Source organism: Pontibacter flavimaris (assembly GCF_001907195.1).
GTDB classification, from domain to species: Bacteria; Bacteroidota; Bacteroidia; order Cytophagales; family Hymenobacteraceae; genus Pontibacter; species Pontibacter flavimaris.
The window spans coordinates 57672-115342 of record NZ_LVWA01000004.1 but is presented as its reverse complement, the minus strand read 5'-3'; the positions used below and the strand labels follow the sequence as shown (position 1 = coordinate 115342).

Here is a 57671-nt window from a genome sequence, read left to right as displayed (position 1 = left end):
CTTTTTCTGTCATCCTGAAAGTGGCACATCCCGGACTTGTGCCGGGAGAACTTGTGGGGAGGGAAGTGAGGCCGAGGCTAAGGGCTACGAAATCCAACCACCCCTACCCCTCCTTAGCCAAGGAGGGGAATCTGTTACTGCTAGTTCTAAAGTATAGGTTCCATAGCTTCAGTTCTCGCGCGGACAGGTCGCGACCTGTCCCTACAAAGTATAAACACCCCTAGCCCCTCCCGAGAGAGGATTTTTCAGCAGACGATTACATCCCCCTACCCCCCCGAAACAAGTTTGGGATCTGCGACTTCAAAGGGGGACTTTGGTTCAAGCTGCATAGCAGGCGGCTATCGAACTGATCCCAGCCTTTGGGTTGAGCGCCTTGTGAGATCCGGTGCTCAACTTGTTGAGCAGCCGTAGCGCAGCGGAGGCAGGAGGGAACACAGCGCGATGCCCGAAGGCGAGGCCTCCCGGCCTGAGGGCACCAAAGCAGGAAATGCAACTATAGGTTTGTGGAAACTAGAGGATCAGCGGGAGCTAGTAAGTATAGCTAGGTTCAAGTGGAAGGAAGCGGCGGCTAAGAATGTATAACTGAAGTATAAAAGTATAGCCACAGGAAGTATGGCTTTTCAAGCCAGTCAAGTCAGAGACTTGACACCACCTGTAGGACACAAGTCTGGAGACTTGCGCCAGAAGGAGGAAGTATAAAATATAGCCCAAGTATAAGTATGACTTACGCGGATCCGGACGTCCACAGCAGAGGGATTCCTGACAAGGATGTTCGGAACAGCGAAAGGATTGTGAGGAAGTATAAATCAAGTATAAACCGCAAGTATATAAGTATAGCCAGGCAAAGCCCAAGCATAAGATGAGCAGCAGCTACGGCACCAGAAGGCAATTCCCACCACCAACCAACAGCAAATCACCAGAAGAAACGACAGATTCTATGGTTGTGCCTGTTAAATTTTATACTTTGGCTAAATATTTGCTCGTTGTAAACATATACAATTCATCCTTAGAATTATGCGTAAACTACTCTTTAGCTTGCTCTTAGTGGGGGCCTTCGCCACGGCGGCACATGCCCAGAAAGAGTTTGCCGATATAGAACTACCCATGAACCGCGCAGAGGACCTCGTATCCGTGGCAGACGACGAGGGCAACGTGGTGGTATACTTTTACCAGGGCGGCAACCTGAACTTCGCGATGATCTCCCCCACGGGGGAGAAACTTGCCCAGCACGAGATTCCGTACCGGCACTCCAAAGACCCGCAGGTGATGGGCACCCGCGTAACAGCGGATGAATTCATTTTCTACAGCCGCTACACCAATGGCCGCCGCGAGTATGTGCGTCCGTTTGCCATCAACCGCCATACCGGCGCTTTCCGCAGCATACAGGATGTGCAGCTGAAGCTGGAGCGCAACGTCACGTTTGTGGGCGGTTTCGGCGACGAGGACCATTTCTACATGCTCTACACCGACAAAGACAGCAACCTGCACCTCTACCGCGACTCAGACGATAACGTGGCGACGATGGATTACAAGCTGTTTAAGGCAGAGCAGATGCCCCGCACCCGCGACCGCTACGCCCGCGAGTCGGGCATGATCTACGTGCACCCGGACCTGGAGCGAAACGTGTTCACGGGCCACCACCGCAGCAAAATCTACTCGCGCGGCGATAAGTTGCACATGATCTTCGACGGATACTCGCTGCGTGGCAAACCATCCAAAGAAACCACCACCGAGATACTGACCCTGGACTGGAACACCGGAAAGTCGGAGTACCGCACACTGCCGGTAATAGAGCAGCGCAACGCGCCTAGCTTTAACTCTTTCCTGCACCAGGATAAGCTTTTCAGGGTGAACCTAGAGAAGGACAAACTGAAGCTGACCGCTTACGACTTTAACACGCTGCAGCCCCTGAAGGAGTATGCTTTCACGGATAAGGAGCAACTGGCGCTGGCCTCCACGCCGGTGTACCAGCGCGGGGCAGGCGGTTTGTTCTCGTCCGGCTACGAAGTGATAGAGAAGGAGGACAAGGTGATGAAGAACCTGGCCAACGGCGTGCCCGCCATCACGGTGGATACCTACAGCGACAGCACCCTGCAGCTCACCATTGGCTCCTACAAGGCGCCGTCCGAGCGCAGCAACCGCAACGACCGCAGCCGCATGGTGCGCACCCCGGACCGTTACGTGCGCACCTCGCGCGGGCTGATGCTGATACCCGGCCGCTGGACGCCAGCCTACAACATCCCGACCTATTACCTGAACTCACCCTACTACAGCCGCTATTTTTACGACCCGTGGGGGCAGGGCGGCAACATTCCAACCGGGCCGGGAATTAGCACCTACTTCCACTCGGTGCTGGATGCCAACAGCCTGGCCAAGGTGGAGCAGGAGGGAGATGTAGAAGTGCTGCAGGAGCGTGTGGAGGCGTATGAGCGCAACCTGAAGCCGGAGCCGGAGTTCCAGACGATCTACCGCTACGGCGACAAGCTACACTACGGCTACTACGACCGCAAGGCGCGCACCTTCCGCATTGTGGAGTTTGCCCATGGCCAGGAGCCAGCCCCGCAGCCCGCGCAGGAATAACCGAACCATAGTTTTGTGTATACAGAAATGGCCGCCAGTTTTTGCTGGCGGCCATTTTTTATGCTCTCTTAACAAATGCTGGCTAGTTTTGCTTCTCCTGCATCAGCAGGTCGATGCGCTGCTGCACTGCCTGGTCCTGGCGGTAGGCAAGCATAATCTGCTCAAACTTCTCCAGCGTCATGCCGTCCTGCTGTATGGCTGTTTCCAGGTCTTTCTGCAGGGTAGGCTGCATCTCCATCAGGCGCTGCGCCGCGTTGTTGAAGGCCGCCATCTCTTCGGGGGTGGCCTCCACCTCGCTTAGCTTCTGCTGCTGGTGCGCCTGCGCCATCTGGTTAAACTTATCCACGCTCAGCTTCTCTTCCTCCAGAATGCCCATCATGGCTTTTTCCCCTTCCTGCTGTATGGTTATCAGGCGGGCGCTGGCATCGGCAAACTGCTGCAGGTCTGCGTCGGAGAAGTTCTGTGGCTGGGCCGGCTGCGCTTGCGGCGCTGTTTGTCGTGCCATGGCGGCGGGTGCTGCCAGTACAGCACCACATATAAGCGCGGCCAGGGCGGCGCCTTTAAGGTTTTGCATAAAATTCATAAGGTGGGGGATTTGCTTTTAGGTGTGAAAAGAAGGTTAAAGCCAGTTATAACACTAGCCTAAGGGAATTATACATGCGGAGTGTGAAAATTGTTGTGCGGCCGTAGAGGCAGCAGGCATCAATCGGTATAGCTACCTATACTTTTCAAACATGGTCTTATCGTAATTATTCAAGAGAACCTATATATTGGGGAAAATACATACCATGAAACGAATTTATACTTTCCTGCTGGCCTGCCTCTGCGTTATAGGGGCTGCCCTATCTGCCCGGGCGCAGTCTGACTTTAAACCGGGCTTTGTGGTGCTGGCCTCCGGAGATACCCTGACAGGATTGGTGGATTACCGGGCCAACGTGCTCAGCTCTAAAGTATGCAGGTTTAAAAGCAAGGAGAGCGCCTCAGTGGTTTTGTACTCTCCCAACGACATCAGCAGCTATGGATTCCCGGAAGACAGGTACTATGCCAGTAAGTATGTGAAGGCAGATTCGTCCAGGGTGTTTATGGAGGAGTTGGTGCGTAGTAAAATTAACCTGTATAATCTGAAGGGCAGGTTCTATGTGGAGAAGGAAGGGCTGGGGCTGGAGGAGCTGGAGACTGAGTTCAGGGAGTACTACAACGACGCAGGAGTGCTGCACCGGACCAGCGCCAACAAGCATACGGCTACCCTTAACAAGTATATGGACGATTGTATACTGGTGATGGTCGAGAAGACCGAGCGCGTAGCCCTGGCACAGAGTTCACTGATCAGGCTAATAAAAGATTACAACGAGTGCTCGCCGGGAGTGCCGGTGGTGGTGTTTAAGGAAGATCAGCCCTGGTTTGCGGCTGAGTTTGGCGTTGGGGTGGGGGTAACCCATACTTCGCTGAGCTTTTCGGCCAAGGATGAGCGCTATCTGCACCTGGAGCACTCCGATTTTACCACAAGCACTTACCCAACGGTTGGCCTGCTGCTGAACCTGCGCTCCCCGCGGGTAAGCAAGTTTACTTCTGTGCAGCTGGAGGGGCATTATTTTAGAGCCAGCCACGAAGACCGGAATGCCTACGAATGGGCCTATATGGAGTTTGAAAATGAGATGGAACTGAGAATGTCGGCCGTAAAGCTGAGTACGGCTGTGCGGCACGAGTTCGGTTCGAAAAAGCTGCAGCCTTACGTCAATGCAGGCATGTTCTTTAACTTTTTCCAGGATAGGGATTTAAAGCACAACCAGTATGTAAGGCGAACGGTATGGAGGGAGCCGGAGGTGCGGGTAAAGGACGATCCAGAGTTTATCACCAAAAACCAAAAAGGTTTTATGATTGGCGCCGGCCTGTTGTACGGCCTTGCCGGGGGCAAGGTAGCCGCAGAAGCAAGGTATGAGCATGGCCTGGATGTGCACCATGACAGGCAGGTAGACCAGCTTAATGCCCGCCTCAGCTCCAACACCAGCAACATCTCGCTACTGGTGGGGTACTACTTCTGATAAACACAGCGCTGGCTTATACGTTCTGTTATTAAAAGTATAAACCAGCGCCTTTTGTGCCTTTGGCTATATTTGGCCAGCATTATACTTCTTCAGCTTCTCTTTCTGGATGAGCTGCTTCTCCAGCAGCTTCTGTACCTCGGGTTTGTCGTAATCCTCTATACTTCGGATGTGCCTCATTACCTTCTTCATGATTCTGTCCTGCTGCTGACCGGCCGCCAGGGCGTAGGAGTAGGGCAGGTCGGTGAAAGTCACCATGGAGTATAGCGGGATCCACCTGTCGGGGTACTGGGCGGAGATTTTGCCCTCTATCTTTTTACGCAGCAGGAAGCGCGGGTCGGCCACCTTGTCGCGCATCTCGATAAAATTCATCACGGCCAGGTCGGCGATGGCGTCGGCGTTGGGTTTGCGGCTGCGCTCAAAAGCCTTGAAAAGCGCGTCCCAGTCATCCCCCTCAAAGCCCTCCAGCATCTGGTCCAGCACCGTGATATCCTCGAAGCCGGCGTTCATCCCTTGCCCGTAGAACGGCACCACCGCGTGGCTGGCATCCCCGATCAGCAGCGCCTTGCCCTCGTAGCTCCACGGAAAGCACTTAACCGTAACCAGCGAGCCGATAGGGTTCGTGAAATAATCCTGCGCCAGGGTCGGCATCAGCGGCAGCGCATCCGGGAACACCTCCCTGAAAAAAGCCAGCAGGTCGTTCTCATTGTTGATGGCGGCAAAAGATGGCTCCCCCTCATAGGGGAAGAACAAGGTGCAGGTAAAGCTGCCGTCCAGGTTGGGCAGGGCGATCATCATGTACTTGCCGCGTGGCCAGATGTGCAGCGCGTGCTTTTCGATGGCCCAGCCGCCCTCGGGCGTGGCAGGTATGGAAAGCTCTTTGTAGCCGTACTCTAAGTATGATTGCTCATAGTTATAGCGCTCTGTTTTCTGCATGGCGCCGCGCACCACCGAAAAGGCCCCATCTGCCCCAAAAAGCAGGTCCGGCTGTATGGTTTCTGTCTGATCTGTTTCCAGGCTGCGCAGCTGTACTTCGTTGGTGCGCAGGTTCACGTCCATGGCCTGGCGGCTGAAGTGGTAGGTGATGTCGGGATTTGGCTCCGAGAGGTTCATCAGCGCCGCGTTCAGCCCGCTCCTGGACACCGAGTAGATCGACTGCCCCTCCTTGCCGTAGGGCTGGAAGGTAAGAGTGCCCTGCTCGTCGTGCATCATGCGGCCATGCATGGGGATGGCTACCTGGCGCACGTCCTCCTCTATGCCAATGCCTCGTAAAGCGCGCCAGCCGCGATCGCTCAAGGCAAGGTTGATGGAACGGCCACCATCCACTATGTTCCTGCGCAGGTCGGGGCGGCGCTCGTACAGGTCTACCTTGTGGCCGCGCTTAGCCAGGTACAGAGACAGCAGCGAGCCTACCAAACCAGCTCCCATAATGGCGATGTTCTTTCTCTTGGTCATAGTATGTCAGGGGCAGAGCCTGGTGTATCGTGTAAAGTAAACGTTTCCGGTTCGCTTGCGCAAGTTCCTCAGCTATTTACAAACCGGAACGTGAGGTTGATGCGCGGCTGTACAGATTTGCTGGTTTTGGGTACCTGATGGAGCCAGTGGTGTTGCGTTGGGCCCTGCATGAGCAGCAAACTGCCGTGGGAAAGTATGAGCGGCACGGGCCTGAGGTCCTGGCGGGTGCGGTGTTTAAAAGCGAAGCGGCGCTCGCCGCCAAAGCTCAGGCTGGCTATACTTGGCTGCCGGCCCAGCTCCGGCTCGTTGTCTGCGTGCCAGCCCATGCTGTCCTGCCCGGTGCGGTAGAAATTGAGCAGCACGCTGTTATACTTTTGTCCGCTGGCCTGCTCCACCTTTTCGCGTAGTTCCTGCAGCACCGGCAGCCAGGGCTGCGGCTTGTTCTGCAGCCCTGAGTAAGTATAAGCCTTATCCCCGTACCAGGCCGTAAGGCGGGGCATGGGGACCTCACGCCCGAATAATTTTATACTTTCCTGCTGCCAGTTTGCCTCCCGCAGCAGCCGCTCAAAGTATACATCGCTTTGCGGGGAACGTATAAAGGCTGGGGCAAAATATACCTCGGCATCGGGCATGGCCAGTTGTTGCAGTGTGTTTTCGTCGGGGCGCATACGTTTCTATCTCTTGTTTGCTTTGCTCCTGCTTGCGGGCCGTCCCCTGCCATCACCACTTTCCGCAGGCAGCTCTGCAAGGCCATAGCACTGGAAAAGATAAGGGAAAAATACATAAGGTAGTGGGTTTACCGGCGGCAGGAAAATTATCTCAGATGAAACCGAAGCGGGAGGATTGCAGCTTGTGCTGCGGAGTCTTAGCGCCATACTTCCTCCTTAGGGTTAGGATTTCTTTGCATCATCCATACGATAAGTTGCCGTTGCCATACTTGTTTTTACCATATTCTTTGTATTTTGGATGCTTAAGCCGCTATAGATTTGAAAGCATTAGAAGAATTTTTAGTAGCGTTTAGCGATGCTGCATGGGGAATGCCGCTGCTTATCCTGCTGATGGGGGGCGGGTTTTATTTTATGTTGTACTCCGGTTTCCTGCCGTTCCGCTACCTGGGCCACGCCGTTAACGTGATCCGGGGCAAGTATGACGACCCGAACGATCCTGGTGACATCAGCCATTTTGAGGCCCTTTCAAGTGCGCTGGCGGCCACGGTGGGTATGGGTAACATCAGCGGCGTGGCGGTGGCGATTGCCATTGGCGGGCCCGGCGTCATGTTCTGGATGTGGGTGAGTGCCTTTGTGGGCATGGCTACCAAGTTCTTTACCTGCTCCTTGGCTATCATGTACCGGGGCCGCGACAGCAATGGCCACATAGAGGGTGGCCCGATGTATGTGGTGCTGCATGGGTTGGGGCGCAAGTGGAAGCCGCTGGCGGTGTTTTTCTCCGTGGCCGGCCTGTTCGGTACGCTCCCTGTCTTCACCAGCAACCAGCTGACGCAGGTTATCCGCGAGGTAGTGTTAGTGCCGAACGGCATTGCCACTACCAATACCTTTGCCTGGAACCTGGGCATAGGCGTAACGCTGGTAATTATCACCTCGCTGGTGATCTTCGGGGGTATAAAGCGCATTGGGCACGTAGCCGGCAAAATGGTGCCTAGTATGGTCGTGCTGTACATGCTGGCGGTTCTTTACATCATGGCCGTGAACTATACCAGCATACCTGGTGCGTTTGGGTTGATATTCGAAGATGCGTTTACGGCCAACTCCATGCTGGGCGGTGCGGTAGGGGCCATTATTATTGCTGGCGCGCGCCGTGCCTCCTTCTCCAACGAGGCGGGCATCGGCACAGCCGACATGATGCACGGCGCTGCCAAAACCGATGAGCCAATCCGGGAGGGGCTGGTTGCCATGCTGGGGCCGCTTATCGATACGATTATCGTGTGTACCCTCACTGGCGTTGCCATCATCGTGACGGGCACCTGGCAGGATCCTGATAAGAACGGCGTAGGTATAACGGTGCACGCATTTGACTCGGCCATGCCTACCGTGGGCTCCTATGTGCTGGTGGTGTGTGTGCTGATATTCGCGTTTACCTCGCTGTTCTCCTACTCCTACTATGGCACCAAGTGCTTCAGCTTCCTGTTTGGGGCAAAGTATAAGCATTATTACAACTACTTCTACGTGCTCACCATCATCTTCGGGGCTACGGCCTCCATCACGGCTGTACTGGCCCTGATCGACGGCATGTACGCCATGATGGCCATCCCGACGATGACCTCGGGCCTGTTGCTGTCGCCCAAAGTGATGGCTGCCGCCAAGGATTACTTCAGAAGGATGCGCGAGTTCAGGGAAGAGGCGAAACTTAAGGAAGTTAGCGAGGTAAAAAGTTAGCGAACCTGGCTTCCTCCAGGCCAGGCATGTTTCCTGCACAGGCTTGAGCGTCCCCGAAGTATAAGTCTCCTGCCGCGCCTACTTCCCCCTTTTCTCCGGCGCCTCCAGGCGCTGGGCCTCCATTTCGTCTTGCTGGCTTTCCATGGCGCTGTAAAAGCGGGTGGTAGGGTAGGCAAACCGGATGTCGGGGGTGTTCAGGAACTGTGTCAGCACTTCCTCCCAGATGCTGTTCTCGCTCTCGCGGCGCCCATTCAGGCCGCACAGGTAGCGGACGGTGAGCTGGATGCCGTTCTCGCGCACTTTGGTGAACACCCTTGGGGCAAAGCTTTTATAAAAGATAAGGTGCTGCTGCGCCTCGGCCCGCACCAGGTTCTCTGCTGCCTCGCTTAGCTTTTCGCAGTTCCTGCCGGCTATCTCCTCCAGTATGGCTTTGGCTTTCTGCCAGTTGCTTTCAAAGGTGATGCGTACCTGCACCTCATGCCACAGAAAAGGGAAGCCGTAGTTGTAGTTGATCTGCGGCTGCGTGAAAGCCTGCCCATTGGGCACATGCACCACGCGGCCGGTGGCCTGCTCTGAGTCTACCCAATCGCCCAGTTCGTTCAGCGTGAACTGGAAGAAGGCAATATCGATCACATCGCCGGTGTATTGACCGATCTTGATCCGGTCGCCTACTTTGAAGGGGCGCTTCCAGATGAGGAATACCCAGCCCATAATGTTCAGGATCGGGTCGCGGAGCACCACCACCAAGCCCACCGAGAAGATGCCCAGGAAGGTGGTGATGGAGCTGAACCCGTCGAACCAGATGTTGGCCAGAAAGATGATGCCCAGCCCTGTTATCACGTAGTTGGTCGTCTTCCTCCACTGGTACAGCTTATGGGAGTCGGTCTGCCGCCGCGACGCCAGCCGCAGCAATAGCCGGCTTATAACCCAAAGCCCCAGCAAGGCCAGCAGCGACATGAAGATGTTCTCCTGTATCGCAGCAGACAGGTTCAGGTTTTTCTCAATCCAACGCTCGACGTTTCGCATGCAGCTTCGACTTTAAAGCAATATCGTGAATATTGCAGCTCTAGGCAAACGGCCTTTCAGCAGCAGGGTTATACTACGGCGGCCTTTTGCGTGGTGCCCTCCAACTGTTTTATACGCCACGGGCTGCCAACAATCCACAGGATGTCGCCCTCCTCCAGCACCAGTTCCGAGTCCGGGTTCAGCAGGCGCTCCCCTTTCTTTTCGATACCTACAATCAGGCCTTTCGTTTTCTCCCGCACCCCAGACTGGCGCACCGTTTTGTGAAGGAGCGCAGAATCCGCCGACACGACCAGCATTTGAAGCCCGATGTCTTCTTTTCCGGTCTCGCCATCTGTGGCAGGCGACGCCATCTCCGTCTCAATAAACTGCCTGAAAGCCTCGATCTGCTCATCGGTGCCAAAGATATAGAGTTTATCGCCGGGGAAAATCCTCTCGTGCCGGGTAGGGGCCATGATCGTGCGGTCGCCGCGCTCTATCACAGCCACATTGACGCCGTAAAGCTCCCTTATTTGCAGCTCCAGCATGCTCTTGCCCACTACCACAGACTCAGGCGACACTTCAAAGCTGGTGAGGTGCGCGTCCCAGGGCACCAGGGTATGGCTCATCTTGCTGGCGGCGCTGATCTCCCGGGCGTTCAGGTTAGACATGAAGCGGTTCTCTATCCTGATGTAGAAGTCCTGAATCCTTTTGGAGAAAATGACCAGTAGGCCAATGATGAACAGACCCACGATAATGGCCACCTGCACCGACAGTACCCGGTTCAGAAGGAAGCCGATGAAAAGTATGGCGATGCCTATGCGGGTAAACTCCATCACGATGATGAGGCTACGGTAGTTTTTATTGGCCCAGATGCGCCCCTGCGCCTCTTTCTGCGGATGGTGCACGACCAGCGCCCAAAGGAACGGCGCCATGAAAAGCAGGGTAATGGCTGTTGTTACAATGCCGCCCCAGGCGCCTTTGATCACCGTTTCGTGGATGAATGGGTACAGAAACTCACCGGCCAGCAGCACAAGGGCAATCAAAATCACGGAATAAACCACCAGGTTAACGCCGTATGAACGGAGCACCAGTTTCCAGTCGCTGGTCGTGCTGATGGTTTGGGCACCGGAACTGTACTCGTTCAGCGAGGTAATCCATCGGGCGGGTAGCATGCGCTCCACCGACCTGTAGAGCGGCTCCGACAGCCTGATCATGTAAGGCGTGGTGAAGGTGGTGATAGCCGAGACAGCCACCGCTACCGGGTAGAGGAAGTCGCTTGTCACGTTCAGGGTAAGGCCCAGCGTGGCGATGATGAAGGAGAACTCCCCGATCTGCGACACGCTCATGCCCGACTGGATGGATGTCTTGAGTCCCTGCCCCGCTATCAGGCCGCCCGCCGTGATACTTACCAATTTGCCCGCAAGCGTTACCACCGTGATAAGCGCGATGGGCCCCGCATACGCCACAATCATGGCCGGGTTAATCAGGATGCCCACCGACACGAAGAAGATGGCGCCGAAGAGGCTTTTTACAGAGGTTGTAATATGTTCAATCTTCTCGGCCTTGGTCGTCTCAGCCAGGATAGAGCCCATGATGAACGCGCCCAGTGCCGGCGAGAAGCCTACCTGAGCCGCCAGGATCACCATCAGGAAGCAGAGGGCGATGGAGACAATCAGCAGCGTTTCGTCGTTCATGAGCTTGCTCGCCTTCTTGAGCAAAGTAGGTATCAGGAAGATGCCCGCCAGGAACCACACCACCAGGAAGAAGGCAAGCTTGAGCACAGCCGAGAGCATTTCGGCGCCGGCAAACTGCTGGCTCACAGCCAGGGTGGAGAGCAGCACCATCAGAAGTATGGCCACCAGGTCCTCCACGATGAGCACCCCGAACACCAGCCCGGCAAAGCGGTGCGATTTCATGCCCAGTTCCTCAAACGCGCGGATAATGATGGTAGTAGAGGAGATGGACAGGATGCCGCCGAGAAATACACTGTCCATCGTGGACCAACCCAGCAGTTTGCCCGTGAGGTAGCCCAGCAGCAGCATCACCACCACCTCGGCGCCCGCCATGATGGAGGACGCGCCCCCTACTTTTACGAGCTTCTTAAAGCTGAACTCCAGCCCCAGGCTGAAGAGCAGAAAGATAACGCCTATCTCCGCCCATACGTTGATGTTCTCGATCTCAATGATCGTCGGGAACAGGTTGATGTGCGGGCCTACCAGCAGGCCGGCAATAATGTAGCCCAGTACCAGGGGTTGCTTCAGCTTCTTGAAAAGGAGCGTCATGATGCCTGCTGCACCAAGTATCAGCCCGAGGTCCATGACCAGATTGGGGAGGTGTGTCATATAGTAATTTAATGTCTCAATTAAGAAATAGATGAAAGTATACTTGCCGTGATGTGGGCAATAGACTCAATACTTGCTCTAAAAGCTCAGGAGCAACTGTTTTTACGCTCAGCATGGTTTTCCAGGTTAATGCCCCAGCCCTCCGCAAGGCAGATAGCAGGGGGCGAGGCTTAGCCGGGAACATTGGTCAGGTCTGTTTTCGAGCCGCTCTGCAAAAATGCCCCACTTGGTAAAAGCAGGCTTCAATATAAACCCTGAGATAAAAAGGCAGAAGATTTTTCTGCAAAATCGTAGCCATGCTTTTATTCCCGCTAAATGGGAGAGGGGCCGCAAACAAGTTGGCAGAGGTGGAAGTATGAGCATCTGCCCTAAAACCGGCTCTGGTGGAAATCACCAGGAGAAGGACGCTCCGGAAGTGGGAGAAAGCGCGGTAAGCGTACAAGGCTGCCGGAACATGCGGCGCTAAGGAGCGTTGGGCAGTATGGTAGCAGGGAGGATTTTCGCCAGCAACCCGGCTCCGGAGGAGTGTTGCTGGTTTTCCGGTAGCGGCCTGTCGGCGGGCCGAGCTAAAGTATAAAGTTGCGGGAAGCATCGCGTTGCCTGTTGCCGGGGCAGCACAGTGGGAGATGCCATCTTCGCATACGGAAGCACCTGCACCGCCTCTTGCCCCAGGGCAGTATCGCGCTGCTCGCCTGGCCTCTGAAGCAAGCAATAGCCTAACTCTGAGATGGCCCCTTTTGAAATGAGGCGGTACACGGCCTGCTCGTGTCCGGGTAAGGTAATTGCCCAAAGCAGCATCACCCACATAAGCGGGTATTTAAGAAGGTGCTTCATTGGATTACTTTTGGCATTTGGCTACAAAACTAATGCTTTTGGCTTAAAAAGTAGTAGTTACGGGGTGCATTACGGCTGTTCAGGCCTGTGTTACTCTACTTCATACCCCAGCAGTTCGTTTACCTTCACTAGTTCATCGTCGCGGTCGGTCATCACAAACAGGACGTCGTTCGTCTGCAGGGCGGTGGCGCCGTTGGGCGTTAAAAACTTTCCTCCCCTGTTGATCAGAACGATCAGAGCCCCCTTGGGAAAGCGCAACTCAACCAGGGTCTTGCCCACGGCCGGGCTTTTGTCGGGTACCCGTATCTCTGTGAGTTCGTTTTTAATGTCGTACTCCATCTCCAGGTCGAACTGGTACTTCTTCTGCCTTCTGTCCCGCTGGCTCAGCCGCAGCCACCTGGCCACAACAGAAAGGGTGGTTCCCTGCAGCAGCACGGAGGTGAGCACGATAAAGAACACGATGTTAAAGATCATGCCCGACTTCTCGACGCCGGCCAGTAAAGGGTAGGTGGCGAACACAATTGGCACGGCGCCGCGCAGCCCCACCCACGACACATAGAGCTTGTCGCGGAGGGGATTTCTGAAAAAGGACATGCTCAGGAACACGCTCACCGGCCGCGCCACAAAAATAAGGAACATGGCTATCAGCAGGCCAGTGCCTATGAGCGGAACCATGTGCGAGGGGAACACCAATAGCCCCAGCGTTAGGAACATCAGAATCTGCATAAGCCAGGCGATGCCATCGTAGAACTTGGTAAGGCTGCGCTTGTGTATGAAGTTCTGGTTCCCAAGTATAACGCCCGCTATGTACACGGCTAGAAAGCCGTTGCCACTGATCACGTTGGTAAAGGCATAGGTAAAGATAATCGCTGCCATGGTGAGGGCAGGATATAACCCTTCCTGCTCCAGCTTGATCCGGTTGATGATCCAGGCCATGGCCCTGCCCATTGCCACGCCTGTCATGGCGCCGATGCTCATCTGCATGAAAAACATGGGGATAAGTCGCCAGATACTGGCCTCCTCGTTCATGATCAGAAACGTGAAGCTAACGGTCAGGAAGTAGGCCATGGGGTCGTTGCTGCCCGACTCCAGCTCCAGGGTGGGCCGGAGATTGTGCTTGAGGCCGATGTTCTTGGAGCGGAGGATGGAGAACACCGCCGCTGCATCTGTAGACGACACGATGGAACCCAGCAACAGGCTCTCCAGCACCGTGAAATCAGTGACGTAGTAAGTGAATCCCCCCAGCAGGATGGCCGTCGAGAAGACCCCCACGGTAGCCAGCACGACGCCGCGCCAAAGTATGGGCTTGGTGCTCTCCCAGCGGGTGTCCAGGCCACCGGAGAAAAGTATAAACGTAAGCGCCACGGTTCCCAGCGACTGCGCCGTCTGCGGGTCGTTGAACTGTATCTTGCCGAGCCCCTCAGAACCGGCCAGCATCCCTACGCCTAGGAATAGCAATAAAGCAGGAACGCCAAACCGCCCTAAGCTCTTGGTAATTAAGATGCTCAGGAATAGAAGTATGGATGAAACAAGAAGTATGTCCTCAAAAGTGACGTTCATTAATTGCCTTAAAGCACCACATTAAAATTTCCCAACAGTTACCTTAACTGCTACCCATACTCAGAAAGCCCCTGGCAGCCTTGCCTGCACGCGCCTACGCGTTGGCTGCAGCTGCCAGGCCGGATTTGTTAACCCGTAGAAATTAATACGTACGCACGTCGGAATAAGTACTTAGCGTCGGGGTTAGGGTTGCAAAAGAGGTTTACTATAGCGGTGCGAAAAGCAGATTTGCCTAGGACTGGCCTTCCAGGCAGGCATGTAAGATTTCAGAGAAGCGGTATACTTCCTCAAAACTGTTGTAGAGCGGGGTAGGGGCCACCCGGATCACGTTGGGCTCGCGGTAATCCACAATAATGCCGGCCTCCATCAGCTTGTCGAACAGCAGGCGTGAGTTTTTCTTCACGAGCAGCGAGATTTGGCAGCCGCGGGCCTGCGGGTCGCGCGGTGTGATCATCTCCAGCACGTCTTTGCCCACGTGCACATCGTTGATGAGGTACTCCAGGTAACCGGTCAGTTTTTCGCTCTTGGCGCGGAGGGCCTCCATGCCACCGGCCTCCTCCACCAGTGCCAGCGCGGCGCGGTGCAGGGCCATCGGCAGGATCTGCGCGTTGCTCAGCTGCCAGCCCGCTGCGCCGGGCATCGGCTTAAAACCCTTCTGCATCTTAAAGCGCTCCCGGGCATCGTGGCCCCACCAACCGGCGAAGCGCGGTATACTGGCGTCGTTGCCGTGGCGTTCGTGCACAAACACGCCGGAGGTGCCGCCCGGGCCGGAGTTCAGGTATTTATAGGTACACCACACGGCAAAGTCCACGTTCCAGTCGTGCAGGTGCAGCGGCACGTTGCCGGCAGCGTGCGCCAGGTCGAAGCCTACCAAAGCACCCGCCTCGTGGCCTGCTTTGGTAATGGACGCCATGTCGAACACCTGGCCGGTGTAGTAGTTTATGCCGCCCATCATCACCAGCGCCAGCTCCTCGCCGTGCTGTTTTATACTTTGCAGGATGTCCTCGGTGCGCAGCGTGTGCTCCCCCGCTCTTGGGAACAGCTCCACGATGGCCTCACCCGGAGTATAGCCATGGAATTTTACCTGCGTCTCCAGCGCGTACTGGTCCGAGGGGAAAGCCCCGCCTTCGGTGATGATCTTAAAGCGCTTGCCCTCCGGCCGGTAGAACGACACCAGCATCAGGTGCAGGTTCACGGTCAGTTGGTTCATCACCACCACCTCGCTCTCCTGGGCACCCACCACGCGGGCCGTTGCCGGCGCCAGCAGCTCGTGGTAGTTAAACCAGGGTTCCTCGCCCTTAAAGTGCCCTTCCACAGCCAGGTTGGCCCATTTATACATTTCGTTGTCGATGTACATCTGCGCCGACTTTGGCTGCAGCCCCAGCGAGTTGCCGCAGAAATAGATGGCGTCCTGCTTGTTTACCTGCGGGAAGTAGAAACGGTCCCGGAAATGGTATAGAGGGTCCTGACGGTCCTGTTCCTGCGCAAAGGCAAGCGTGTTCTGATAGTTCATGGTGTGCAGAGTTATACGTAGCGCTGCCGGTGCAACTGCTGTTTCTTTGTTGCTAAGTTAAGCATTTTGGAAAGATAATGCTGTGGCACTACGCCTTATCGGCAAACGCTGCTATTTGCTAAACGAGGTGATGTGAATTGTCCGGGTCTTTCTGTTCAGGTAACCATAGTGCATCTGCCCCTGGTAATTATAAGCAAAAGATGCTGAAACAGGTACTTTCTGGGTCGCCAGCCTGTTGTTGTGGGCTCTGAGCTGCTCCAGGTAGGATTGCCTCGCTACCGGGGCAGCTTGTTCAAAGTCGTCCTTCTGCAAGTATACGTGGAAGGAATTTTCTGATTCGGCGGAGTTTGCCGCACTTACTTTTACGGCGGTGAGCGCTATCATGGCAGGGAGAGCAGCCGGACCTAAGTAAGGCAGGAGTGTGGAGCCAGTCGGTAACATGGATGCATTGCCGGAGGTAAGGGCGTAGCTGCCAAGCGTCAGGCGGATGGTGTTCGGGCCGGCTTCTTCTGCCAGTACCGTAGTGGTGCCGATGCTCAGCTTCTTCAATACGGTCTCCGTTGTTTCCACCACCGCCGTGTCAGCTTTATGCTGCTTTTGCTTGTTAGCGGCCACCGGCGAGGCCTTGATTGTTAGAGGCTCATCACTGCCGAATGCATAGCTTTTCCTGGGGACCAAGGTTTCTACATCATAGGCTGCCAGTTGCAAGTCGTAGCCCGGCGTTACCAGGAAGCGGTAAAGTATACGTTGGTGTATAAACGAGTTGATCCCAATTGGCCTTATCTTCACCATAGGCAACGCTCTGAAATTGGCTTCTTCGGTAGCCAGGTTCAGGTGCAGCACTTCGGTGGTCAGGTTGCGGATGTTCATGCGCTGCGCTCCAAAGCCGTCGAATACCAGGTAAATGTTGTCGCCCTGCTGGTAAATCTTTTTCTGATGTGAACCGGAGGCCAGGGTGTGCTCCTGCGTCGGGTCAATAAACACAGGGTTCACCGGCCGTTCCCCTTTCAGAAGGCGGTCGTGCAGTTTTAAAACCGGCACATGAAAGCTTTTAACAGAAAACTCAGTTTCACTCCCGATCACGAAGACCTGCATTCTGCTGGTCTTTTTGCTGAAGTATAACGTGTACAGGCGGTTTTCGAAAGTATAAACCTGCACCAGTTCGGCCTTATCGTCTAAGGCAGGGGTGAGGGGTTCAAAGCCCGTGATGCTCCCGGTGGTTTTATCAATGCGGTAAGGACGGATAGCTTCCCCTTTTCCAACGGCTTTCTCAAAGTATATAAACCGGTCAGGCTGCGCGACCATGCCAAGCGCGCCGCCACTTTCGTTATAACTAAGCGCCGGTGTAAACGCTGCCGGTTGGCCTTGCGCATTCAGAACAGAGCTGTACAGAATGCCGCCCTCGAAGGCCAGCAAGCCTACCTCGCCGGAGTCGTTCACGGCTGTAAGGATGTGGGAGGGGCTTGTAAGAGGTGTTTGGAAAGTTGCGAACTCTGTTTGCGCGGAGGCGGTAAAAGCCAGCAGCAGGGCCAGCAAAAGCGGGTAAAGTTTGTTCATAGCGTACTTCATACGTAGGTTGGAGATCCAAATATAGCAATATCATACCTGGGATGTTACAGCCCCACAAAAAAGCCCGGCCAAAGTATGGCCGGGCTCTCCTGTAAAGTATAAACTCGCTTAAAACTCTGCGTTCTGCGGCGTGCGCGGGAAAGGGATTACGTCGCGGATGTTGCCCATGCCGGTTACGAACTGCACCATGCGCTCGAAGCCCAAGCCGAAACCTGCGTGCGGACAGCCCCCGAAACGGCGGGTATCCAGGTACCACCACAGGTCCTCCTCGTGTATGCCTACTGCCTTCATGCGCTCTACCAGCAGGTCCAGGCGCTCCTCGCGCTGCGATCCGCCCACAATCTCGCCGATGCCCGGGGCCAGGATGTCCATGGCCGCCACGGTTTTGCCGTCGTCGTTGAGGCGCATGTAAAAGGCCTTGATATCCTTTGGGTAGTCGGTCACGATCACCGGCTTTTTGAAGTGCTTCTCCACCAGGTAGCGCTCGTGCTCGCTTTGCAGGTCCACGCCCCAGGACACATCGTACTGGAATTTCTTTTTCTTGTAGTGGTTCGAGTTCACCAGGATGTCGATAGCCTCGGTGTAAGTTACGCGCTCAAAATCATTGCTTACCACAAACTCCAGCTTCTCGAGCAAGGTCATTTCCTGGCGCTCTTGCTGCGGTTTGCTCTTGTCTTCCTCTGCCAGGCGCTGACCCAGGAATTCGATGTCTTCGCGGTTGTGCTCCAGGGCGTAGCGGATGATGTACTTGATAAACTCCTCGGCCAGGTCGGCGTTCATTTTCAGGTCGTAGAAGGCCATTTCCGGCTCGATCATCCAGAACTCGGCCAGGTGGCGCGTGGTGTTGGAGTTCTCGGCTCTAAAGGTCGGCCCGAACGTATAAATATCGCTGAACGCCATAGCGGCCAACTCGCCCTCCAACTGCCCCGATACCGTCAGGTTCGTAGCCTTACCGAAGAAGTCCTCTGCATAATCTACCTGTCCGTTCTCCGTCAGCGGCGGGTTGGTGGGGTCCAGCGTGGTTACCCTGAACATCTCACCGGCGCCCTCTGCATCGGATGCGGTGATGATGGGCGTGTGCATGTAGACGAAGCCCTTCTCGTTGAAGAACCTGTGCACGGCAAAGGCCAGCGTGTTGCGCACGCGGAACACCGCCCCGAACGTGTTGGTGCGGAAGCGCAGGTGGGCGATCTCGCGCAAAAACTCCAGCGAGTGCGCCTTCTTCTGCAGCGGGTAGGTTTCCGGGTCGGCTTTGCCCACCACCTCTATACTGGTGGCCTGTACTTCGTATGCCTGGCCTTTGCCCTGCGAGGCGACCAGCTGGCCCACCACCGAGATGGCGGCGCCTGTGGTTATATCCTTCAGGGACTCTTCGCTGAACTTTTCATCAGCTACTACCTGCAGGTTATTTATCGTGGAGCCGTCGTTTACGGCGATAAAGTTTACATACTTGTTTCCGCGCTTTGTGCGCACCCAGCCTTTCAGCAGTACCTCTTTGCCTTCCTCGGCGCCCTGTAGCAGATCTTTAACTTTTGTGCGTTGCATGTGTATGGTTGTTGTTACCCGAAGGTACAGTAAATCCTCTAAAAATATAAATTTTAAATGATGCGGCAGCAGGCTACCCCAAGAATTCGGCTCCGGGTGGCCGGTTATACTTTAAAACGGCCCTGCGGCGTTCTAAGGAAGTATGGCGGCGGCCAGTACCTTTTTTATACTTTAAAAGCAGCAAGCTCGCGGCCTCTTGCCTGTGTTTTCCCGAAAATCCCTCAAAGTAACGATATTTTAACCTTTTTTGTAAATGCGAGTAAAATTATCCTAAATTTGGACGTGCACACACAGGCGCGGATTTTTCTTCAAAAACTATGCAGCGACTCGATTTAAGACAACTTTTATCCCAGAAGCTATCGCCGCAGCAGATACAATTTATCAAGCTGCTGCAGATACCTACTGCCGAGTTGGAGATGCGCATAAAGGAGGAGCTGGAGATAAACCCTGCCCTGGAGGAAGGCCGCGAGGAGAGCGCCGAGGAATACAGCGACTCCTCGGACGAGTATGAGGAGGACTACAGCAAGGACGATGACATCGACCTGAACGACTACCTGAACGACGACGAGATAAGCGGCTACAAGATGCAGGGCGACCGTGGCGGCGACGAGGAGGACAAGGAGATGCCCATCGCGATGACCTCCACGCTCACTGACTCGCTGCTCGACCAGCTGGGCTTCCTGAGCCTCGATGACAAGCAGTATAACATCGGTATGCAGCTTATCGGAAGTATAGACCATGACGGTTACATTCGCCGCGACCTGCGCTCCATTGCCAACGACCTTGCCTTTTCGCAGAACATCGAGACCACCGAGGAGGAGATCGAGCAGGTGCTACACCTGATCCAGACCTTCGACCCGGCTGGTATTGCCGCCCGCGACCTGCCCGAGTGCCTTTTGCTGCAGCTGGAGCGCCGCGAGCAGGACGAAACCACTGTGCTGGCCGAGCGCATTATCCGCCAGGCTTTCGACGAGTTTACCAAAAAGCACTACCAGAAGATACAGAGTAAGTTCAATGTGTCGGAGGAGGAGCTGAAGAAGGGCATTGATGCGATCACGAGGCTGAACCCGAAGCCGGGTGGCGCCGGCGCCAGCATGACGCGCGTGCAGTACATCATTCCCGACTTTATACTTGCCAACAACAACGGCCAGCTGGAGCTCTCGCTTAACTCCCGCAATGCCCCGGACCTGCGCATCAGCCGCTCCTACGCCGATATGTTCGACGCCTATGACAAATCGGATAAGAAGGATAAGAAGCTGAAGGAGACCGTGACGTTCGTGAAGCAGAAGCTGGACGCGGCCAAGTGGTTCATCGACGCCATCCGCCAGCGCCAGAACACGCTGCTGCGCACCATGGAGGCCATTATCAAGTACCAACACAGCTTTTTTCTGGAAGGCGACGAGAGCGAGCTGCGCCCAATGATCCTCAAGGACATTGCCGAGGAGATCGGCATGGACATCAGTACCGTGAGCCGCGTGGCCAATAGCAAGGCCGTGCAGACCGAGTTCGGCATTTACCCGCTCAAGTACTTCTTCTCCGAGGGCATCGCCACCGACTCCGGCGAGGACGCCAGCAGCCGCGAGGTGAAGCATATCCTGAAAGAAATTATCGAGGGCGAGAACAAGCGCAAGCCTCTTTCCGACGAGAAGATAGAGAAGCTGCTGAACGAGAAAGGCTATAACATTGCCCGCCGCACCGTGGCCAAGTATAGGGAGCAACTGAACATACCGGTGGCCCGTTTACGTAAGGAGCTCTAACTGATGAGTAATTAATAATGACGAATGAGTAATCGTACGCCATTGCCTATACTTTATCTATCCATTATTCATCCGTCAATCTTCATTATTAATTAATAAAGTGAATCGTTCGCTCGCGAAAGCCCTGTCTGTGGTGTTTCACCCGCTGCTGCTGCCCACCTACCTTTTCGCCATCATACTTTATTACATGCCCTCATCCACACTCACGCTGCCCATGAGCGTGCGCTGGATCGTGTTGGCCATGATTTTCTTCACCACCTTTATCATACCCACGGCAGCGGCCTTTTTCATGGTGCGCCTCGGCTACCTCGACTCTATGGAGATGGACAAGCGGGAGCAGCGCGGCTTTCCGCTGCTGTTCACGGGCATTTGCTACGCTGCCACCTCTTACCTGTTCTACCGCGAGCCGGTTTACGACGCTATTTTCTACTTTGTGATGGGGATTATCGCGGCGGCCATATTTCTGGCTTTTGCCATTTCGCAGTTCTGGAAGATAAGCGCGCACAGCATCGGGGCGGGTGGAGTCCTGGGGCTACTCGTGGTGCTGCAAAAGCTGGCGCCCGAGGCCATGCTCATCTACCCGATCATCGTGGCTGTTTTCCTTTCCGGAGCTATCATGTCGGCCCGGCTGGCCCTGCAGGCCCACACCCCGGAGGAAGTATACGCGGGCTTCGGCTGTGGTTTCCTGCTGGCGCTGGGCGCATCGCTGGCGCTGTGGTAAGTATAAAATATAGAGAGGGGCTCGGCTGTACCGGGCTTAACGACCTCTTGCAAAGTATAAACCCACCCCTAATCCCTCCGAGGAGGGGAATTTACACCCCACCCCAGCCCTCCCCTAAAAACAGGGGAGGGAGTTTATACTTGCCCATCTTCCTGTCATCTCGAGCAGGGTGAGGTATCAAAACAGAATTCTAAATAGATCTCTCATTACATTCGAGATGACAGAAAGCAGCGGCTATCGAACTGATCCCAGTCCTTGGGTTGAGCGCCTTGTGAGATCCGGTGCCACGTTAGTGGCAGCGCCCTGGCGCAGGAGGGAACACAGCGCGATGCCAAAGGACGAGCCCTCTCGGGCTTGAGAGCACCAAAATATAAAATGAAACGATAGATAAGTATAGTCAGGAGGATGAACGGTAGCTAGCAAGGATAGCTTGTATCAATTGGAAGGAAGCAGCGGCAGGGAAAGTATGGCTAAAGTATAAAAAGGCACAAGCGGACGCTTGCGCCAGGTAAGTATAAAGTATAGCAGTAAATATAAACTGGAAGTATAGAAGCATAGCTCAAGTATAAACCGGCAAGTATAATTCATAGATTTCTGCTTCAGCAACAAAGCGCTAGAGCCAGCCTTATACTTTGCTCTTACCCTCATAATCAATACCTTTGGTTAGATCAAAACTAACCCTAACCTTATGACCTACGAATGCCTTTTATATGAAGTGCAGGACGGCGTGGCCACCATCACGCTAAACCGCCCGGATGTTTTCAATGCCTTTAACGACCAGCAGAGCTACGACCTGCAGGACGCCCTGAAGCAGGTAAGCCGCGACGAGAACGTGCGCGTGGTGGTGCTGACCGGCGCCGGCAAGGCCTTCTGCTCCGGCCAGGACCTGAAGGCCATCGCCAGCGCCAGCAAGCGCGACCTGTCCGAGTCGCTGGAGAAAAGGTATAACCCGATTATACGCGCGATGCGCAACCTGCCTAAGCCCATCATCTGCAAGTTAAATGGCGTGGCGGCCGGTGCTGGCTGCTCCCTGGCCCTGGCCTGCGATATGGTGGTGGCCAGCACGGCGGCAAGTATGATCGAGGTGTTCGTGAACGTGGGGCTGGTGCTGGACTCCGGCTCGTCGTTTTTCCTGCCGCGGGTGGTAGGCTCGCTGAAGGCGTTTGAGCTGAGCACGCTCGGTTCCAAGGTGTCGGCAGAGGAGGCGCTGCAACTGGGCATGGTAAACAAGGTGGTGGCCCCGGAGGATCTGGATACCGCTGTGGCCGAACTGGCCGCCCGCTATGCTGCCGGGCCGACCAAAGCCATTGGCCTGATGAAGAAAATGCTGAACAAGTCCTTCAGCTCCACGCTGGATGAGATGCTGGACTACGAGGCCCACTGCCAGAAGATAGCCGGCAACTCTGAAGACTACAAAGAGGGCGTGACTGCCTTCAACGAGAAGCGGAAGCCGCAGTTTAAGGGGGCGTAAGTATAGCAAGCATTGCGCAGACTAAAGGAGATTGCCTGCATCCTCCAAATCAAAAATAGCATCACATAAAGTATACAGCCATACTTCAGCAGAGAGCCGGTCCCTGGATCCGGCTCTTTCTGTTTTCGCCGCCCCTGATTTATACTTTGCCATACTTTGGATAGCCCTGCGGCACCTTCATCCGTATACAGTATTTATAATTATTTCCATCTATTTTTAAACTTAAATTTGATGCTTATGTACTGCAAGGTTCTCGTTTCATGGCTGTGTTGCCTGCTGCTGCTGGTGGCAGTGCCGTCTCAGGCCCAGACCGACTGTAGTGATTACCAACTGCTGCGCGAAAACGCAGTGTATGAGTTGTTAAGCTACAACCACAAAGACAAGCCAACCGGCCGCATGACCTATAACGTGACGGACCTGGACCGCTCCGGCGGTAAGCTGGAGGCCACCATCCACAGCCAGGTGTATGACGAGAAGGACAAACTCGCCACTGAGGGAGACTTCAAGATTGGCTGTGAGAACGGGAGCATCTGGATGGACATGAACTCCATGATGAACCGGCAGGGCGCCATGCAGGGCCAGGAGAATAACCTGGAGATGAGTATGGATGGCGATAAGATGCTATACCCCAGCAATATGCAGGCGGGGCAGAAGCTCGAGGACGGCACCATGACTATGGAGATGAAGGACTCCGGCAACGGCCAAAGTATGATGACCATGGTGATGAAAGTGACTGACCGCACCGTGGAGGGCAAAGAGAGTATAACCGTGCCCGCCGGCACTTACGACAGCTACAAAATAAGGTATAACACCCAGATGGAGAACCGCGCCATGGGTATGAAAATGCCCGGCATGCGCATCGAAACGGTAGAGTATTACGTGCCCAAGATCGGAATGGTGCGCTCCGAGACGTACCGCAACGGAAAGCTGCAGTCGTACACGGTACTCAGTAAGATAGAATAACCAGGCTTAGTCCGTCTGTTCATAGCGAAGCGCCGGCCCCCTGAACAGGAGCCGGCGCTTTTACTTTTTTAAGGTGTCAGAAAGAGTAGCCTACCGATACATTCAGTTGCGGCGAGGGGGTTATGAAAATGGCAGAGTTCTGCTCGGCTACCAGCGCATGCCCAATAATGTTCTCCGTCAGCAGCTCGTCTGCGCCCTTGGCCAGCGCATACTTCAGGCGGGCGCCCAACGCCGCGGAAACCTCCACGGTAAGCTTCTTCCCGACGAGGAACTGCCCGCCCAGTTGGTAGTTCAGCTCCAGCGTATTCTGGTACAAGCGCCCCACCTGGCGCCCAAAGGAGTTATCGGGGTCTTCAAAAGGGCTGTCGAGGGCGCCTTCCTCAAAGGCCATAAAGCGGTACCCAAACATTGGCCCATGGAAGAACCCCAAGGGCACGCCGTCATGCTTCTTGGAGGTGTAGTAGCGTTGGCTCATGCGTATATGCACGCCACCTACCTTCACGTCATCAGGCAGGAAATCTTCGCTTTTGAGGTAGCCGCGGTACACATAGCTCAGGCCAAACTCATTCGAGATCCGCTCAGTGCGCATCTTCTCGTAAGAGATGTATACCTCACCCATCTGTAGCGGGTGCAGCTTCAGAATGCGGTCGTGGGCAGGGTCCATCAGGACTGCTTCCGTCGTGTCCTGGGCAAGGGTGTGGCGCAGTGGCAGCATCAGCAGCACCAGCCAAAGGGTTGCGAAAACATACTTGCTGTTTCTCATGTCATACTTGTTTTGGGTGAGCTTCAGGTGTGGGCAAGAGGAGTGTTTCCTGTGCTTTACATGTCATGGTAAAATTATGTTGCATCTTGATCAAGGCTATATTTCTTAAGGTTGGCGCTAGGGGAAATTATTACTTGAAACCGGAAGAAAGCAGGATCAAAAAACTCCAATCCCCCGAAGGCGTATATGAATTCTGATAAAATACCATCGTATACCAAAACATTACTAAACAAAATAAAACTATGAGAAAGATTGTTTCAACAGGACTGATAGCGGGCGCCTTTGTATTTGCACTGGCTTCCTGCAATCAAAAGACGGACGCTGTGGAAGAGGCCCAGGAAGTAAACGAGGGAATGGTTGAGGACACCCGGATGGAGGAGCAGAAGGATGACTTGTCTGAGTTTATGACCAAGGCGGCAAGCGGCGGCATGATGGAAGTGGAGCTAGGTAAACTGGCACAGCAACAGGCGATGAACCAGCAGGTAAAAGACTTCGGCACCATGATGGTGAACGACCACAGCAAGGCGAATGATGAGCTGAAGGCGCTGGCGGCTAAAAAGAGCCTCGTGCTGCCCGACAGCATGAGCCAGGACCACATGGACCATGTAAAAGAACTGCGTGATAAAAAAGGAGCCGACTTCGACGCCGCGTACATGGACCTGATGGTAGAGGACCACGAAGAAGATGTGGAGATGTTTGAGGAAGCATCAAACAACCTGGAGGACGCGGAGGCCAAAGCCTTTGCCTCCAAAACGCTGGCTACCCTGCGCACGCACCTGAACCGGGCTCAGGAAATCGACAGCACGTTGCAAAAGTAAAAATAAGGGCACCCTTCATGCCGGCAAATTGAGTATAAAGCATCTGTAAGCACTATCTTGCAGGTGCTTTATACATTAAACCGAAATCACCTATGAAAAAAAGCGTACAACAAGCATTCACCCTGCTGGCCCTGGTTTTTGCCACCGCCTGCGGCTCCGACGACAGCATTAAACAGGCAGCCGATCAAAGCGTGGAGCAGTTTAAGGCGGCCGGTGTGCAGGAAGACATGCGCAACGATGCCCTGTTTGCCGCCGAGGCGGCCAGCGCCAGCATGCTGCAGGTGCAGTTGGGCGAGGCAGCCGAAGGCAAGGCTGTGAGCCCGGAGGTGAAGGGGCTGGCGCAGGAGATGGTAACGGCGCACCAAAGCATCCTCAACGACCTGCGCGACATGGCCGGCAGGGGAAACTTCGTACTCCCCTCCACCCTGGGCGAGGCGCACCACAAAGTATACCAGGAGGTAACTGATAAGTCGGGCATCTCCTTCGACCTGGCCTACCTGCGGCGCATCGGCGACCAGAACAAAGAGCTGGTGGAGCGTTACGAGGATATGGCCAAAAACGGGCAGGTGATGGAGCTGAAGCAGTACGCCAGCAAGCAGGTGCCTCTGCTGCAGCAGCACCAGCAGGTGCTGGAAAGGCTGCAGGAATCGCTGGATGACCTGTAAAAGTATAAAACCCCGCTGCCACAGGTTGGCAGCGGGGTTTTATACTTTTTTATACTTTGGTGAAGAGAAGCATTTAGCTTTTCTGCGCTTCCTCCCCGTTCTCGCGGTAGTGGCTGGTGGCCAGTTCCTCCTTTAGGAACTTGGGAGTATAACCGCTCTTCACCTTGGCTACTTCCTCCGGCGTGCCGGCAGCCACGATGGTTCCGCCTTTCTCGCCGCCCTCCGGCCCAACGTCAATGATCCAGTCGGCTATCTTTATCAGGTCGAGGTTGTGCTCGATGATGAGGACAGTGTTGCCTTTGTCGGTGAGTTTGTGCAGCACGTCGCTCAGGTGCTCAATGTCCTGGAAGTGCAGGCCGGTGGTGGGCTCATCCAGAATGTAGAGCGTTTGGCCGGTGTCTTTCTTCGATAGCTCCGTGGCCAGTTTCACGCGCTGCGCCTCGCCACCCGAGAGGGTAGTAGCTTGCTGGCCTAAGGTAATGTAGCCCAGGCCCACATCATTCAGCGTCTTTATCTTGCGCAGGATGCGCGGCTGGCTCTCGAAAAAGTCAACGGCCTGCTCTACGGTCATGTCCAGCACATCGGTTATACTTTTGCCTTTAAAGCGGACCTCCAGTGTTTCGCGGTTATAGCGTTTGCCTTTGCATACTTCGCAGGGCACGTACACATCCGGCAGGAAGTTCATTTCTATAGTTCGCATACCTGCACCTTCGCAGGCCTCGCAACGGCCACCCTTTACGTTAAATGAGAAACGGCCTGGAGTATAGCCTCTTATCTTGGCTTCCGGTAGTTGTGCAAACAGTGTTCTGATATCCGTGAACACACCGGTATAGGTAGCCGGGTTAGAGCGCGGCGTGCGGCCAATCGGCGACTGGTCCACCTCGATGACCTTGTCCAGGTGCTCCAGGCCCTCTATACTTTTGTAGGGCAGCGGCTCCCGCTTCGCCCGGAAGAAGTGCGTGTTCAGGATAGGGTACAGCGTGTCGTGTATCAGCGATGACTTGCCGCTGCCCGACACACCGGTAATGCAAACCATTTTACCGAGCGGCAGCTCCAGCGTCACGTTTTTCAGGTTGTTGCCGGTGGCGCCTTTCAGCTTAAGCAGCTGGCCATTGCCTTCGCGCTTGTTACGCGGCACTTTTATCCCCCTGCGGTTGCTCAGAAACTCGGCCGTAAGGGTGCCTGCCTGCATCATTTCTTCCGGTGTGCCGGCCGTTACCACCTGCCCGCCGTGTATACCCGCACCCGGGCCAATGTCCACCACGTAATCCGACTGCAGGATCATGTCCTTGTCGTGCTCCACCACAATAATGGAGTTGCCCAGGTCGCGCAAATCCTGCAGGGCTTTGATCAGGCGCTCGTTGTCGCGCTGGTGCAAGCCTATGCTGGGCTCATCCATAATGTATAAAACCCCCACCAGCTGCGTGCCGATCTGCGTGGCCAAACGGATGCGCTGGCTCTCACCCCCTGAAAGTGTCTTTACCGGGCGGTGCAGGCTCAGGTAATCCAGGCCAACGTCCAGCAAAAAACCGATGCGCTTGCGGATCTCCTTCAGCAGCTCGCGGGCAATCACGTTCTGGCGCTCGCTCAGCCTTTCCTCCAGCCCTTCGAACCAGGCGGCCAGTTTGGTGATATCTAAAACCGATAACTCGCCAATGTTCTTCCCATCGATCTTAAAGTGAAGCGACTCTTTCTTTAATCTGTAGCCGTGGCACTCGGGGCAGGTATTGGTCTGCGTAAAGTCCTCTACCCAGGAGCGGATGTTATCGGAATCGGACTCCATCTGGTTTTTGAGGAAGTTGATGATGCCCTCAAACTCCACGGTGTAGTTGCCTTTCTTGGTGTTTACTTCCAGATCCTCCTCCAGGCCATACAGCAATACCTTCAATACATCCTCCGGCAGGTCCTTTATTGGCGTCGAAACCGATACCTTGAAGTGCTTGAACAATGCCTCGATCTGCTTAAAGATCCAGATGTCGCGGTACTCGCCCAGCGGGGCAATGCCGCCGCGGCGGATGCTCAGGTCCTTGTCCGGAATAACCGATTCCTCGGTGATCTCCTGTATCTCTCCTAAACCATTGCACACCGGGCAGGCGCCGTAAGGCGAGTTAAACGAGAAGGAATTTGGAGCCGGGTCGTCATAGGCAATGCCGGTGGCCGGGTCCATGAGGTGGCGCGAGAAGAAATGCGTCTTGTCGGCATCGGCGTCAAGAATAAGGATCGTGCCCTTGCCATGCGTGAGGGCGTTCTGCACCGAGCTCGACAAGCGGAAACGGTCTTCCTCCTTCACCACGATCTTGTCGATCACGATCTCTATGTCGTGGATTTTATACCTGTCCACCTGCATTTTCGGGGTTATCTCCAGCAGTTCGCCATCCACCCGGGCGCGGATAAAGCCCATCTTCCGGATCTGCTGGAACAGCTCGCGGTAGTGGCCCTTACGGCCTTTCACCACCGGGGCAAGTATAATCAGGCGCTTGCCATCGAAGTGCTCCAGGATGTGGCTCACGATCTGGTCATCGCTCTGGCGCACCATCTTATCGCCGGTCACATAACTGAAAGCCTCTGCGGTACGCGCCCAGAGCAGGCGCATGAAGTCGTAGATCTCGGTGATGGTACCTACCGTGGAGCGCGGGTTGCGGCTCGTGGTTTTCTGCTCGATGGAGATCACGGGCGAGAGCCCCTCGATCTTATCCACGTTCGGTCTTTCCAGGCCGCCCATAAACGAGCGGGCGTAGGCCGAGAAGGTCTCCATGTAGCGGCGCTGCCCCTCGGCATAGATCGTGTCGAAAGCCAGCGACGATTTGCCCGAGCCGCTGATGCCGGTAAACACCACCAACTTGTAGCGCGGCAGCTTGATGGAGATGTTCTTGAGGTTATGTTCGCGGGCACCGTATACTTCGATCTGCTGTGCTTCCCCGTTCTGAGGGAAAGCTGCGGCGGTGCCGGTTGCGGTTTCTTGCGCTTGGTTAAAAGCCATTCAGGAATGCTTGATTTTAAATAGCAAAGGTACAAAATTATCAGCGTTTTGCCGTTGCAGCGCGCCAACCTATCTTAACAGAAATAAGCAGGAATAGGTTTAGGCCCAGGCCATGCTTTAGTTGGTGTTGCCGTAGCCGGAGGCCTCCTTCTCGTGCAGCTCGGCATGCAGGTGGCTGGTGTGGGCGTAGTCCTGGCGCTGCCGGCGGATGAGCTTTTGCTTTTGCAGGTATCTGTAGAAGCTGTAGACGGCCAGCGCCACCCCTGCGGGCAGCATCAGAATCCCGATAACCTCCATGTATACATGCTGGGAAAGTTTAATGGCTGCATAGCCGCCTCCAATAAAGGCAATGGCGGTGCGCAGGTAGGCCATCAGGGTGCGCTCGTTGGCGAAGATGGTGCGCTGAAGGGCCATCTGGTCGCGCACCTCCGCGTTTTTCCTCTCCTGTCGCTTCAGCTTTTTCTTCAGTTTCTTTATCTCCTCCTGCTCCGAGGTCGGCATGGTTCCGTTTTTTGCAAAGTATACGGAGATGGCCGGGCAGGGTATGCGGGGCGGTCACGGCATGTCGGTGCCATCCTCTTTATACTTGCTGTTGTGGGCCCGCTCGTGCTCGTGGCTGGTAGGGCAGTAGTCCTGGTGGTGGCCCTCAATAAGTTTTTGCTTTTGCCTGAACCTGATAAAACTATAAAGCGCCAGGATAATACCGATAGGGATAAGGATAATGCCGATGATTTCGAGGTACAGATCATCCGAGAACTTTACCGCGGCAAAGCCCCCGATAGAAACCGTCATGGCGGTGCGCAGGTAGGCCATCAGGGTGCGCTCGTTGGCAAAGATGGTGCGCTGGGCCGCCATGTGGTCGCGTATCTCCACGTTCTTCTTCTCCTGCACCTTCAGTTTCTTCTTTAGCTTCTTAATCTTTTCTTTGTCAGGGCTCAGCATGTTTTTATATACGAGTGCAGCCTGTGGGGTGTGTTAGTTGAGGCTGGAAAATTACCAGAGAGCGGGATGCCCCCGGCTTCCGTTGATGAGTTGCCAGGCCGGGGCTCGGTGATGCGGCGCGGCCGGAAAGTATGGGCTGCTTGCAATCTTAAATAATAACCTTAAATTGCTATATCTAGAAAACCTAATGCCTTACTTACCCGCTTCGCCCTGCTGTTTCAAGTAGCTTTTATGAACAAACTTCCCTTTCTAGCCATACTTTGCTGGTGCCTGTTTATGGCTTTACCCCATGCGCAGGCGCAGCAGGAAGCAGGCCAGCGGCTTGTAACAGCCACGTACACCAACGAGCCGCTAAAAGCAGTGCTGCTCGACCTGCAGGAACAACATGCCCTAAGAATATTTTACCTGGATGAGTGGCTGGACGGCGTGCAGGTAACGCATACGTTCGTAGCGGAGCCCCTGCCTGTGGTGCTGCGCAAAGTCCTGACGGAAGCCCATCTCACCGCCATACTTTACGACCCCCGCACCGTGGTGCTGGTGCCCCGCCTCAGCACGGATGCAGACACAACGGAAGAAAGAGAGAAATCGCCCGGTCCCGACCTGGCCAACCCGGGCAGGGGCCGTATGATCACCCTGAGCGGCCATGTCCGCGAGGCCAAGACGGGGGAGCCGAGCATTGGGGCCACCGTAGTGGTAGAGGAGCTGAAAAAAGGCACTGCCTCTGATGAGAAAGGATACTATACGTTGACGATCCCCGCCGGTAGCTATACCTTGGAGGTAAGGTCGGTGGGGATGGTGCCCGACAAGCGGAAGCTGCAGCTGCTGCAGAGCAGGATTGTGGATGTGGAGCTTTTTGAGGTGTCGAACGAGCTGCGGGAGGTGGAGGTGTCGGCGGTGGCACCGGACCAGAACGTCAAGAGCCTGGAGATGGGCGTTGCGCGCCTAAGTATAAAGGAGATAAAATCAGTGCCGGCCTTTCTGGGCGAGGTAGACGTGGTGCGCAGCGTGCTGGCCATGCCCGGCGTCACCACGGTAGGGGAGGGCGCCACCGGGTTTAACGTGCGCGGCGGCAGCGTAGACCAGAACCTGATCCTGCAGGATGATGCCCCTTTGTTCAACTCTTCCCATTTGTTCGGCTTCTTCTCCGTCTTCAACCCCGACATGGTGGAGGACGTGACGCTTTACCGAGCCGGCATCCCTTCCCGGTACGGCGGCCGCGTGTCGTCGGTGCTGGATGTGAAGATGCGGGACGGCAACAAAAAAATACCCGTGCTGAGCGGCGGTATTGGGCTGCTGTCCAGCCGGCTGCTGCTGGAGGGGCCGATCGTGAAGGACAAAGCCTCATTTGTGCTTGGCGGACGGGGAGCTTACCCCGGGCTGCTGCTGCGGTTCGTGCCCGACAAATCGGTGCGGGACAGCGACGGCAACTTTTACGATTTCAACGCGAAGCTCAGCTACACGCTCAGCGAGAAGGACCAGCTCATGCTTTCGGGTTATCTGAGCCGCGACAGCTTCCGGTTCGGAACGGACACCACCTATACCTGGGGCACCGCCACGGGTACGCTGAAGTGGAGCCATACTTTCAGCAACAAGCTGTTCTCTACCCTTACCGGCGTGGCAGGCGACTATGCGTATGGCGTCAGCGCAGAGACCGTTCCTTACAACTTCACGCTGGATTCGGACATCAAGTATAAGCTCCTCAAGGCCGATGTCAACTATGAGCCCTCTGCGCAGCATAAAATAGGCCTGGGCGCGTCCTCCACCTGGTATAACTTTAACTCCGGCGAACTAAAGCCTTCCTCAGACCAGTCGAGCCTGGTGCAGCTCAGCATGCCCCGTGAGCAATCTCTGGAGGCAGCCGCATACTTGAACCACGAGTATACCCTAAGCCCTGCCATATCGGTTTCTTATGGCCTGCGCTACTCCTCCTACTTCAACCTGGGCCCCGGCAGGGTGTATGTTTACAACCCGGAGGTGCCGCGGCGCGCCTCCAGCGTTACCGATACGCTGCACTTTGCCGACGGCGAGAGCATCAAGCAGTACAACTACCTGGAGCCAAGGGCATCGGTGCGGGTGGCGCTGGGCGAGAACAGCTCCGTGAAACTGGGCTACAACCGCATGGTGCAGTACATCCACCTCATCTCCAACACCACCGCGGTGTCGCCGATGGATATCTGGAAGACCAGTAACCCCTACCTCAAGCCGCAGATCGGCGACCAGGTGGCGCTTGGCTACTTCAGGAACCTGCACGATAACAGTATAGAGCTATCGGCAGAGGGCTACTACAAAAGACTGCACAACCTGGTGGAGTATAAGGACGGCGCGCGCCTGCTGCTCAACAATGCCCTGGATGCGGACCTGCTGCCCGGCGACGGCAAAGCCTATGGCCTGGAGCTGATGATCCGCCGAAAGGGTAAAAAGCTTACCGGCTGGGCCAGCTATACTTACTCCCGGTCGCTGCGCAGGGTAAAGGGGCCCACGCCAGAAGAGACGATCAACAGCGGCAGTTACTTCCCGTCCAACTACGACAAGCCGCACGACTTTACCGTGGTGCTGAACCAGCAACTCAGCCGCCTGATCAGCCTCTCAGCCAACTTTACTTACAGCACCGGCAGGCCGGTTACCTACCCGGAGTCGGTTTCGATGATAGGCGGGTTGCTGATGGTAAACTACAGCGACCGGAACCAGCACCGCATCCCCGACTACCACCGCCTCGACGTGGCCCTGACCATTGACGGTACCAACAAGCGGGGTGCCAAGAGGCTCAGCAGCTGGACGTTATCGGTCTACAACCTGTACGGGCGCAACAACCCCTACTCGGTGTTTTTTAAACCAGCCTATAGCGGCAACGTGCCGCAAGCCTATAAGCTATCTGTCATTGGCAGTGCGGTGCCTGCCATCACTTACAATTTTAAAATTACGAAATGATGCGGCTGAGAACAGAACGGAAAAGCTGGCTTTGGGCCCCCTTGCTGGCCATACTTTGTCTGCAGGCCTGCGTGGAGCCTTTTGAGCTGGAGACCGGCACCGAAAAGCAGTCGCTGGTGGTGGATGGCCTGATCACGGACCGCAACGACACCACGCTGAACAAGGTGACGCTCTCCTGGACAGCACCCTATAATGGTGTGGATGGTGTCGTGGTAAAAGAGCCCGTGTCGGGGGCGTCTGTCATGCTGTACGACAACAAGGGGAACCTTATGCAGTTCAGGGAGTCCTACAGCGGCAACTATGTGCTGGACGAATCGGAGTATGACGCCCGGCCCGGCGAAAGCTATACGTTGCGCATCTGGCTGCCCGATGGCAGGGAGTATGCGTCCAGGCCGGAGCTTCTCACCGAGGCACCACCCATCCGTGACTTAGGTTATACTTACAAGGAATTTATAGAGGTGGTGAAGAATGGCTCCGGAGAACTTGTGGAGCAGACAGAACTGGGCTTCGAGGTGAGAGCTGAGGTGGATGATCCCGCCAATGCGCAGAACTTCTACCGCTGGTCCACAAAGGGAATCTTAGAGTACCACACGATAGCATTAGAAATAAAAGACCCGCCGCCATCCACCTGCTGGTCGTGCCAGGGGAGGATAAACAAGACAGCCGTCGCCGCCGATGATGCGCAGGTAAACGGCAACAAGATAAGCCAACTGGTGGCCGTGGTGCCCGCTGACATACCCACACGGTATCAGGCAACCGTGCAGCAGTTCTCGCTTACCCCGGCGGCGTTTGAGTTCTGGCGGCTTCTGCAGCAGCAGCAAACCAGCGTGGGCAGCATCTTCGATCCTCCTCCGGCCCGGATCAGGGGCAACCTCTACAATGCCTCTGATCCCGAAGAAGAGGTATACGGCTATTTCGGCGCCTCAGGGGTGGCCGAGAAAAGCCTGATCATTGACAGGGTGAGGTACTACCCCTTCCCGAGGAGAGGCCCCTACGAAGTGCCTATGAGCGACTTTAGGTGGGGGTGCCTCCTGCTTAATCCAAATAGTACCAGCATTCGGCCTCCGGGATTTTGAAACAGAGTATACTTTTGATGATATCATTTATGCTGACCAAGAAGAGTGTAGTCGGGCGTTTGGCCGGAGGCTTGTTGCTATTGTGCAGTAGCTTCACGTCGCTGGCGCAGCAGGCTCCCGGGGCACAGCGGGTACAAGCGCTGCTGACAGACGAGCAGGTGCGGCTGGTGCATAGCCAGCCTTACTATGCCGCGGGGGAGCGGCTGTGGTTCAAGGCGTTCCTGAACAAAAGCACCTCCTCTGCCCACCCAAGCAAAGCCCTGTATGTGGAGTTGCTCGATGCGCAGGAACAGCTTATACTCAGGCAGCGGCTCATCATAGAGGAAGGCACGAGCTATGGCGATATATTGCTTCCAGAGAACCTGCCCAGTGGTAACTATACCTTACTGGCTACCACCAACTGGATGCGAAACTACAGCAAAGGGCAGCAGTACCGCGAGCAGCTCCTGATCGTGAATGCCGGCGAGGTGATGGCGTTGCAGGGCAAAACTGCCCGGGAGACTGCCAGGCCGCTGCACGTGCAGTTCTTCCCGGAGTCTAACAATTTGCTGGCCGGGGTGGCGTCCAGGGTTGCCGTGGTGGCTACCAATGCCGCGGGTATGGGAGTGGCCGCCAGCTGCACCATTTTAAGCAGTGCCGGTGACACGGTGGTATCCTTCCAGACCGATAAAACGGGTGTCGGCTCTTTCCGCCTCCGGCCGGGCCTGCAGGAGCAGTATGAGGCGCAGGTGCAGGCGGATGGCTATACACTCCAACGTACAAAGCTGCCGGCTGCGAAGCAGGTCGGGCTGGCGCTGGTGGTAGAGGAGCAGCAGAACGAGGAGCTCAGGGTAAGGATAAACAACAGCGGAGCATGGGCTTATACTTTGCTGGCAGAGGCAGGCGGGAAAGTATACTTCTCCCAGCAGGGCAGCGAAAGCGGCGTGGTCGCGGTGCCGTGGCCGGCTGAGGCCGGTGAGACCGTCAGGTTGCTGCTGCTGAACCCGGGCGGTGCAGTGGAGGCCGAGCAGAAGGTGGTGCGGCGGCAGGAGCAGGTAGCGCTCCGCATTAGCACCGACCGGAAGCAGTATGGGCCCCGGCAGCAGGTAACGGTCAACGTGCAGGTGGAAAACAGGGCAGGGGCACCCGTGGCAGCCAACGTGGCGGTAGCCACCACAAGTATAAACCAGGACTTCCACAGGCCATTGCCCACAGCTACTTTTACCTGGAGCGAGGAAGGGCAGGGCGAGCAGGCATTGGTGCACACTCCCGACAAGGAGCTTTGGAATGGCCTGATGAGGGGGGAGGCAGCAGCAAAGTATAAACCAGAGCTGCTGGTGGACGCCTTTGCGCGCGAGGGTGTGACGGAGCCCTATAGCAATGCCGCCTACAGCGCCCCCACCGATACCGCCTTTGTGCAGTCGCTGCCCGAAAGCATGGTGAACTACGCCAAGCAGCACCATAACAGAACCCGGATCAGCGAAGCGTACGGTGTAGCGGAGCCTCATGCCACAGCGCCTATCCCGAAGCTGCCCGCAGATAGAGTCTTCCGGCTGGATGACTATGTCACCTTTCATAGCGTGGAGGAAGCCATACGGGAGGCAACCACAAACCTGAGGCTAAGCAAGCGGAAAGGGCGCTACGAAGTCAGGCTGCTGTACGTGAGGCCCGGGGTAAAGAAGATGCTGAAGCAGGAGCCTATTTACCTGGTGGATGGGGTGGTCGTGAACGGCATGGAGGAAATACTGGCCCTGAACCTGAACGACATCGCCTCGTTTGAGTTAACCTGGCTGGAGGAAAAGCTATACGCCGGTAACCTGGGGAACAGGGCGGAAAACGGCATGTTCGCGGTGTATACCAAAAGCGGAGAGGCCAGGGAGAAATTAAAGGAGAAAGGCTACCCGGTGCTCTATGAACAGTATACCCGCCCTAAATCCTTTGTGCCCGCTTCTGCCGGGGCTGAAGGCATGACTACCGTTCCGGACCTCAGGCAGTTGGTTCACTGGGAGCCGCAGCTGCAGGTGGGCGTCGACGGGAAGGCCTCCTTCACTTTTTATACTTCTGATGAAACCGGCGAATTCACGATAAGGATAGCAGGGCAGACCGCGGCGGGGGAGCCTCTGCACGGGGAGGCAACGTACGAGGTTAGCCTGATGGAGTAAGCCCGAGGCCTTATAGAATGGGAGAAGTATAGGAGCCAGCGGCGCGACAGGCAAGTATGGAGCCGCATTGCATAAAAGAAGCCCGCTGCGTGTGCGGCGGGCTTCTCTGTAAGTATGAGTATGGCTTCCTTAAAAGTTCGGGGACAGCAGGTACTTGCTATAGAAGTCGTCGATGATCTTCACGGCCTCCGAGGGGTCGTCCACGATGTGCACCAGGTCCAGGTCTTCCTGGCTGATGTTGCTTTCCATCTTCAGCATCACGTTCTCAACCCACTCCATTAAGCCGCCCCAGTACGAACGGCCCACCAGCACGATGGGGAAGGCCCCGATCTTCTTCGTCTGGATGAGCGTAATCGCCTCAAACAGTTCGTCCAGCGTGCCGAAGCCGCCCGGCAGCACCACAAAACCCTGCGCATACTTCACAAACATCACCTTGCGCACAAAAAAGTAGTCGAAGTTGATGAGTTTGTCGGAGTCGATGTAGATGTTGTTGAACTGCTCGAAGGGCAGGTGAATGTTCAGGCCCACCGACTTGCCGCCCTCAGAGTGCGCGCCTTTGTTGCCGGCCTCCATAATGCCCGGGCCACCGCCCGTAATCACGCCATAGCCGTGGCGCACCAGCTTGGCGGCAATCTCCTCGGCCATAATGTAGTACTTGTTGTCGGACTTGGTGCGGGCCGAGCCGAATACCGACACGCAGGGGCCGATCTTGGCCAGCTTCTCGAAGCCGTCCACGAACTCGGCCATTACCTTAAATATCTGCCAGGAGTCTGCAATCTTAATCTCGTTCCAGTCCTTGTCCACGAAGGCCTTGCGGATTCTAATGTCCTCGGCAGAGGCTGGGGCCGCGGTGGACTGGCCATTCTCGCGCAGGTCTGTTACCGACCTGGCCTTATTCTCGTTAACATCGGGTTTCAGGATGGTTTGGCCGCTGCCGGTGTGCAGCGCCTCGTCATTCAGTTTGGTTTTGCTCGTCTTTCTAAGCTTTGTCATAATTCTTTCTCGTCTTCTTCTGCGGAGGCTTTCGCCTGCTGTGCCCACAGGCTGGGGCACGCTTCATCACATAGTTATAAAATCAGGCCTGGCCCGCTGCCCCTGTGCGGGAGGGGAGCATCAGCGCCAAGCATGTAAAGGTTTCTCTATTTCGACCGGATTGCTATAACGGGGTCCAGGTTTGATGCCAGCACGGCCGGGATGATACCCGACAGCATGCCGATAACGGCCGATACGCCGAGGCCAAGTATAATGTTGCCTGCCGAGAGCGTGACCTTCATCATGTCCTGGGGAATGAGCGTGAGCAGGAACACCAGCATAATGCCGATGCCGCCGCCCAACAGGCTCAGGAAAACAGCCTCGAACAGGAACTGGAAAAGTATGAAAAAGTTTTTGGCGCCCAGCGCTTTTTGTATCCCGATGATGTTGGTGCGCTCCTTTACCGACACAAACATGATGTTGGCGATGCCGAAGCCGCCCACAAGTATAGAGAAGCCTCCAATGATCCAGCCTCCAAACCCAACGGCGCTGAAAAAGCCGCCGATGGCTTCCTGTATCATCTCGGGCCGGTTCATGGCAAAGCTGTCCTCATCGCGGGGGCGCAGGCCGCGTATGTTGCGCATGATGCCGCGCGCCTCATACTCCAGTTCCAGCAGGCCCGGGTCGTTGTCGCGGCCTTTCAGGGCGATGGTGGACCCCAGGCCGTTTGGCCCCACATCATACATCTTGGAGAAGGTGCTGTAGGGCACCATACCCATCTGGTCCATGTTCGGCATCCCGAAGATGTTCTCGCCCTGCTTCTCGATCACCCCGATCACGGAGAACTTCTGCCCGGACACCTTCAGCGTCTGCCCGATCGGGCTGCCGTAGGGGAAGAGGGTGGTGGCTACCTCGTCGCCGATGATGATCACGTTGCGGGCGGCCTCCGCCTCCTGCGGGGTAAAGTAACGGCCGTCCACGATCGGCACTTCGCTTACGCTCGGATAGTCGTAGGAGATGCCCATCAGGTTCCCGTTGGAGTAGCTGTTGTTGCCCTGCTTAAAGGTGTTGCCGCCCTTGCTTGAGGATATGGCCACGCCGCTGCTGGTGGTGATGCGGCGCTCCAGCAGGCGAAACTCACGCTCGGTGGGCTCCGGGCGTTGAAAGTATTTCCACCACGGGTAGCTGCCCCCGGTAGACCAGGGCCACTTCTCCACGTAGATCACCTTGTCGCCGATAAAGCTCATGCTGTCGCGCACATTGCGCTCCAGCGAGTCCACCAGCGTGAACACGGAGATGATGGCAAAGATACCGATGGTAACCCCCAGCAGCGACAGGATCGTGCGCAGGAGGTTGGCGCGCAGGGCCTGCCACGCAAAGCGAAAGCTTTCGGCTATCAGGCGGAGGTAGATCATAGTGTTCTTCTTATATCAGGTAAAACAGTAGCAAGTAATTTTCTTAAAAGTAAGAATAATTCGGCCAAAGCGAGTAAATTTGCGGTTTGATTTTTTGTTTTTTAGTTGGCGGTTGATTATGAACCTCAGCAGGCGGCGCTGCTGTTGTGTAACAGGAGATACCGCACACGTATAAGAACCAAATACCGTAATATTTGCTATATGAAATTATCCGAATTTAAGTTCGAGCTTCCTGAAAGCTACCTTGCCTCCCACCCTTCCGAAAACCGCGACGAGTCCCGCATGATGGTGATCCACCGCGACACCGGTAAAATCGAGCACCGCGTGTTTAAAGACATCCTGGAGTACTTCGAAGAGGGCGACGTGATGGTGGTGAATGATACCAAGGTGTTTCCGGCGCGCCTGTACGGCAACAAGGAAAAGACAGGGGCTAAGATTGAAGTGTTCCTGCTGCGCGAGCTCAACAAGGACATCCACCTGTGGGACGTGCTGGTAGACCCGGCCCGCAAGATCCGCGTGGGCAACAAGCTATACTTTGGCGACAGCGATCTGGTGGCCGAGGTGATCGACAACACCACCTCCCGCGGCCGTACCATCAAGTTCCTGTTCGACGGCCCGGACGAGGAGTTCTACAAGACCATTAACGACCTGGGCGAAACGCCGCTTCCCAAGTATATCAAGCGCGAGGCGGAGCCTGAGGACCGGGAGCGCTACCAGACCGTGTATGCCAAGAACGTAGGCGCCGTGGCTGCCCCAACCGCTGGCCTGCACTTTACCAAAGAGGTGATGAAGCGCCTGGAGATCAAAGGCGTGGACGTGGAGCCGATCACGCTGCACGTGGGCCTGGGCACTTTCCGTCCGGTGGATGTGGAAGACCTGACCAAGCACAAAATGGACTCGGAGAACTTTATGGTGCCCGCCGCCACCGCCGAGCGCGTGAACAAGGCGCTGGACAGCAAGAGGCGCGTGTGCGCCATCGGCACCACCACCATGCGTGCCCTGGAGTCCTCGGTATCGGCCAACAGCCGCCTGAAGGCCAACGAAGGCTGGACAGACCGTTTCATCTTCCCGCCCTACGACTTCAAGATCGCCAACAGCCTGCTCACCAACTTCCACATGCCGGAAAGCACGCTGCTGATGATGGCCGCTGCCTTCGGCGGGTATGACCTGGTGATGAAGGCGTACGAGGAGGCTATCAAAGAAAACTACCGCTTCTTCAGCTACGGCGACGTAATGCTGATCCTGTAAGTATAAACTGCTTGCAAAAGTATAAAGCCCCGGTCTTAAAAAGCAGGGGCTTTATACTTTATATCAAGATGGTTAGAGATTTGAAGCGCGTTTCGTCTCTACAACTCCTAAACTCTCTAACTCCCAAACTCCCAAACTCAAAACAACTTTCTAACTTTGCCCTATGGCAAAAACCCCGGAATATGCGATCATAGTGGCTGGCGGCAGCGGCAGCCGCATGCAGCACGAGCTGCCCAAGCAGTTTATGGAGGTAGCGGGCAAGCCGATCCTGATGCACACGATAGAGCGCTTCCACAAGTATAACCCTGCTGTTAGAATGGTTGTGGTGCTGCCGCAGGAGCAACTCAACACCTGGCGCAGCCTCTGCCAGAAGCACGGCTTCAGGCTGTTCCACATGACGGTGCCGGGCGGCGCCACGCGTTTCGGTTCGGTCAGGAACGGGCTGGACGCGGTGATGGGAGACGGTCTGGTGGCCGTGCACGATGGCGTGCGCCCCTTTGTGGCGGTGGAGACGATACAAGCGGCTTACGAGGCCGCCGCAACGTATGGAAGCGCTGTGGTGGCTGTGTCGCCGAAAGACTCTATCCGGGAACTGACGGCGGAGGGAAGCCGTGCCGTGCCGCGTGCCAAGTATAAACTGGTGCAAACGCCGCAGGTTTTCCAGGCAAGTATACTTCGTAAGGCTTATGAGCAGCCGGAACAGGAGTACTTCACCGACGATGCCTCGGTGGTGGAAAGTATAGGCGAAAGTATAACTTTAGTGGAAGGCAGCTACCGCAACATCAAAATCACCACGCCCGAGGATCTTCTGCTTGCCGAGGCTTTTGCAAGGGAAGGTTAGGGAATCTTGAAGTCTATAACGATGGCTTCCCTCCGGGGAGGGGAATTCACCCCACCCCAACCCTCCCCTAAAAACAGGGGAGGGAGCTCCGTTCATTTTGTATAAGCCAAAGCTATCGAATCTGATCCCAGTCCTTGGGTTGAGCGCCTTGTGAGATCCGGTGCTCAACTTGTTGAGCAGCCGTAGCGCAGCGGAGGCAGGAGGGAACACAGCGCGATGCCAAAGGACGAGCCCTCTCGGGCTGGAGAGCGCCAAAGCTGGAGATGAAACGAGCAGGTAGTAAAGCCGTGGAACAGCAGTAACTACAAAGTATAGCTTGTCTCAAAAAGCAGGAAGCAGCGGCTATGAAAGTATAAAGTATAGCTCAAGTATAAAAAGACACAAGCGGACGCTTGCGCCAGCGGAAGTCAGTGGAAGGATGCAGGCAAATATGAAAGTATAACGCAAGATAACTGCCAGACCAATACACTCCTACACCTCCGGCTGACGCCCCGCCTCCAGAAAAGCCTGGTTCTCCTGCACCGCCTCCGGGGAAATCACCTCCAGCTTCGGATCGGGCCTGGAGAGGTTGAGCAGAAAGCCCCGCATGTGGGTGAGGTTCTGCAGGTCGTGGGTGATGCAGAGGACGGTCTTGCGCCGCTCGTCTACCCAGTTCTGGAGCAGCCCGAACACCTGGTGCTTATAGTATACATCCAGCTGCTGCGTGGGCTCATCCAGCAGGTTAATGGCAGCATCCTGCAGCATGAGCTGCGCCAGCCACACCAGCTGCTGCTCGCCGCCGGAGAGGGTGGTAAAGTCGTGATCCATCAGGTGGGAGAGCTGCAGCAGTTCCAGCGTCTGGGCCGCTAACGTATAATCCTCCGAAGTATAATTCTCGAAAAAGCGCTTTTGGCGGAACAGGCCCATCACCACCAGGTCGTGCACCTTAATGGGGAAGTTAATGACGGATTTTTGCGGCAAGTATGCCAGCAGGCCCTTGCCCGATGGGTTGGAGAGGTGTCGCAGGTCGTGGTTTTGCACCAGTAGCTGCCCCTGGTAATCAATTTTCCCCTGAAAAGCGCGGAAGAGCGTGGTCTTGCCGGCGCCGTTATGGCCGATGATCGCCACAAAGGCAGGGGAGGGTACAAAAAAAGAAAGGTTGCGGATCAGCACACGTTGGCCATAACCCGCAACCAGATTCTTTGCTTCGACGATGTTGTCCAATGATTAATTACTAATGATGTATGAATAATGAGTCAGCTTTAAAGCCATTGGCAATTATTCATTACTCATTACCAATTATTCATTATTAATACTCGTCCTCGTTAAACATGAAATCCTCTTTGGTAGGATAGTCAGGCCAGATCTCTTCGATGCTCTCGTAAGGCTGTCCGTCGTCCTCCAGGGCCTGCAGGTTCTCTACAACCTCCATAGGGGCGCCGGAGCGGATGGAAAAGTCGATCAGCTCATCTTTTGTGGCTGGCCAGGGTGCATCCTCCAGGTATGAAGCTAATTCAAGTGTCCAGTACATAGTATTTTCTCCTTTAACTTATTGGCGTGTGTGATTTGTTCGCAAAAGTATAAATAAAAACAAGAACAAAAATTTTAACTAAATATTTATTGTTTTTTGTCTGTTTTTAACAACACAACGCAAATAAAAAACAAATGTTCAAAAAGTGAGGAATAAATTCAGGGCACTGCCGCGGCACAGTAACATAAGTTGTAGGAGGCGCGGCAGGGGCGGTGGCAGTAAACGCAAAAAGCGCCTGCTACCACCGCAGCAGGCGCTTTTTGTAAAGTATAGCCGGAGCTGTGGCTTAGCGCGAGATGGCGCTCAGCTGACTCTGGAACATCTCGATCAGGGCGGTCTTGGTGCCGATCTTGCGGTTGAAGTTGCGGATCTTCCCTTTCAGCATGTTGCGGAAGGCCTCGTTGCTCGGGGAGTCGTTGAGCTTGTCCAGGTTCGTCTCCAGTACCTCCAGCTCGGTTTTGTCTGATTTGATAAAGTCCCGGAGGGCGTTGATGCGGGCCTGCAGGCCATCGGGCTCCGAATACTCCTCGTTGCTGGCCTGCTGGCGCTTTCGGATGTAGTGCTCCAGGCTGCTCATCTCAAATACGCGGTCGCAGGCCTTGATAAAGCGCTCCCAGATGGCGTCCGACACGTCGGGGCGCACCGGTCCAACCTTTTTCCACTCGGCCTGCAGCTCCTTGGCGCGCTTTACGGCATCGTTCAGACTCATGTCCTGCAGCAGCTGCTCGGCCTCCACGGCCAGCTCCTGCTTGCGCTCGAAGTTCTGCTCGTAAAACTGGTCCCTGGAGGCGTTCTTCTCCTTCTGTATCTTGCGCTTCAGGCGCTCGAAAAAGTGGTTGTGCGCCTTCCGGAAGTTGTTCCAGAGGGTGGTCATGGTCTTGCGCGGCAGGTTGCCGCCCACTTCTTTCCATTCGTTCTGCAGTTGCTTCAGCTTGGCGGTCGTCTCCTCCCACTCCTCCGAGTTTGCCAGGTGGTACGACTGGTTGATCAGATCCCTGTAGCGTTCGTAGGCGCGGTTCTGCATGCGCTTCTTATCCTCGAAGAAGTTCTTCTTGCGCTCAAAGAAATTCTCCACAGCATTGCGGAAACGCTCCTCTATCTCGTCGGTGAGCTCTTTCTCCACCGGCCCGGTCTTGATCCAGGCCGTGCGCAGGTCCTTCAGCTTCTCGGTGGCCTCTTTCCAGTCGATGCTCTCGCTATGGGCCTCGGCCTCCTGTATCAGGCTCACCTTGATGCTCAGGTTCTTCTCGCGGTTCTGCTTGATGGTCTCGTTTATCTCCTCTTCGGCTGTGGCCAGGGTATGGTAGAGCTGCTCAAAGTCGCCGAGGGCGTCGTAGCTGCCCACCTGCTCCTTCATGTGCAGTACTTTCATCAGGAAAGAGCCCTTGTTATCGGAGGCCTCGATGCGTTGCAGCAGGTTGTTCACCTTGTCGCGGAACATCTCGAAACGCTTGGCAAAGTACACAAGCGAGTCATCCTCAGACTCTTTCACGTCGCCTACCTGGCGTGCAGGGTAGTTCATAAAGGGCTTAAGCCATACTTGCTGGTCCTGGGTAAAACCAAACTTCTTGGCTTCTTCCAATAGGTTGTTGTGTTCCATTTTACTGGATTGGGTTATGCGTCGTACGTAAATATTGGGTTAAGGCATCAGGGGCAAACTAACCTCTGCATACGCAGGCGTGCCTGTCGCGTTTGCCGCGGCTTGGACTAAACCGGGCGTGCGCCTGAAGGATTGCTGGTGCAAAACCAGTAAATGCATACCTTACCCATACAGTTTCTACAAGTTTAATGATTTCAAAGCACTTTTGTGAAGTGCAAAGACATGAATTTTTGCGATCTTTGTAATTCCTTACGTTAATAATAATCAGGCGGATAAGTTGCCGGCGCCGCGGAGCCGCGGCAGGCCGTTACATTGCCCGTCTCATTATTTAAAAGTATATTGACAAAACACCATTTAGAGATAGCATGAGCAACGAAACCATTATTTTTTCGATGGCCGGGGTGAGCAAGATCTACCCTCCAAAGAAACAAGTACTTAAAAATATCTACCTCTCGTTCTTCTACGGGGCTAAAATCGGCGTGCTGGGCCTCAACGGCTCGGGTAAATCCAGCTTGCTGAAGATCATCGCGGGCGTGGACAAGGAGATTCTGGGCGAGGTGGTATGGTCTCCGGGCTACACCGTGGGCTACCTGGAGCAGGAGCCGCAGCTGGACCCCACCAAAACCGTGCGCCAGGTAGTGGAGGAAGGCGTGAGCGAGGTGGTGGCCCTGTTGAAGGAGTTCGACGAGATCAACATGAAGTTCGGCGAGGAGATGACCGACGAGGAGATGAACAAGCTCATCGACCGCCAGGGCGTGGTGCAGGAGAAACTCGACCACCACAATGCCTGGGAGCTGGACAACCGCCTGGAGCGCGCCATGGATGCCCTGCGCACGCCGCCGGAGGATGCCCTGATCGCTAACCTGTCGGGTGGTGAGAAGCGCCGCGTGGCCCTGTGCCGCCTGCTGCTGCAGGAACCGGACGTACTGCTACTGGACGAGCCGACCAACCACCTCGACGCCGAGTCAGTGGACTGGCTGGAGCAGCACCTCAAGCAATACAAAGGCACCGTGATCGCCGTCACCCACGACCGTTACTTCCTCGACAACGTGGCCGGCTGGATTCTGGAGTTGGACCGCGGTGAGGGCATTCCGTGGAAAGGCAACTACAGCAGCTGGCTGGAGCAGAAGTCTACTAGGCTGGCGGCAGAGGAGAAGACCGAGAGCAAGCGCCAGAAGACCCTGCAGCGCGAGCTGGAGTGGGTGAAGATGGCCCCGAAAGCCCGCCACGCCAAGTCGAAGGCCCGTATCAGCCAGTATGATAAACTGGCCAGCGAAGAGGCCAGCAAGAAAGAAGAAAAGCTGGAACTGTTTATACCGGACGGCCCGCGCCTGGGTAGCCAGGTAGTAGAGGTAAACCATGTAAGCAAAGCCTACGGCGATAAACTCCTTTTTGAGGATCTGAACTTTGCCCTGCCGCAGGGCGGCATTGTGGGGATCATCGGGCCGAACGGTGCCGGTAAAACGACCTTATTTAAGCTGATAACAGGCCAGGAGAAGCCGGATGCAGGTGAGTTTACCGTTGGTTCTACGGTGCAGATCTCGTACGTGGACCAGGAGCACGCCAACCTGGACCCGAACAAATCGGTGTTCGAGGTGATCTCGGGAGGCACAGAGCACATGATCATGGCGGGGCGCCAGGTGGTGTCGCGCGCCTACGTGAGCAAGTTCAACTTCTCGGGCGGTGACCAGGAGAAGAAGGTGGAGAAGCTGTCGGGTGGGGAGCGCAACCGCGTGCACCTGGCCATGACGCTGAAAGAGGGCGGCAACCTGCTGCTGCTCGACGAACCCACCAACGACCTGGACGTGAACGCCATCCGTGCGCTGGAGGACGCGTTGGAGAACTTTGCGGGTTGTGCCGTCATTATCTCCCACGACCGCTGGTTCCTGGATAGAATTTGCACCCATATCCTGGCCTTTGAGGGCGACTCACAGGTGTACTGGTTCGAGGGGAACTACACGGAGTACGAGGAGAACAAGAAGAAGCGCATGGGCGACGTGGAGCCGAAGCGTATCCGTTATAAGAAGCTGGCGTAGCCACCAGAGTATACACCCCTTTGCTGCAAGCCCCCGCTGCCACTACGGCAGCGGGGGCTTTTTTTATGCCGTGTTATACTTTTAACTGGCTGATAAGCGCGTAGTTACAGTGGCTGCTGAAAATTTTTTCTAAAAAAAATTATTGTACTCTCCATCCTTAATATATGCTTTAGGAATATGGCTGATAATAAGCAGGTTGTAATATTTAAAGAGGGGGCAGTGTGGGTAAAGTATAAACGAAGAGAAATAACATACTATAACTTGCATATTAAATTTATCTGCTATTTATTTGCATCGTCTACTTAAGGAAATATAACTATCTAATTAAGTAATTGAACTGAATATTTGCATCTCACTATAAATAAAAACTAAACCTCAAAACTGTTCTAAAGTCATGAAAAAAAATGTACTCAATGATTCTCTGGTAAACGTGATTGTTGCTACTTATTTTATTGTGGGCAGTATAATCAGCCACTTGCTTGTAATGGCATAAGTTTACCGGCTGTACCATATAAGAGGGGGCTGCGCTGTAAGGGTGCAGCCCCCTCTCTTTTATCAGGAACCCGGAGCAGCAGGATCAGCTTAAAAATGATTAAGTTTGCCAGAGCCCTGCCGGGTGCACAGCGGCAGGAGAGCGATTATCTCTACAACGTATGATCACCTACCTCCGCCACGAGCAGATAAACAAAACCAAGTGGGACGCCTGCATTGCGGCATCTGCCGATAATATGGTGTATGCGCTGTCGTGGTTTCTGGATGTGGTGGCGCCGGGCTGGCAGGCCTTTGTGGAGGAGCAGGAGGGGGCTTATGTAACGGTGATGCCGCTGCCGGGCATACTTAAAATGGGCTTTCCGTACCTGAGCCAGCCTTACCACACGCACCAGCTGGGCATGTTCACCACCGCCCGCAGCAGCGAGAGGGTGCGGGAGCAGCTGCTGGAGCTCACCGTGAAGCGCTATAAGTTTATCCACAGCTACCGCTTTAACATGAGCGACACGGCCAGCCTGGAGCAGCTGCAGGACAAGTATGAGCTGGTGGCAAGGTATACACGCTACCTCAAACTAAACAAGCCATACAAGGAGCTTTACAAAAACTACACCCGCGACCGCAAGATGAACCTGAAGCGGGCGCAGCGGGCCAACCTGCGCATGTTCGGGAGCGACGACATCGAGCCGCTGATCCAGCACTTTAAGAAGCACATCGAGCACAAGGTGGTGGGCGGCGTGTCGGAGTACACGTACCAGATGCTGCGCGATTTGTACCGGGTGATGCAGGAGCGGGGTGTGGCGCAGTTGATCTATACCACCGCCGGCGGTGAGGTGAATGCCGGGTGCCTGTTCTTTAAGTATAACAACGTCATCAGCTACGCCTTTAACTCGGCCGACAGCGAGGGGCGCGCGGCCAACGGCCGTACCCTGGTGCTCGACGAGATCATCCGGCAGCACGCAGGCACCGATTATACCCTGGACTTCGAGAGTCCGATGATTGAGCAGATAGAGCACTTCTACGCCAGCTTCGGGGCGCACCGGGTAAAGTACTTCGCGCTGCGCCACAACGCGCTGCCGCTGTACGTCAGGGTTATCCGCAACATCCGCATGAAAGTATACCGCACCTTCTTTGCCTCCGGCGTGGCCGAGGAAGTATAAACCCCGCACGCGTGCCGCAGTTACTCCAGCATAACGAAATCGACAAAGCCGCCTGGGACGCCTGTGTGGCGGCCTCCGGGCAACGGCAGGTGTATACGCTGTCGTGGTACCTGGACGTGGTGTCGCCGGGGTGGCAGGCGGTGGTGGAGCAGCAGCGCGGGGTTTACACGTGCGTGATGCCGCTGCCCGTGCGCCGCAAGTATGGCATTTTATACTTGCAGCAGCCGCTCTTCTGCCAGCAGCTGGGCATCTACGCGCAGCGGGAACTGAGGCCGGAGCAGGCAGCGGCGTTTCTGGCGCTGGTGCAGCAGCACTTCAAGTATAGCCCGGGCTACGCGTTCTGCACCGGCAACACCAGCTCCCTGCAACGCATAAAACAGGAGCACCTGCAGCCGATTCATACCTTGTACCTGGACCTGAACCGGCCGTATGAGCAACTCTGGAAAGGCTACACCCGCGACCGCAAGTATAACCTCAACAAGGCCCGCCGCGAGCGCCTGCGCCTGGTGCAGAGCCGGGATATTGAGCCGCTCATCGGCCTGTTCCGCCAGAACATCGCGCGCAAAGTATACGGTGGGGTGGATGAAGCGGCGTACCGTATGCTGCGGCAGTTATACACCGCTTGTGTGGAAAAGGGGATAGCCGAGCTGATTTATACTTTGGATGAACAGGGAAGTATAACGGCGGGCGGGCTGTTTCTGTACTACGGCGGCTACATCACCTACATCTTTAACGCTGCCGACGCCAGCGGCCGCAAAAGCAACGGCCGCACCCTTATCCTCGACGATGTGATCCACCGCAACGCCAACTCCCAACAGGTGCTGGACTTTGAGAGCCCGATGATCGGAAGTATAGCCGGGTTTTACCGGAGCTTCGGGTCGGAGCCTGCGCCTTTTTACGAGTGGAAGTACAACCGGCTGCCGCTGCCCCTCCGGCTGCTGAAGCAGGTGCGGCAGGAGCTGCTGCTCAGGCTGCAGGAGGGGCCAAAAGCCGGTTCGTAACCGCTGCAACTTCTGCCGCCGCAAATTTCCTTTAAAAGTACCCTATACAAGGCGTCAACTCTTGGAATGTCAATACGTTATGGGTTAACAATTGTGCGTGATCGGGCGTATACATACGAAAGGTATACTTATAACCTAACTTTAATATGTAAAAAACTTTACCCCGATTGCCATGAAAAATGTTTACAAAAACCAGGAGTCATTAGCTTACCTGATTATTGCTGCATACTTTGCGGTGGCCGGCACCATTGCCGTGCTGGTAAGCTATTAACCAAACGCACCTCTGAACGAAAAAGGCCATACGCAAGTATGGCCTTTTATATTTTCAGGCTGATTGAGCTACAGCCCTTACTTTACTTTCTCAAAATCGAGCTCACTGAAGTGAAAGTCGGGGTTGTCGGCGTCGAGGCGCAGCTGGCTTATGCTTCCGTCCTCGCCGGCGATGAAGCGCGCGTTGGTGGGCGTGAGCAGGGCATAGTCGTTTTTCCAGTCGAGGTTGAAGATGTCGTGCTGCCAGAAGTTAAGCGTGCCGTTTAGCACCGGCGCCGGCTCCAGCTGCAGGTGCAGTTTGCCGTCTTTCAGGCTAACGATGGCGGCGCCGTAAAGCTTGCTGTGGTAGGTGCCGGTGTAGTCTTTCAGGTTGCGGGTTGGCTTGCTCTTTTTGGCTTTCTTCTCCTTTGGCGCCTTGGCGACAGCGGCAGCCTCCGCCTTGCGAGCCTCTGCGGCCCTATCCAGGTAAAATTGGCTCCAGTCGCGGCCGTTCTCCACGCCCAAAAGCTGGTCCAAGGTATAGTTGCCGAGCGGCGTCATGATGCTGCTCATGCTGTTGGTCAGGATCACCATACCCAGGTTCTCCTCCGGCACCAGCACCGTGCGGCTGTTCATGCCCTCATGCCCGCCGCCGTGGTATACTTGCTTGCGACCCTCGTAATCGCCCACAAACCAGCCCAGGCCGGTGCCCACAAAGTGCGTGGAAGGCGTTATCTCCTCGGATTGTTTGGAAACCGGGAACGGGTTGTGCATTGTCCACATGTTGCGGCTGGCTTCTTCACTGAATATCTCCTTATTGTTATACTTGCCGCGGTTCAGCTGCAACCGCATCCACTGGGCCTGTTGGTTCACGCTGGTGAAAATGCCTGCTGCCGGGTTCCAGTTGTCCCAGGCGTTGAGGGTGGTGGCCACAGGCTTTTGGTTTTCGTCATTGCCGTGCGGCGAAGCCACGTTTTGCACGCCTTTCAGCTCGTTAACCGACGTATAGGAGCGGCTCATGCCCAGCGGCCGGAAGAACGTTTCCTTGATGTAATCTTCCCAGCTTTTGCCACTCACCTGCTCAATCACCTCCCCGGCCGTGATGAACATCAGGTTGGAGTAGCCATAGCCATCGCGGAACCCGTACACCGGCTCCAGGTAGCGCATGCGCTCGATGATCTCGGGGCGACTGTAGGTGGTGTTGTACCACAGCAGATCGCCGCTGAAGGTCTGGAAGCCCACGCGGTGGCTCAGTAAATCCTCTATCGTCAGGTTCTCCGTCACGAACGGGTCATAGAGCTGCAGGTAGGGCACATACTTTTTCACCTTGTCCTCCCATTTGATTTTGCCTTGGTCTACCAAAGTGGCCAGCGCAGCGGCCGTATAGGCTTTGGAGTTGGAGGCGATGCCGAAAACCGTGTTGGCATCTACCTGTCCGCCCTTTTTAGTATCGAGCACACCGTAGCCTTTGGCAAAGATCACCGAGTCGTTTTTCACGATGGCGATGGCCATGCCCGGCACATCCCATTCTTTCAGGGCCTTTTGGTAGTAGGCGTCCAGTTTCTGGAGGGTGGCGGCAGTGTTTTGCTGCGCCTGCATCTGTGGCAGGGGCAGCAGGGCCAGGCATAGCAGTAGAAGGCTGATGCGCAAAGTATAGATTCTGTCCATTAATATAGTAGTATGATAATGTAGCAAGGTAAGTAATTTTGGGCAGGCAGTAAAGGGCCGGGGAAGTGTCGTTTTGAGGGTTCTCGGTTTGAGTGCAGCGAGGTTGAGGAAGCGGGGTTTTGGCTTTAGTTATACTTTTATACTTGAGTTATACTTCATACTTCCGCTGGCGCGGGCTTGCAACTCGTATCCTACTATGATGTTGGGTTTGCAACCCGACTGGCTCACAGAGCCATACTTTATACTTTGGTCATACTTCATAGCTTCTCTGGCGCAAGCGTCCGCTTGTGCCTTTTTATACGCCTTCTTATACTTTGGCTATACTTTTATAGCCGTTGCTTCCTGCAACCTGAACCAAGCTATACTTTCTAGCTGCCGCTGATCCTCAGTCTTACGAACCTACAGTTTCATTTCCAGCTTTGGTGCTCTCAAGCCCGAGAGGGCTCGCCTTCGGGCATCGCGCTGGGAGCTTTTCCTTTGCTCCTGCGTCGCAATACCTCACTCCGTTCGGCACCGGAAAAACTCGCATAGGCGCTCAACCCAAAGGCTGGGATCAGTTTCGATAGCTGCGGCTGACGTAGCTTCAACCAAAGTCCCCCTTTGAAGGGGGCAGGGGGATGATGATCGTCTTCTGAACAAAGGCTATAATCAGTTTCGATAGCCGCCGCTTTTGTCATCTCGACCTACGGGAGAGATCTCTTTAAAATTCTGGATAGATCTCTCGCCCTGCTCGAGATGACAGTGAAAGTATAGCAAGTACAGAATTCCCCTCCTTGGAGGGGTTGGGGTGGGTGTATACTTTGTAGGGACAAGGCATGACCTGTCCGCGCAAGATCAGTGGCAATTGAATTCATACTTTAGTCAATGTAATTACATAACTCCCTCCCCTGTTTTTAGGGGAGGGCTGGGGAGGGGTGAAAATTCTCCTCCTCGCGCGGCTGGTGCGACCCCTGCTCATACTCCTTTTTCTCCATCTCCAGTTGCTGCAGCTCTTTGGCGGATAGGTCGGCGAGCTTGCGCAGGTCGGGTTGGCCGGCATCTACCCAGGCCGTGTACCAGTAGCTGGCGATGGTGTGGGTGGCCAGGCGCATCTGCCGCTCCACCTGCCCGTTCAGGCGCTTGCTGTAGGCCTCGGAGAACGCGCGGGAGTACACGCGGGTGGTCAGGTTGTTGCGCACCTCAAAGCCATACTTCTTCTCCTCGTCAAACTCCTGCGTCAACTCTCGCTCAAAGTATAAAACCGAGTCGAGGGCAGTGTGGGCGGAGCGTACCAGTTCCCAGGCTTTCAGCTGCGGTTGCTCGATGTAAGTGGCCTGCCCCACAAAGAAATCATAGTTGCCGGAGAAGAGCTCGGGCAGGCGCGTTTCCCAGAAGGCGTGGATGCCGTGCTGGCCGGTAAGCTGCCCGTTGTAGTTTTGGGTGGTGTGCAGCGGCACGCAGGCATCGGCTATGTAGTGGCCTATCTCGGTGCTCAGGCGCAGGATGCGGTCTACGTCACGCTCCTTAAAGGCTTCCGTGAGCTGGTATTTCATGCGGTTGATGTGCCAGGGCGCAATGCCATAGGCCATGAGCGTGTCCTCGGTATACTTCTCCACTGCCTCCGGCCAGAACCGGGGTATTTTGTAGAGGGCGCTGTCGCCGTACACGTCCAGGTCGATGTAGTGGCGCGGGGCCTCGCCCTCCACGGCATAGCGGCGCTTGTCGGGGTTCACGGCGTTTTCGGTGATGTAGCGGATGTGCTTTTTATAGAACCTCATCATCTCGGGCGGCAGCGAGAACACAGCCAGGCGGTTGATGCGCTGGTGCGCGAAAAAGCCCCAGGTATAGCCGTTGAGCGGCAGCAACAGGGTGAGCAGCAGTAGTATAACCTTATACTTTTTAGCCATACTTGCGGTGTACGTGGGTTTAAGCGGAGGGGGTTGTGCTGTAACTTGCTTAGAGAAAGACCTATAACGCCCTGGCCGCTTTGCGCAAGCAAGTGCAGGCGTATTTATTTATGCTACAAGCTATAAAAATAGCAGAACCTCCGTATAAACTTATCTTTGTCTCTACTTCCTAAAGATACACCTACTCCGATGGATACCCTTGACTTCTTCAGCAACGTTCCGGAAAACATCATCATCATATCGCCGGAGCACAGAATACTAGCGGTTACAGACACGTACCTGAAAACAACAGGCCGCAGGCGTGAGGAACTGATCGGTTTGATTTTCCTGCTGGAGGCTTTCCCCAATAACGACGTGCCGTACGAGGAAAACCCGGTAAGAATATCCATCGATAATGCCATCCACACAAAGGAAGCGGACTACCTGGACGTGATCCGCTATGACATCGCGAAGCCGGCTGAAGAGGGGGGCGGGTACAGTGAGCGGTATTGGGAGGCATCGCACACGCCGGTCCTGGATGAGGAGGGCAGTATAAAGTACGTTATCCAGAATACCCACGACGTTACGGAAAGGGAGATGGCCCGGCAGGCGCAAGCCATGAGCGAGGAGAAGTTCAGGTTTCTGACGGATGCCGTTCCGCAGCTGATCTTTATGCTGGATGGGGAAGGCAAACCTGCGTATGTGAACAAGCGCTGGGTCGACTACACGGGTACCTCGCCCGAGGACACGCTGCACAACAACGGGTGGGAGCTGGCTATTCACCCGGATGACTTGCAGCTTGTGCGGCAGAGGATGCGCGAGGCAATTTTGGCTGGCGAAGAGTTACAGCTGGAGTACCGCATCCGCAACAAGTATGGCATGTACCGGTGGTTCCTGACAAAGACCCTGCCCATGCAAGACGAAAACGGGAACACCCTGCTGTGGGTGGGCAGCTCCTCGGATGTGCAGGACGCCAAGCAGCTGGTGCAGGAACTGCTAGATAGCAACGAGCAGATGTCGGTGCTGGCCGACCAGGTGCAGCAGGCCTATACAAAGGCCGAAGTGGAGCGCCGCACCCTCGAGCGGCTTATCATGAAAGCGCCCGTCTTCTTCAGCATCCTCCGCGGGCCTGAGCACCGCTATGAGCTGGTAAACGAAAAGTACAGGCAATTGATGCCGCAGAAGGAGCTGCTCGGCAAAGCCGTAGCAGAAGTGCTGCCGGAGGTAGCGGAGCAAGGTTTTGTGACGATCCTGGATGAGGTTTACAATTCCGGCAAAGAGTATGTGGCAGAGGACTTAACCGTTAGCCTCGATCGCTACAACACTGGAAACCTGGAGGAGATGCAGTTGACCTTTATCTTCCAGGCCATCTACGATGAGCAACATCAGGTCAACGGCATCATGATCTGCGGGTATGATATCACGGGAATTGCCGGGAAGTAAATGCGCTAAATATGCCAACGCCCGAACTTATATCACATTAATGCGCTTTACCATAGCATGAACCAGGCCCAGGTAGATTTTCAGCAACTTCGGATTAAACACATCCTGTTTAAGTCGAAGGTGCGCTCCGTTCTTTACGGAGGGAGGAAAGACGAGGCTTTCTTCTCGGGGAGCGGGCCCCTGAGCTTATGGTTTAGCGCAATAGGCAGGAGCAAGTATGTGGGCCTGCCCGAGATGCAGGAATTGATAAAGGTGCAACAGGAGCTGGACTCGGCTTCCGATCAACTGTTTCGCCTGTACGGCAACGGCAAGATTGAGGAGGCGCTGGCCGGGCTGCAAAAAATAGAGGAGCGCTCCGCCAGGTTCCTGGAACTGCTCTCCAAGCTGGAGGAGCGCGTATCCGTGCCGGGTGACTCCCTGGTATAGCCCCGCCGTTACCCAAAACCTCCTGACACACTTCTTCTAAGGGCACCACCACAGCGTCCCGATCCCCTCCTAAGTATAAACCCGCCGCCGCGCCGCTTCCTATTCCTTTGCGCGTGCCGTATATTTGCATGGCTGATTCCGTTTATACTTTCGTAGCCAGTAACCAATGTATGAGAGACGCGCAACCAGGGATGCTAAGGCAGCTTTTTGAGTTTAAGGAAACAGAGCGCAAGTGGCACCTGCCCGTGCTGGCCGGGTTGTGTGTGGGCATACCGGTGCTGGCCGGCTACTACACAGACAACCTGCAGGACGGCAAGCTGGCCTCCATGGCCGCGCTGGTTATACTTTACATCCAGTCGCAAAGTATAGGCCGGCGGATGATCGTGCTCATGGCCAGTTCCTTTGGCATTATGCTCTCGTTTACCGTGGGTATCGTGTTTGGCTTTAACCCGGTGGTGGCCTCGGTGGTGCTGGGGCTGTATGCCTTTGCCGTGCACCTGGTTTTATACTACCTCAAGATGGTGCGCCCGCCGGGTAACTTCTTCTTCATCATGATCGCGTCGGTGGCGATCTCGATGCCGCACAACCTGGAAACGGTGCCCCACAACATCGGCCTTATCGGGATCGGAACCATAATCTCCTGCTTTCTGGGGCTGGTGTACAGCCTGGTCACCCTAAGGAAAACCCGCTCCGAGGATGAGGTGATCAAAGTAACCAAGAACCAGTATGTCAACTTTGTGGAGTCCGTAACATTCGGGGCTCTGGTTGGGCTTTCGCTGCTTATCGGCTACCTGCTGGAACTGGAGAAACCGTATTGGGTGCCCACCTCGTGCGCTGCCGTGATGCAGGGAGCCAGCGCCACGCATGTGTGGCAGCGCAGCGCCCAGCGTATCCTGGGCACTTTCCTGGGCCTTATCCTGACGTGGTTTATACTTTTGCTCAAGCCCTCGCTGCTGGTCATCAGCATCGGCATCATCGTGCTGCAGACCATTGTGGAGTTTCTGGTGGTGCGCAACTACGCCATTGCCGTTATCTTCATCACCATCCTTACCATCTTTCTGGCAGAGAGTGGCACCGCGCTAACCGTTAACCCGAGCGAGCTGATCACGGCCCGCTTCTTCGACATCCTTACCGGCAGCATCGTGGGCGCTGTGGGCGGCTGGCTGCTGTACAACGAGCGGGTGCATTACCTGGCTACCCGGCAAATCCGGAAAACGAGGCTCTCTATCGCCAGGCGGAAATAAGCTGCGGGCCATTTACTATGCCTGCTGTAGTATAGCGGGCGGTTTTTATACTTATACGGCTGCCTGCGTCTTGTCCCATTCGCAACCGGAGCGACTGCGGTTATACTTCCAATACCCCTCACGCTTTACCGAAGAAAGTATAAAGTATAAGTATGAATTTTGATGTTTTTCGCTGGGAAGAAGGATAAATATGGTTTTATTAGTATATTCATAGCGATGTAGGCTTTTACGGCTTTATTAGCCCAGCGGAGAAGTATAAAGGGAAAAGTACAGGAGGGGAGCTGTGGGTAAAAGTTATACTTCTATCATCCAGGAGACCTTTATTTTTTTCCATTATACCTTACCCCAAGACCTATGAAATCAAAGATCCTACTATGCCTTAGCCTATGCCTCGTCCTCTGGGGCTGTAAAGAGGATGAGCCGGAACCAACCAGCGTAAACGTAACGATGCAGAGCTCCAGCCAGACCCTTGTGGAAGGGGAGGCGCCGGTTGAGCTGACAATTGAATTAGACAGAACCTACAAGGACCTTAAATACCTATACTTAGCAGGAGCAGAAGGGCTCGTGGACAGAGAAACCGCTCTTAACCACGGATGGATAACCGTGGGAACGGGTGACGAGCAATTATACTTGCTCCGGGTGCCGATTCCTGCCGGTGAGAAGAAAAGAACGGTACGCCTGTGGGTGGCTAAGGACGAGGTGTACCAGGGCAACAGTACCTACGAGTTAAAAGTGTATAGCTATGAAAACGAGGTGGTGCTGCCCAAAACCAGCCTGGCCATCAAGTACCAGGATACCACTCCAAAGCCCGTGTTCGGCATATTCAAGAACCGAGAACTGGATGTAGCCCGCACCGTGAAAAAGGGTGGGCTTGACTATTTGAACCGGTTCTTCCTCACCGTATTTGCAGACAGGAGCTTCACGCAGCCACAGAAAATCACACTCACCTTTTCAGGAACAGCCGAAGAGGGGGTGCATTATGAAAAGGAAGCACAAGTAGTTCTGAATCCAATATATCCTGCTCGGCCTTGGCAGAGTAATAATGTGCTTGTTCTGCAAATTGTCCCAACCGCTAACTTCGACCCGGAGAAAACCATACAGATCAAGCTAAGTGCTGCAGAAGACGGCGTGATTGCGAACGGCGAGACGTACAATTGGCCTGTTACAGGAGAGGCTTTTACCCTGGAGAACACCTTCACACTGACTGTAACGGAGTAGACAAAGTATAAATAAAACCAAAACCGGCCTGCCACATAGGTTGTAGCAGGCCGGTCAGGTATAATTTCTAAAGTATAATCTTAGCGCTTCTTGCTCATTTCCGGGAAGCGCATCTTGTAGTCCGCGTCTACTTCGCCTTTGGAGATCTTGGCGAGCTTGTTCTTGATCAGGCGCTTCTTCAGGCCGGAGAGGTAATCGGTGAACAGGATACCCTCTACGTGGTCGTATTCGTGCTGGATCACGCGGGCGGTCATGCCGTCGTAGGTATCCTCGTGCTCGTTCCACTCCTCATCAAAGTAGCGGATCACGATGCGCTCGGGGCGGTACACCACCTCGCGCACGCCCGGGATGCTCAGGCAGCCTTCCTCAAAGCCCCACTCCTCGCCGTCCTCTTCCACAATCTCCGGGTTGATAAAGGCCTTCTTCACGCCCTTGCCTTTGTCCTCGTCGTCCATCATCGGCTCCGAGTCGATCACGAACAGGCGGATGCCCTTGCTGATCTGCGGGGCGGCCAGCCCCACGCCGTGGGCGTGGTACATGGTGGCGTACATATCTTCAACAAGCTCTTTTAGCTCCGGGTAGTCCTTCGGGATGTCTTGTGCCGGCTCCTTCAGTACCGGGTCTCCGTAGGCGGTAATTGGGTAAATCATATGTTTCTGCTTTCTAAATACGACTGTAAAATGATTACGGCGCTGATGCGGTCTACGGTTGCCTTGTCCTGGCGGGCCTTCTTCCGCAGCCCGCCGGCCAGCATGGTCTGCTGCGCGATCTTGGAGGTAAAACGCTCGTCCACCAGGTGCACCGGTACACCCGGAAATTCCTTCTGCAGCTTGCGCTGGAAGCCCACCACGTGCTGCGTGTTGTCGGTGGCCTCGCCGGAGAGCCGCTTGGGCATCCCCAGCACAAAGGCCTCCACAGGCTCGCGCTGCACATAGGCCTTCAGGTAAGACAACACCTCCTGGGCATGAACGGTTTCCAGCGGGCTCGCAATGATCTGGAGCGTGTCCGTAGCGGCCAGCCCCACCCGCTTTGTGCCGTAGTCAATCCCTAAAATTCTGCCCATAGTATGAATTTGTTGCCCCTGAGGTTCTGTCTGCAAAGGTAAGAGATTAAAAATTAATCTGATAGTGCGGGCCATACTTTGCCCCGTTCGCCAGGGCCGCCGCCAAGTATGCGGCGTATTAGCAACTTTAACAAATTTGTATTTGTATAGATATAAAGGACCT

At 55.2% G+C, this 57671-nt stretch carries 46 protein-coding genes; 21 read left to right on the top strand and 25 right to left on the bottom strand.

Annotated features, from left to right (window positions below):
- Nucleotides 1-1014: 1014 nt before the first annotated feature.
- Nucleotides 1015-2580 carry a hypothetical protein gene (locus A3841_RS05385; protein ID WP_073851308.1) on the top strand — a complete coding sequence of 522 codons (1566 nt, stop codon included), beginning with the start codon at nucleotides 1015-1017 and terminating at the stop codon, nucleotides 2578-2580.
- Between the two features lie 82 nt (nucleotides 2581-2662).
- Here A3841_RS05385 and A3841_RS05380 read toward each other — a convergent pair whose 3' ends face one another.
- Nucleotides 2663-3163: a DUF4168 domain-containing protein gene (locus A3841_RS05380; protein WP_073851307.1), complete on the bottom strand. Its 501-nt coding sequence runs from the start codon at nucleotides 3161-3163 to the stop codon at nucleotides 2663-2665.
- A 205-nt stretch (nucleotides 3164-3368) separates the two neighbouring features.
- On the opposite strand from A3841_RS05380, the gene A3841_RS05375 reads away from it, so the two are divergent.
- Nucleotides 3369-4622 carry a porin family protein gene (locus A3841_RS05375; protein WP_073851306.1) on the top strand — a complete coding sequence of 418 codons (1254 nt, stop codon included), beginning with the start codon at nucleotides 3369-3371 and terminating at the stop codon, nucleotides 4620-4622.
- Between the two features lie 66 nt (nucleotides 4623-4688).
- Here the strand turns inward: A3841_RS05375 and A3841_RS05370 are convergent, their stop codons facing one another.
- Entirely contained in the window at nucleotides 4689-6077 is a 1389-nt protein-coding gene (locus A3841_RS05370) for an FAD-dependent oxidoreductase (protein ID WP_073851305.1), read from the bottom strand.
- A 68-nt stretch (nucleotides 6078-6145) separates the two neighbouring features.
- On the bottom strand, nucleotides 6146-6745 hold the full coding sequence (locus A3841_RS05365; RefSeq protein WP_073851304.1) for an alpha-ketoglutarate-dependent dioxygenase AlkB family protein: 600 nt from the start codon (nucleotides 6743-6745) through the stop codon (nucleotides 6146-6148).
- 318 nt (nucleotides 6746-7063) lie between these two features.
- Here A3841_RS05365 and A3841_RS05360 point away from each other — a divergent pair, with 318 nt between their 5' ends.
- Nucleotides 7064-8470, top strand: coding sequence for an alanine/glycine:cation symporter family protein (locus A3841_RS05360; protein ID WP_139307891.1), 1407 nt, complete (start codon nucleotides 7064-7066; stop codon nucleotides 8468-8470).
- 78 nt (nucleotides 8471-8548) lie between these two features.
- On the opposite strand, the gene A3841_RS05355 is transcribed toward A3841_RS05360, so the two are convergent.
- The 7 genes from A3841_RS05355 to asnS form a co-directional block, all read right to left on the bottom strand.
- Complete coding sequence (locus tag A3841_RS05355) at nucleotides 8549-9496, bottom strand: mechanosensitive ion channel family protein (RefSeq protein ID WP_073851302.1); 948 nt, start codon at nucleotides 9494-9496, stop codon at nucleotides 8549-8551.
- Between the two features lie 68 nt (nucleotides 9497-9564).
- Nucleotides 9565-11817, bottom strand: a complete 2253-nt coding sequence (locus A3841_RS05350) for a cation:proton antiporter (protein WP_073851301.1) — start codon at nucleotides 11815-11817, stop codon at nucleotides 9565-9567.
- A 462-nt stretch (nucleotides 11818-12279) separates the two neighbouring features.
- On the bottom strand, nucleotides 12280-12651 hold the full coding sequence (locus tag A3841_RS05340; RefSeq protein ID WP_073851299.1) for a hypothetical protein: 372 nt from the start codon (nucleotides 12649-12651) through the stop codon (nucleotides 12280-12282).
- 90 nt (nucleotides 12652-12741) lie between these two features.
- Nucleotides 12742-14211 (bottom strand): potassium/proton antiporter, encoded by a 1470-nt coding sequence (locus tag A3841_RS05335; RefSeq protein WP_073851298.1) that lies wholly within the window; start codon nucleotides 14209-14211, stop codon nucleotides 12742-12744.
- Nucleotides 14212-14443: 232 nt separating this feature from the next.
- Complete coding sequence (gene kynU / locus A3841_RS05330; protein ID WP_073851297.1) at nucleotides 14444-15724, bottom strand: kynureninase; 1281 nt, start codon at nucleotides 15722-15724, stop codon at nucleotides 14444-14446.
- 111 nt (nucleotides 15725-15835) lie between these two features.
- The gene (locus A3841_RS05325; protein WP_139307890.1) at nucleotides 15836-17281 is read right to left on the bottom strand and encodes a hypothetical protein; all 1446 of its coding nucleotides are present in this window, start codon (nucleotides 17279-17281) and stop codon (nucleotides 15836-15838) included.
- A 120-nt stretch (nucleotides 17282-17401) separates the two neighbouring features.
- The gene (asnS, locus tag A3841_RS05320; protein WP_073851295.1) at nucleotides 17402-18838 is read right to left on the bottom strand and encodes an asparagine--tRNA ligase; all 1437 of its coding nucleotides are present in this window, start codon (nucleotides 18836-18838) and stop codon (nucleotides 17402-17404) included.
- A gap of 317 nt (nucleotides 18839-19155) precedes the next feature.
- Between asnS and rpoN the strand changes: the two genes are divergently transcribed.
- Together rpoN and A3841_RS05310 are read left to right on the top strand one after the other, a co-directional pair.
- On the top strand, nucleotides 19156-20595 hold the full coding sequence (rpoN, locus tag A3841_RS05315) for an RNA polymerase factor sigma-54 (protein WP_073851294.1): 1440 nt from the start codon (nucleotides 19156-19158) through the stop codon (nucleotides 20593-20595).
- Nucleotides 20596-20695: 100 nt separating this feature from the next.
- Nucleotides 20696-21316: a hypothetical protein gene (locus A3841_RS05310; RefSeq protein ID WP_235861300.1), complete on the top strand. Its 621-nt coding sequence runs from the start codon at nucleotides 20696-20698 to the stop codon at nucleotides 21314-21316.
- Between the two features lie 435 nt (nucleotides 21317-21751).
- On the opposite strand, the gene A3841_RS19960 is transcribed toward A3841_RS05310, so the two are convergent.
- Complete coding sequence (locus A3841_RS19960) at nucleotides 21752-21964, bottom strand: hypothetical protein (protein WP_139307889.1); 213 nt, start codon at nucleotides 21962-21964, stop codon at nucleotides 21752-21754.
- Nucleotides 21965-22004: 40 nt separating this feature from the next.
- Between A3841_RS19960 and A3841_RS05305 the strand changes: the two genes are divergently transcribed.
- Together A3841_RS05305 and A3841_RS05300 are read left to right on the top strand one after the other, a co-directional pair.
- A complete protein-coding gene (locus A3841_RS05305; RefSeq protein WP_073851293.1) occupies nucleotides 22005-22787 on the top strand; it encodes an enoyl-CoA hydratase-related protein in 783 nt (260 codons plus the stop codon).
- Between the two features lie 237 nt (nucleotides 22788-23024).
- Nucleotides 23025-23750: a TapB family protein gene (locus A3841_RS05300; RefSeq protein WP_139307888.1), complete on the top strand. Its 726-nt coding sequence runs from the start codon at nucleotides 23025-23027 to the stop codon at nucleotides 23748-23750.
- Nucleotides 23751-23826: 76 nt separating this feature from the next.
- Here A3841_RS05300 and A3841_RS05295 read toward each other — a convergent pair whose 3' ends face one another.
- Complete coding sequence (locus A3841_RS05295; protein WP_073851291.1) at nucleotides 23827-24513, bottom strand: hypothetical protein; 687 nt, start codon at nucleotides 24511-24513, stop codon at nucleotides 23827-23829.
- Nucleotides 24514-24755: 242 nt separating this feature from the next.
- Here A3841_RS05295 and A3841_RS05290 point away from each other — a divergent pair, with 242 nt between their 5' ends.
- The gene (locus A3841_RS05290) at nucleotides 24756-25331 is read left to right on the top strand and encodes a DUF4142 domain-containing protein (RefSeq protein WP_073851290.1); all 576 of its coding nucleotides are present in this window, start codon (nucleotides 24756-24758) and stop codon (nucleotides 25329-25331) included.
- Between the two features lie 92 nt (nucleotides 25332-25423).
- On the top strand, nucleotides 25424-25996 hold the full coding sequence (locus tag A3841_RS05285) for a DUF4142 domain-containing protein (protein ID WP_073851289.1): 573 nt from the start codon (nucleotides 25424-25426) through the stop codon (nucleotides 25994-25996).
- Between the two features lie 73 nt (nucleotides 25997-26069).
- Here the strand turns inward: A3841_RS05285 and uvrA are convergent, their stop codons facing one another.
- The 3 genes from uvrA to A3841_RS05270 form a co-directional block, all read right to left on the bottom strand.
- Nucleotides 26070-28976: an excinuclease ABC subunit UvrA gene (gene uvrA / locus A3841_RS05280; protein WP_073851288.1), complete on the bottom strand. Its 2907-nt coding sequence runs from the start codon at nucleotides 28974-28976 to the stop codon at nucleotides 26070-26072.
- A 117-nt stretch (nucleotides 28977-29093) separates the two neighbouring features.
- Nucleotides 29094-29477, bottom strand: a complete 384-nt coding sequence (locus tag A3841_RS05275; protein ID WP_073851287.1) for a YidH family protein — start codon at nucleotides 29475-29477, stop codon at nucleotides 29094-29096.
- 54 nt (nucleotides 29478-29531) lie between these two features.
- Nucleotides 29532-29918: a YidH family protein gene (locus A3841_RS05270; RefSeq protein ID WP_073851286.1), complete on the bottom strand. Its 387-nt coding sequence runs from the start codon at nucleotides 29916-29918 to the stop codon at nucleotides 29532-29534.
- 231 nt (nucleotides 29919-30149) lie between these two features.
- Here A3841_RS05270 and A3841_RS05265 point away from each other — a divergent pair, with 231 nt between their 5' ends.
- Genes A3841_RS05265 through A3841_RS05255 form a run of 3 tightly spaced genes read left to right on the top strand, consistent with a single transcriptional unit; the run spans nucleotide 30150 to nucleotide 36063 of the window.
- Nucleotides 30150-32846, top strand: coding sequence for a TonB-dependent receptor (locus tag A3841_RS05265; RefSeq protein WP_073851285.1), 2697 nt, complete (start codon nucleotides 30150-30152; stop codon nucleotides 32844-32846).
- Entirely contained in the window at nucleotides 32843-33922 is a 1080-nt protein-coding gene (locus A3841_RS05260; protein WP_073851284.1) for a DUF4249 domain-containing protein, read from the top strand. The genes A3841_RS05265 and A3841_RS05260 overlap by 4 nt, the downstream gene beginning before the upstream one ends.
- A gap of 17 nt (nucleotides 33923-33939) precedes the next feature.
- Nucleotides 33940-36063, top strand: coding sequence for a hypothetical protein (locus A3841_RS05255; protein WP_073851283.1), 2124 nt, complete (start codon nucleotides 33940-33942; stop codon nucleotides 36061-36063).
- 129 nt (nucleotides 36064-36192) lie between these two features.
- On the opposite strand, the gene A3841_RS05250 is transcribed toward A3841_RS05255, so the two are convergent.
- Nucleotides 36193-37056, bottom strand: coding sequence for an LOG family protein (locus A3841_RS05250; RefSeq protein WP_139307886.1), 864 nt, complete (start codon nucleotides 37054-37056; stop codon nucleotides 36193-36195).
- A gap of 146 nt (nucleotides 37057-37202) precedes the next feature.
- Nucleotides 37203-38450, bottom strand: coding sequence for an ABC transporter permease (locus tag A3841_RS05245; RefSeq protein WP_073851282.1), 1248 nt, complete (start codon nucleotides 38448-38450; stop codon nucleotides 37203-37205).
- Nucleotides 38451-38651: 201 nt separating this feature from the next.
- Here A3841_RS05245 and queA point away from each other — a divergent pair, with 201 nt between their 5' ends.
- Nucleotides 38652-39698, top strand: a complete 1047-nt coding sequence (gene queA / locus A3841_RS05240) for a tRNA preQ1(34) S-adenosylmethionine ribosyltransferase-isomerase QueA (RefSeq protein WP_073851281.1) — start codon at nucleotides 38652-38654, stop codon at nucleotides 39696-39698.
- Nucleotides 39699-39861: 163 nt separating this feature from the next.
- Nucleotides 39862-40539, top strand: a complete 678-nt coding sequence (locus tag A3841_RS05235; RefSeq protein ID WP_073851280.1) for a 2-C-methyl-D-erythritol 4-phosphate cytidylyltransferase — start codon at nucleotides 39862-39864, stop codon at nucleotides 40537-40539.
- Nucleotides 40540-41010: 471 nt separating this feature from the next.
- On the opposite strand, the gene A3841_RS05230 is transcribed toward A3841_RS05235, so the two are convergent.
- The 3 genes from A3841_RS05230 to A3841_RS05220 all read right to left on the bottom strand — a co-directional run bounded on the left by A3841_RS05230 (nucleotide 41011) and on the right by A3841_RS05220 (nucleotide 43649).
- Entirely contained in the window at nucleotides 41011-41742 is a 732-nt protein-coding gene (locus A3841_RS05230) for an ABC transporter ATP-binding protein (RefSeq protein WP_073851279.1), read from the bottom strand.
- Nucleotides 41743-41827: 85 nt separating this feature from the next.
- Nucleotides 41828-42049, bottom strand: coding sequence for a DUF2795 domain-containing protein (locus A3841_RS05225; protein ID WP_073851278.1), 222 nt, complete (start codon nucleotides 42047-42049; stop codon nucleotides 41828-41830).
- Between the two features lie 286 nt (nucleotides 42050-42335).
- The gene (locus tag A3841_RS05220) at nucleotides 42336-43649 is read right to left on the bottom strand and encodes a DUF349 domain-containing protein (RefSeq protein ID WP_073851277.1); all 1314 of its coding nucleotides are present in this window, start codon (nucleotides 43647-43649) and stop codon (nucleotides 42336-42338) included.
- A 365-nt stretch (nucleotides 43650-44014) separates the two neighbouring features.
- Here A3841_RS05220 and ettA point away from each other — a divergent pair, with 365 nt between their 5' ends.
- The 3 genes from ettA to A3841_RS05205 all read left to right on the top strand — a co-directional run bounded on the left by ettA (nucleotide 44015) and on the right by A3841_RS05205 (nucleotide 48332).
- The gene (gene ettA / locus A3841_RS05215; protein ID WP_073851276.1) at nucleotides 44015-45685 is read left to right on the top strand and encodes an energy-dependent translational throttle protein EttA; all 1671 of its coding nucleotides are present in this window, start codon (nucleotides 44015-44017) and stop codon (nucleotides 45683-45685) included.
- 653 nt (nucleotides 45686-46338) lie between these two features.
- The gene (locus tag A3841_RS05210) at nucleotides 46339-47331 is read left to right on the top strand and encodes a GNAT family N-acetyltransferase (RefSeq protein WP_073851275.1); all 993 of its coding nucleotides are present in this window, start codon (nucleotides 46339-46341) and stop codon (nucleotides 47329-47331) included.
- An 11-nt stretch (nucleotides 47332-47342) separates the two neighbouring features.
- Entirely contained in the window at nucleotides 47343-48332 is a 990-nt protein-coding gene (locus A3841_RS05205; protein ID WP_083610228.1) for a GNAT family N-acetyltransferase, read from the top strand.
- Between the two features lie 348 nt (nucleotides 48333-48680).
- Here the strand turns inward: A3841_RS05205 and A3841_RS05200 are convergent, their stop codons facing one another.
- The 3 genes from A3841_RS05200 to A3841_RS05190 all read right to left on the bottom strand — a co-directional run bounded on the left by A3841_RS05200 (nucleotide 48681) and on the right by A3841_RS05190 (nucleotide 52135).
- Nucleotides 48681-50249, bottom strand: a complete 1569-nt coding sequence (locus tag A3841_RS05200; RefSeq protein ID WP_073851274.1) for a serine hydrolase — start codon at nucleotides 50247-50249, stop codon at nucleotides 48681-48683.
- Nucleotides 50250-50378: 129 nt separating this feature from the next.
- A complete protein-coding gene (locus tag A3841_RS20690; protein ID WP_262502555.1) occupies nucleotides 50379-50510 on the bottom strand; it encodes a hypothetical protein in 132 nt (43 codons plus the stop codon).
- A 632-nt stretch (nucleotides 50511-51142) separates the two neighbouring features.
- Nucleotides 51143-52135 carry a zinc dependent phospholipase C family protein gene (locus A3841_RS05190; RefSeq protein WP_073851272.1) on the bottom strand — a complete coding sequence of 331 codons (993 nt, stop codon included), beginning with the start codon at nucleotides 52133-52135 and terminating at the stop codon, nucleotides 51143-51145.
- Nucleotides 52136-52324: 189 nt separating this feature from the next.
- On the opposite strand from A3841_RS05190, the gene A3841_RS05185 reads away from it, so the two are divergent.
- The 4 genes from A3841_RS05185 to A3841_RS05170 all read left to right on the top strand — a co-directional run bounded on the left by A3841_RS05185 (nucleotide 52325) and on the right by A3841_RS05170 (nucleotide 56445).
- Nucleotides 52325-53557, top strand: coding sequence for a PAS domain-containing protein (locus A3841_RS05185; protein ID WP_073851271.1), 1233 nt, complete (start codon nucleotides 52325-52327; stop codon nucleotides 53555-53557).
- A gap of 57 nt (nucleotides 53558-53614) precedes the next feature.
- On the top strand, nucleotides 53615-53983 hold the full coding sequence (locus tag A3841_RS05180) for a histidine kinase (protein WP_073851270.1): 369 nt from the start codon (nucleotides 53615-53617) through the stop codon (nucleotides 53981-53983).
- Between the two features lie 170 nt (nucleotides 53984-54153).
- A complete protein-coding gene (locus tag A3841_RS05175) occupies nucleotides 54154-55227 on the top strand; it encodes an FUSC family protein (RefSeq protein ID WP_073851269.1) in 1074 nt (357 codons plus the stop codon).
- Between the two features lie 354 nt (nucleotides 55228-55581).
- On the top strand, nucleotides 55582-56445 hold the full coding sequence (locus A3841_RS05170) for a hypothetical protein (RefSeq protein WP_139307885.1): 864 nt from the start codon (nucleotides 55582-55584) through the stop codon (nucleotides 56443-56445).
- 80 nt (nucleotides 56446-56525) lie between these two features.
- Here A3841_RS05170 and def read toward each other — a convergent pair whose 3' ends face one another.
- Together def and ruvX are read right to left on the bottom strand one after the other, a co-directional pair.
- Complete coding sequence (def, locus tag A3841_RS05165; protein ID WP_073851267.1) at nucleotides 56526-57095, bottom strand: peptide deformylase; 570 nt, start codon at nucleotides 57093-57095, stop codon at nucleotides 56526-56528.
- Entirely contained in the window at nucleotides 57092-57508 is a 417-nt protein-coding gene (ruvX, locus tag A3841_RS05160; RefSeq protein WP_073851266.1) for a Holliday junction resolvase RuvX, read from the bottom strand. The genes def and ruvX overlap by 4 nt, the downstream gene beginning before the upstream one ends.
- Nucleotides 57509-57671: the final 163 nt, after the last annotated feature.

Excerpts from the sequence above, each read along its gene's own strand:
- A3841_RS05170 (WP_139307885.1), top strand. The coding sequence starts at position 55,582 with ATGAAATCAAAGATCCTACTATGCCTTAGCCTATGCCTCGTCCTCTGG.
- A3841_RS05180 (WP_073851270.1), top strand. The coding sequence starts at position 53,615 with ATGAACCAGGCCCAGGTAGATTTTCAGCAACTTCGGATTAAACACATC.
- A3841_RS05255 (WP_073851283.1), top strand. The coding sequence starts at position 33,940 with ATGATATCATTTATGCTGACCAAGAAGAGTGTAGTCGGGCGTTTGGCC.
- A3841_RS05265 (WP_073851285.1), top strand. The coding sequence starts at position 30,150 with ATGAACAAACTTCCCTTTCTAGCCATACTTTGCTGGTGCCTGTTTATG.
- A3841_RS05385 (WP_073851308.1), top strand. The coding sequence starts at position 1,015 with ATGCGTAAACTACTCTTTAGCTTGCTCTTAGTGGGGGCCTTCGCCACG.
- A3841_RS05350 (WP_073851301.1), bottom strand. The coding sequence starts at position 11,817 with ATGACACACCTCCCCAATCTGGTCATGGACCTCGGGCTGATACTTGGT.
- A3841_RS05250 (WP_139307886.1), bottom strand. The coding sequence starts at position 37,056 with ATGACAAAGCTTAGAAAGACGAGCAAAACCAAACTGAATGACGAGGCG.
- A3841_RS05270 (WP_073851286.1), bottom strand. The coding sequence starts at position 29,918 with ATGCTGAGCCCTGACAAAGAAAAGATTAAGAAGCTAAAGAAGAAACTG.
- A3841_RS05235 (WP_073851280.1), top strand. The coding sequence starts at position 39,862 with ATGGCAAAAACCCCGGAATATGCGATCATAGTGGCTGGCGGCAGCGGC.
- queA (WP_073851281.1), top strand. The coding sequence starts at position 38,652 with ATGAAATTATCCGAATTTAAGTTCGAGCTTCCTGAAAGCTACCTTGCC.
- A3841_RS05295 (WP_073851291.1), bottom strand. The coding sequence starts at position 24,513 with ATGAGAAACAGCAAGTATGTTTTCGCAACCCTTTGGCTGGTGCTGCTG.
- A3841_RS05290 (WP_073851290.1), top strand. The coding sequence starts at position 24,756 with ATGAGAAAGATTGTTTCAACAGGACTGATAGCGGGCGCCTTTGTATTT.
- A3841_RS05365 (WP_073851304.1), bottom strand. The coding sequence starts at position 6,745 with ATGCGCCCCGACGAAAACACACTGCAACAACTGGCCATGCCCGATGCC.
- A3841_RS05285 (WP_073851289.1), top strand. The coding sequence starts at position 25,424 with ATGAAAAAAAGCGTACAACAAGCATTCACCCTGCTGGCCCTGGTTTTT.
- ettA (WP_073851276.1), top strand. The coding sequence starts at position 44,015 with ATGAGCAACGAAACCATTATTTTTTCGATGGCCGGGGTGAGCAAGATC.
- A3841_RS19960 (WP_139307889.1), bottom strand. The coding sequence starts at position 21,964 with ATGAGGGTAAGAGCAAAGTATAAGGCTGGCTCTAGCGCTTTGTTGCTG.
- A3841_RS05370 (WP_073851305.1), bottom strand. The coding sequence starts at position 6,077 with ATGACCAAGAGAAAGAACATCGCCATTATGGGAGCTGGTTTGGTAGGC.
- A3841_RS05200 (WP_073851274.1), bottom strand. The coding sequence starts at position 50,249 with ATGGACAGAATCTATACTTTGCGCATCAGCCTTCTACTGCTATGCCTG.
- A3841_RS05380 (WP_073851307.1), bottom strand. The coding sequence starts at position 3,163 with ATGAATTTTATGCAAAACCTTAAAGGCGCCGCCCTGGCCGCGCTTATA.
- A3841_RS05190 (WP_073851272.1), bottom strand. The coding sequence starts at position 52,135 with ATGGCTAAAAAGTATAAGGTTATACTACTGCTGCTCACCCTGTTGCTG.
- rpoN (WP_073851294.1), top strand. The coding sequence starts at position 19,156 with ATGCAGCGACTCGATTTAAGACAACTTTTATCCCAGAAGCTATCGCCG.
- A3841_RS05220 (WP_073851277.1), bottom strand. The coding sequence starts at position 43,649 with ATGGAACACAACAACCTATTGGAAGAAGCCAAGAAGTTTGGTTTTACC.
- A3841_RS05335 (WP_073851298.1), bottom strand. The coding sequence starts at position 14,211 with ATGAACGTCACTTTTGAGGACATACTTCTTGTTTCATCCATACTTCTA.
- A3841_RS05300 (WP_139307888.1), top strand. The coding sequence starts at position 23,025 with ATGTACTGCAAGGTTCTCGTTTCATGGCTGTGTTGCCTGCTGCTGCTG.
- A3841_RS05175 (WP_073851269.1), top strand. The coding sequence starts at position 54,154 with ATGAGAGACGCGCAACCAGGGATGCTAAGGCAGCTTTTTGAGTTTAAG.
- A3841_RS05340 (WP_073851299.1), bottom strand. The coding sequence starts at position 12,651 with ATGAAGCACCTTCTTAAATACCCGCTTATGTGGGTGATGCTGCTTTGG.
- A3841_RS05210 (WP_073851275.1), top strand. The coding sequence starts at position 46,339 with ATGATCACCTACCTCCGCCACGAGCAGATAAACAAAACCAAGTGGGAC.
- A3841_RS20690 (WP_262502555.1), bottom strand. The coding sequence starts at position 50,510 with ATGAAGTATGACCAAAGTATAAAGTATGGCTCTGTGAGCCAGTCGGGT.
- A3841_RS05185 (WP_073851271.1), top strand. The coding sequence starts at position 52,325 with ATGGATACCCTTGACTTCTTCAGCAACGTTCCGGAAAACATCATCATC.
- A3841_RS05245 (WP_073851282.1), bottom strand. The coding sequence starts at position 38,450 with ATGATCTACCTCCGCCTGATAGCCGAAAGCTTTCGCTTTGCGTGGCAG.
- A3841_RS05375 (WP_073851306.1), top strand. The coding sequence starts at position 3,369 with ATGAAACGAATTTATACTTTCCTGCTGGCCTGCCTCTGCGTTATAGGG.
- kynU (WP_073851297.1), bottom strand. The coding sequence starts at position 15,724 with ATGAACTATCAGAACACGCTTGCCTTTGCGCAGGAACAGGACCGTCAG.
- A3841_RS05225 (WP_073851278.1), bottom strand. The coding sequence starts at position 42,049 with ATGTACTGGACACTTGAATTAGCTTCATACCTGGAGGATGCACCCTGG.
- A3841_RS05260 (WP_073851284.1), top strand. The coding sequence starts at position 32,843 with ATGATGCGGCTGAGAACAGAACGGAAAAGCTGGCTTTGGGCCCCCTTG.
- asnS (WP_073851295.1), bottom strand. The coding sequence starts at position 18,838 with ATGCAACGCACAAAAGTTAAAGATCTGCTACAGGGCGCCGAGGAAGGC.
- A3841_RS05325 (WP_139307890.1), bottom strand. The coding sequence starts at position 17,281 with ATGAACAAACTTTACCCGCTTTTGCTGGCCCTGCTGCTGGCTTTTACC.
- A3841_RS05305 (WP_073851293.1), top strand. The coding sequence starts at position 22,005 with ATGACCTACGAATGCCTTTTATATGAAGTGCAGGACGGCGTGGCCACC.
- ruvX (WP_073851266.1), bottom strand. The coding sequence starts at position 57,508 with ATGGGCAGAATTTTAGGGATTGACTACGGCACAAAGCGGGTGGGGCTG.
- A3841_RS05355 (WP_073851302.1), bottom strand. The coding sequence starts at position 9,496 with ATGCGAAACGTCGAGCGTTGGATTGAGAAAAACCTGAACCTGTCTGCT.
- uvrA (WP_073851288.1), bottom strand. The coding sequence starts at position 28,976 with ATGGCTTTTAACCAAGCGCAAGAAACCGCAACCGGCACCGCCGCAGCT.
- A3841_RS05275 (WP_073851287.1), bottom strand. The coding sequence starts at position 29,477 with ATGCCGACCTCGGAGCAGGAGGAGATAAAGAAACTGAAGAAAAAGCTG.
- def (WP_073851267.1), bottom strand. The coding sequence starts at position 57,095 with ATGATTTACCCAATTACCGCCTACGGAGACCCGGTACTGAAGGAGCCG.